This window comes from Variovorax sp. M-6, from assembly GCF_052114385.1.
Lineage (GTDB): Bacteria > Pseudomonadota > Gammaproteobacteria > Burkholderiales > Burkholderiaceae_C > Variovorax.
Genome location: NZ_JBFREQ010000004.1, coordinates 111,519 through 167,421, shown reverse-complemented (window position 1 = coordinate 167,421; position 55,903 = coordinate 111,519). Strand labels below are relative to the sequence as shown.

At 68.6% G+C, this 55,903-nt stretch carries 48 protein-coding genes and 4 tRNA genes (2 of these 52 only partly in view); 29 read left to right on the top strand and 23 right to left on the bottom strand.

Translation table 11 applies throughout. The annotated features are described in order from the left end of the window. The 4 genes in view from AB4Z46_RS06640 to AB4Z46_RS06625 are tightly spaced (at most 13 nt apart) and all read right to left on the bottom strand, a layout consistent with a single transcriptional unit that may run on beyond the window. On the bottom strand, nucleotides 1-762 hold the 5' portion of the coding sequence (locus AB4Z46_RS06640; RefSeq protein ID WP_442282685.1) for a PPK2 family polyphosphate kinase. It extends 45 nt beyond the left edge of the window; 762 of the gene's 807 nt are visible here — the first part of the coding sequence; the start codon lies at nucleotides 760-762; its stop codon lies off the left edge, out of view. A gap of 13 nt (nucleotides 763-775) precedes the next feature. Continuing rightward, nucleotides 776-1,204: an RNA-binding S4 domain-containing protein gene (locus AB4Z46_RS06635; RefSeq protein ID WP_442282684.1), complete on the bottom strand. Its 429-nt coding sequence runs from the start codon at nucleotides 1,202-1,204 to the stop codon at nucleotides 776-778. A 3-nt stretch (nucleotides 1,205-1,207) separates the two neighbouring features. Next, nucleotides 1,208-2,623 carry a sensor histidine kinase gene (locus AB4Z46_RS06630; RefSeq protein WP_442282683.1) on the bottom strand — a complete coding sequence of 472 codons (1,416 nt, stop codon included), beginning with the start codon at nucleotides 2,621-2,623 and terminating at the stop codon, nucleotides 1,208-1,210. Next, nucleotides 2,620-3,300, bottom strand: a complete 681-nt coding sequence (locus tag AB4Z46_RS06625; RefSeq protein WP_442282682.1) for a response regulator transcription factor — start codon at nucleotides 3,298-3,300, stop codon at nucleotides 2,620-2,622. The genes AB4Z46_RS06630 and AB4Z46_RS06625 overlap by 4 nt, the downstream gene beginning before the upstream one ends. 115 nt (nucleotides 3,301-3,415) lie before the next feature. Here AB4Z46_RS06625 and AB4Z46_RS06620 point away from each other — a divergent pair, with 115 nt between their 5' ends. From AB4Z46_RS06620 to AB4Z46_RS06610, 3 genes are all read left to right on the top strand, one after another. Next, the gene (locus tag AB4Z46_RS06620) at nucleotides 3,416-4,375 is read left to right on the top strand and encodes a Bug family tripartite tricarboxylate transporter substrate binding protein (RefSeq protein ID WP_442282681.1); all 960 of its coding nucleotides are present in this window, start codon (nucleotides 3,416-3,418) and stop codon (nucleotides 4,373-4,375) included. A gap of 81 nt (nucleotides 4,376-4,456) precedes the next feature. Continuing rightward, a complete protein-coding gene (locus AB4Z46_RS06615) occupies nucleotides 4,457-5,017 on the top strand; it encodes a tripartite tricarboxylate transporter TctB family protein (protein WP_442282680.1) in 561 nt (186 codons plus the stop codon). 182 nt (nucleotides 5,018-5,199) lie between these two features. Then, nucleotides 5,200-6,711 (top strand): tripartite tricarboxylate transporter permease, encoded by a 1,512-nt coding sequence (locus tag AB4Z46_RS06610; RefSeq protein WP_442282679.1) that lies wholly within the window; start codon nucleotides 5,200-5,202, stop codon nucleotides 6,709-6,711. 48 nt (nucleotides 6,712-6,759) lie between these two features. Here the strand turns inward: AB4Z46_RS06610 and AB4Z46_RS06605 are convergent, their stop codons facing one another. Next, nucleotides 6,760-7,215, bottom strand: coding sequence for a hypothetical protein (locus AB4Z46_RS06605; RefSeq protein ID WP_442282678.1), 456 nt, complete (start codon nucleotides 7,213-7,215; stop codon nucleotides 6,760-6,762). A 144-nt stretch (nucleotides 7,216-7,359) separates the two neighbouring features. Here AB4Z46_RS06605 and AB4Z46_RS06600 point away from each other — a divergent pair, with 144 nt between their 5' ends. After that, the gene (locus tag AB4Z46_RS06600; protein WP_442282677.1) at nucleotides 7,360-8,064 is read left to right on the top strand and encodes a Crp/Fnr family transcriptional regulator; all 705 of its coding nucleotides are present in this window, start codon (nucleotides 7,360-7,362) and stop codon (nucleotides 8,062-8,064) included. A gap of 5 nt (nucleotides 8,065-8,069) precedes the next feature. Here the strand turns inward: AB4Z46_RS06600 and AB4Z46_RS06595 are convergent, their stop codons facing one another. The 7 genes from AB4Z46_RS06595 to AB4Z46_RS06565 form a co-directional block, all read right to left on the bottom strand. Then, nucleotides 8,070-8,954, bottom strand: coding sequence for a copper chaperone PCu(A)C (locus tag AB4Z46_RS06595; protein WP_442282676.1), 885 nt, complete (start codon nucleotides 8,952-8,954; stop codon nucleotides 8,070-8,072). A gap of 22 nt (nucleotides 8,955-8,976) precedes the next feature. Beyond that, the gene (locus tag AB4Z46_RS06590; protein WP_442282675.1) at nucleotides 8,977-11,310 is read right to left on the bottom strand and encodes a TonB-dependent receptor; all 2,334 of its coding nucleotides are present in this window, start codon (nucleotides 11,308-11,310) and stop codon (nucleotides 8,977-8,979) included. A gap of 100 nt (nucleotides 11,311-11,410) precedes the next feature. Then, on the bottom strand, nucleotides 11,411-11,767 hold the full coding sequence (locus tag AB4Z46_RS06585; protein ID WP_442282674.1) for a hypothetical protein: 357 nt from the start codon (nucleotides 11,765-11,767) through the stop codon (nucleotides 11,411-11,413). A gap of 20 nt (nucleotides 11,768-11,787) precedes the next feature. Continuing rightward, complete coding sequence (locus AB4Z46_RS06580) at nucleotides 11,788-12,141, bottom strand: hypothetical protein (RefSeq protein WP_442282673.1); 354 nt, start codon at nucleotides 12,139-12,141, stop codon at nucleotides 11,788-11,790. Nucleotides 12,142-12,172: 31 nt separating this feature from the next. Continuing rightward, nucleotides 12,173-15,280: an efflux RND transporter permease subunit gene (locus AB4Z46_RS06575; RefSeq protein ID WP_442282672.1), complete on the bottom strand. Its 3,108-nt coding sequence runs from the start codon at nucleotides 15,278-15,280 to the stop codon at nucleotides 12,173-12,175. Nucleotides 15,281-15,292: 12 nt separating this feature from the next. Continuing rightward, on the bottom strand, nucleotides 15,293-16,447 hold the full coding sequence (locus AB4Z46_RS06570) for an efflux RND transporter periplasmic adaptor subunit (protein WP_442282671.1): 1,155 nt from the start codon (nucleotides 16,445-16,447) through the stop codon (nucleotides 15,293-15,295). Then, nucleotides 16,444-17,934: an efflux transporter outer membrane subunit gene (locus AB4Z46_RS06565; RefSeq protein WP_442282670.1), complete on the bottom strand. Its 1,491-nt coding sequence runs from the start codon at nucleotides 17,932-17,934 to the stop codon at nucleotides 16,444-16,446. The genes AB4Z46_RS06570 and AB4Z46_RS06565 overlap by 4 nt, the downstream gene beginning before the upstream one ends. Nucleotides 17,935-18,156: 222 nt before the next feature. Between AB4Z46_RS06565 and AB4Z46_RS06560 the strand changes: the two genes are divergently transcribed. From AB4Z46_RS06560 to AB4Z46_RS06525, 8 genes are all read left to right on the top strand, one after another. Next, a complete protein-coding gene (locus AB4Z46_RS06560) occupies nucleotides 18,157-19,692 on the top strand; it encodes a sigma-54 interaction domain-containing protein (RefSeq protein ID WP_442282669.1) in 1,536 nt (511 codons plus the stop codon). A 150-nt stretch (nucleotides 19,693-19,842) separates the two neighbouring features. Continuing rightward, nucleotides 19,843-21,033, top strand: a complete 1,191-nt coding sequence (locus AB4Z46_RS06555; RefSeq protein WP_442282668.1) for a substrate-binding domain-containing protein — start codon at nucleotides 19,843-19,845, stop codon at nucleotides 21,031-21,033. A gap of 132 nt (nucleotides 21,034-21,165) precedes the next feature. Beyond that, complete coding sequence (locus AB4Z46_RS06550) at nucleotides 21,166-21,930, top strand: ABC transporter ATP-binding protein (RefSeq protein ID WP_442282667.1); 765 nt, start codon at nucleotides 21,166-21,168, stop codon at nucleotides 21,928-21,930. Further along, complete coding sequence (locus AB4Z46_RS06545; RefSeq protein WP_442282666.1) at nucleotides 21,927-22,652, top strand: ABC transporter ATP-binding protein; 726 nt, start codon at nucleotides 21,927-21,929, stop codon at nucleotides 22,650-22,652. Before AB4Z46_RS06550 ends, AB4Z46_RS06545 begins: the two co-directional genes overlap by 4 nt. Then, the gene (locus AB4Z46_RS06540; protein WP_442282665.1) at nucleotides 22,649-23,632 is read left to right on the top strand and encodes a branched-chain amino acid ABC transporter permease; all 984 of its coding nucleotides are present in this window, start codon (nucleotides 22,649-22,651) and stop codon (nucleotides 23,630-23,632) included. Before AB4Z46_RS06545 ends, AB4Z46_RS06540 begins: the two co-directional genes overlap by 4 nt. Before the next feature lie 10 nt (nucleotides 23,633-23,642). Continuing rightward, nucleotides 23,643-24,707: a branched-chain amino acid ABC transporter permease gene (locus AB4Z46_RS06535; protein WP_442282664.1), complete on the top strand. Its 1,065-nt coding sequence runs from the start codon at nucleotides 23,643-23,645 to the stop codon at nucleotides 24,705-24,707. 129 nt (nucleotides 24,708-24,836) lie between these two features. After that, nucleotides 24,837-25,712: an alpha/beta fold hydrolase gene (locus tag AB4Z46_RS06530; RefSeq protein ID WP_442282663.1), complete on the top strand. Its 876-nt coding sequence runs from the start codon at nucleotides 24,837-24,839 to the stop codon at nucleotides 25,710-25,712. 51 nt (nucleotides 25,713-25,763) lie between these two features. Continuing rightward, on the top strand, nucleotides 25,764-26,270 hold the full coding sequence (locus AB4Z46_RS06525; RefSeq protein ID WP_442282662.1) for a DUF1993 domain-containing protein: 507 nt from the start codon (nucleotides 25,764-25,766) through the stop codon (nucleotides 26,268-26,270). A 24-nt stretch (nucleotides 26,271-26,294) separates the two neighbouring features. On the opposite strand, the gene AB4Z46_RS06520 is transcribed toward AB4Z46_RS06525, so the two are convergent. Both AB4Z46_RS06520 and hemH read right to left on the bottom strand, forming a co-directional pair. Continuing rightward, complete coding sequence (locus AB4Z46_RS06520; protein WP_442282661.1) at nucleotides 26,295-27,149, bottom strand: class I SAM-dependent methyltransferase; 855 nt, start codon at nucleotides 27,147-27,149, stop codon at nucleotides 26,295-26,297. Next, nucleotides 27,146-28,183 (bottom strand): ferrochelatase, encoded by a 1,038-nt coding sequence (gene hemH, locus AB4Z46_RS06515; RefSeq protein ID WP_442282660.1) that lies wholly within the window; start codon nucleotides 28,181-28,183, stop codon nucleotides 27,146-27,148. The genes AB4Z46_RS06520 and hemH overlap by 4 nt, the downstream gene beginning before the upstream one ends. Nucleotides 28,184-28,198: 15 nt before the next feature. Here hemH and AB4Z46_RS06510 point away from each other — a divergent pair, with 15 nt between their 5' ends. Next, entirely contained in the window at nucleotides 28,199-28,930 is a 732-nt protein-coding gene (locus tag AB4Z46_RS06510; protein WP_442282659.1) for an HAD family hydrolase, read from the top strand. A gap of 55 nt (nucleotides 28,931-28,985) precedes the next feature. Here the strand turns inward: AB4Z46_RS06510 and AB4Z46_RS06505 are convergent, their stop codons facing one another. The 4 genes from AB4Z46_RS06505 to AB4Z46_RS06490 all read right to left on the bottom strand — a co-directional run bounded on the left by AB4Z46_RS06505 (nucleotide 28,986) and on the right by AB4Z46_RS06490 (nucleotide 32,034). Further along, nucleotides 28,986-29,519 carry a hypothetical protein gene (locus AB4Z46_RS06505; RefSeq protein ID WP_442282658.1) on the bottom strand — a complete coding sequence of 178 codons (534 nt, stop codon included), beginning with the start codon at nucleotides 29,517-29,519 and terminating at the stop codon, nucleotides 28,986-28,988. Next, nucleotides 29,519-30,199 (bottom strand): C39 family peptidase, encoded by a 681-nt coding sequence (locus AB4Z46_RS06500; RefSeq protein WP_442282657.1) that lies wholly within the window; start codon nucleotides 30,197-30,199, stop codon nucleotides 29,519-29,521. The genes AB4Z46_RS06505 and AB4Z46_RS06500 overlap by 1 nt, the downstream gene beginning before the upstream one ends. 10 nt (nucleotides 30,200-30,209) lie before the next feature. Beyond that, nucleotides 30,210-30,581 carry a hypothetical protein gene (locus AB4Z46_RS06495; protein ID WP_442282656.1) on the bottom strand — a complete coding sequence of 124 codons (372 nt, stop codon included), beginning with the start codon at nucleotides 30,579-30,581 and terminating at the stop codon, nucleotides 30,210-30,212. A gap of 94 nt (nucleotides 30,582-30,675) precedes the next feature. Next, nucleotides 30,676-32,034: a hypothetical protein gene (locus tag AB4Z46_RS06490; RefSeq protein WP_442282655.1), complete on the bottom strand. Its 1,359-nt coding sequence runs from the start codon at nucleotides 32,032-32,034 to the stop codon at nucleotides 30,676-30,678. A 568-nt stretch (nucleotides 32,035-32,602) separates the two neighbouring features. Here AB4Z46_RS06490 and AB4Z46_RS06485 point away from each other — a divergent pair. Together AB4Z46_RS06485 and AB4Z46_RS06480 are read left to right on the top strand one after the other, a co-directional pair. Next, entirely contained in the window at nucleotides 32,603-33,922 is a 1,320-nt protein-coding gene (locus tag AB4Z46_RS06485) for an acetate kinase (RefSeq protein ID WP_442282654.1), read from the top strand. A gap of 17 nt (nucleotides 33,923-33,939) precedes the next feature. Next, a complete protein-coding gene (locus tag AB4Z46_RS06480) occupies nucleotides 33,940-35,448 on the top strand; it encodes a sigma-54 interaction domain-containing protein (protein ID WP_442282653.1) in 1,509 nt (502 codons plus the stop codon). Nucleotides 35,449-35,455: 7 nt separating this feature from the next. Here AB4Z46_RS06480 and hpnE read toward each other — a convergent pair whose 3' ends face one another. The 3 genes from hpnE to hpnC form a co-directional block, all read right to left on the bottom strand. After that, a complete protein-coding gene (hpnE, locus tag AB4Z46_RS06475) occupies nucleotides 35,456-36,736 on the bottom strand; it encodes a hydroxysqualene dehydroxylase HpnE (RefSeq protein WP_442282652.1) in 1,281 nt (426 codons plus the stop codon). A 262-nt stretch (nucleotides 36,737-36,998) separates the two neighbouring features. Then, nucleotides 36,999-37,838: a presqualene diphosphate synthase HpnD gene (gene hpnD, locus AB4Z46_RS06470; RefSeq protein WP_442282651.1), complete on the bottom strand. Its 840-nt coding sequence runs from the start codon at nucleotides 37,836-37,838 to the stop codon at nucleotides 36,999-37,001. Between the two features lie 13 nt (nucleotides 37,839-37,851). Beyond that, nucleotides 37,852-38,748, bottom strand: coding sequence for a squalene synthase HpnC (hpnC, locus tag AB4Z46_RS06465; protein ID WP_442282650.1), 897 nt, complete (start codon nucleotides 38,746-38,748; stop codon nucleotides 37,852-37,854). A 119-nt stretch (nucleotides 38,749-38,867) separates the two neighbouring features. Here hpnC and AB4Z46_RS06460 point away from each other — a divergent pair, with 119 nt between their 5' ends. From AB4Z46_RS06460 to AB4Z46_RS06395, 14 genes are all read left to right on the top strand, one after another. After that, entirely contained in the window at nucleotides 38,868-40,706 is a 1,839-nt protein-coding gene (locus AB4Z46_RS06460; RefSeq protein ID WP_442282822.1) for a potassium transporter Kup, read from the top strand. A gap of 140 nt (nucleotides 40,707-40,846) precedes the next feature. Beyond that, nucleotides 40,847-41,998 carry an efflux RND transporter periplasmic adaptor subunit gene (locus tag AB4Z46_RS06455; protein WP_442282649.1) on the top strand — a complete coding sequence of 384 codons (1,152 nt, stop codon included), beginning with the start codon at nucleotides 40,847-40,849 and terminating at the stop codon, nucleotides 41,996-41,998. Between the two features lie 10 nt (nucleotides 41,999-42,008). Further along, entirely contained in the window at nucleotides 42,009-45,176 is a 3,168-nt protein-coding gene (locus AB4Z46_RS06450; RefSeq protein WP_442282648.1) for an efflux RND transporter permease subunit, read from the top strand. A 154-nt stretch (nucleotides 45,177-45,330) separates the two neighbouring features. Beyond that, nucleotides 45,331-45,417: transfer RNA gene (locus AB4Z46_RS06445), tRNA-Leu, on the top strand. Nucleotides 45,418-45,448: 31 nt separating this feature from the next. Further along, nucleotides 45,449-46,762: a trigger factor gene (tig, locus tag AB4Z46_RS06440; protein ID WP_442282647.1), complete on the top strand. Its 1,314-nt coding sequence runs from the start codon at nucleotides 45,449-45,451 to the stop codon at nucleotides 46,760-46,762. A 91-nt stretch (nucleotides 46,763-46,853) separates the two neighbouring features. Then, entirely contained in the window at nucleotides 46,854-47,462 is a 609-nt protein-coding gene (clpP, locus tag AB4Z46_RS06435) for an ATP-dependent Clp endopeptidase proteolytic subunit ClpP (RefSeq protein ID WP_442282646.1), read from the top strand. 137 nt (nucleotides 47,463-47,599) lie between these two features. Beyond that, complete coding sequence (clpX, locus tag AB4Z46_RS06430; protein WP_442282645.1) at nucleotides 47,600-48,865, top strand: ATP-dependent Clp protease ATP-binding subunit ClpX; 1,266 nt, start codon at nucleotides 47,600-47,602, stop codon at nucleotides 48,863-48,865. A gap of 122 nt (nucleotides 48,866-48,987) precedes the next feature. Further along, nucleotides 48,988-51,429 (top strand): endopeptidase La, encoded by a 2,442-nt coding sequence (gene lon, locus AB4Z46_RS06425; protein ID WP_442282644.1) that lies wholly within the window; start codon nucleotides 48,988-48,990, stop codon nucleotides 51,427-51,429. A gap of 56 nt (nucleotides 51,430-51,485) precedes the next feature. Then, nucleotides 51,486-51,561 (top strand) — tRNA-Gly (locus AB4Z46_RS06420). A gap of 159 nt (nucleotides 51,562-51,720) precedes the next feature. Continuing rightward, entirely contained in the window at nucleotides 51,721-52,638 is a 918-nt protein-coding gene (locus AB4Z46_RS06415) for a cation diffusion facilitator family transporter (RefSeq protein WP_442282643.1), read from the top strand. 121 nt (nucleotides 52,639-52,759) lie between these two features. Beyond that, a tRNA-Cys gene (locus AB4Z46_RS06410) sits at nucleotides 52,760-52,833 on the top strand. Nucleotides 52,834-52,919: 86 nt separating this feature from the next. Further along, nucleotides 52,920-53,012, top strand: a tRNA-Leu gene (locus AB4Z46_RS06405). 22 nt (nucleotides 53,013-53,034) lie between these two features. Next, the gene (locus AB4Z46_RS06400) at nucleotides 53,035-53,667 is read left to right on the top strand and encodes a DUF6806 family protein (RefSeq protein WP_442282642.1); all 633 of its coding nucleotides are present in this window, start codon (nucleotides 53,035-53,037) and stop codon (nucleotides 53,665-53,667) included. 78 nt (nucleotides 53,668-53,745) lie between these two features. Next, a complete protein-coding gene (locus tag AB4Z46_RS06395) occupies nucleotides 53,746-55,044 on the top strand; it encodes an MFS transporter (RefSeq protein WP_442282641.1) in 1,299 nt (432 codons plus the stop codon). Nucleotides 55,045-55,062: 18 nt separating this feature from the next. Here the strand turns inward: AB4Z46_RS06395 and AB4Z46_RS06390 are convergent, their stop codons facing one another. Then, nucleotides 55,063-55,833 carry a hypothetical protein gene (locus AB4Z46_RS06390; protein ID WP_442282640.1) on the bottom strand — a complete coding sequence of 257 codons (771 nt, stop codon included), beginning with the start codon at nucleotides 55,831-55,833 and terminating at the stop codon, nucleotides 55,063-55,065. After that, nucleotides 55,833-55,903, bottom strand: partial view of a glutamate racemase gene (gene murI / locus AB4Z46_RS06385; RefSeq protein ID WP_442282639.1) — the 3' portion only. Its footprint extends 742 nt past the window's final position; 71 of the gene's 813 nt are visible here — the last part of the coding sequence; the start codon falls outside the window, past its right edge; it ends in the stop codon at nucleotides 55,833-55,835. Before murI ends, AB4Z46_RS06390 begins: the two co-directional genes overlap by 1 nt.

Below are 55,903 nucleotides of genomic sequence, written 5' to 3'. Positions count from 1 at the left end.
ACTGAACTTCATGCCCTTGAGTGTCTTGACCAGCAGTTGCGCGATCATCAGGTTGCGGTGCCGCTTGCTGTCGGCCGGGATCACGTGCCAGGGCGCCTCGTCGGTCGAGGTGGCGGCCAGCGCCTTCTCGTAGGCCTGCTGGTAGGCATCCCACTTCTTGCGGACCTCGAGGTCGCCCAGCGCGAACTTCCACTGCTTGCCGGGTTCATCGATGCGGGCCTGCAGGCGGACGCGCTGCTCGTCCTTGCTGATGTGCAGCATGCACTTCACGATGACGGTGCCGGTCTGGGTCAGCAGCCGTTCGAAGTCGTTGATCTGCGCAAAGCGCTGGCGCGTCTCGTCCTTGTCGATCGTGCCCTCGACCACCGGCACCAGCACATCCTCGTAGTGGCTGCGGTTCCACACGGTGATCTCGCCGGTGCGCGGCGCCGCGGCATGGCAGCGCCACAGGAAGTCGTGCGCTCGTTCGTCTTCGGTGGGGGCCTTGAACGCGGTGACCTTGACGCCCAGCGGCGAGGTGCGCGAGAACACCCAGCGGATGGTGCCGTCCTTGCCGCTGGTGTCGAGGCCCTGCAGCACCAGCAGCAGCTTGCGCCGCCCTTCGGCGTGAAGCAGGTTCTGCAGCGTGTCGAGCTCGATGGCCAGGGCATCGAGCGCCTCGCGCTGCGCGTCTTCGTTGCCTTCGAGAAAGGGCGTCTCGCCGGGGTCGATGCCCGCGAGGCTGAACTTGCCGTCGACGCGGTATTTCTTGAAGCTGGCCATGGGCGGGGTTCCTTCACTCGTTGTCGTCAGGCTCGAGCGAGGCGCTCCAGCGGTTGTCCCAGTCGGCGCGGCGAGCGCCGTCGAGCTCGCGCCGGTCGCGCTTGGTGGGCCGGCCCTGCTCGATGGCGAGCGCCGGTTCGCTGCCCAGCCGGCGCTGTTCGCGCGCGGCGGCCTGCGCCGCCAGGCTCTCGGGCGTCTCTTCGTAGAGCTGCTGCGCGACCGGGGCCGGCCCGCGCTGGCCGCTGATGCCGCGCACCCGCACCACGCGCGACAGGCTGCCGAGCCGCATCGTCACCGTGTCGCCCACCTTGACTTCGCGCGAGGCCTTGGCGACGTCGCCGTTGACCTGCACGCGGTTCTTGCCGATTTCCTCGGCGGCGAGCGAGCGCGTCTTGAAGAAGCGCGCGGCCCAGAGCCATTTGTCGATGCGAAGACGGTCCATGTGTCAGCGATTGTCGCGCGCCAGCGGAAATCGCACGAGGGCGTCGAGCCCGACGGTCCGTCCGTCGGACGTCCGGTTCTCCAGGGCGATGCTGCCGCCCAGCGCCAGCACGATCTCGCGGCAGATCGCGAGCCCGAGGCCGGAGCCGCTGGCCACGTCGCCGGCCGCGAAGGGCGCGAACAGCCGTTGCCGCAATTCCTCGGAGATGCCCGGGCCCTGGTCGCTCACCTGCAGCAGCGCCGCGTCGCCGTCGGTATGCACCTTCACCGTGAGCGCGCCGCCGTGCGGGCTGTGCTTGATCGCGTTGTGCAGGAGGTTGCGTGCGAGTTCCTGCAGCATCCAGCGGTGGGCGCGCACCGGCACCGGCGCCGGGTCGGTGGAGAGCTCGAAGTCGAGTGCCTTGTCCGCGACCAGCGGCGACAGGTCGAGTGCGACCGCGCGCACCGCCTCGCCGAGGTCCAGGGTGGCCGACTCCGGCTGCTGGCGCAACTGCTCGACCTTGGCCAGCGAGAGCATCTGGTTGGCGAGCGCGGTGGCGCGCTCCACGGTCTCGCTGATCTCCCCCAGCGCCTGGTCGGGCGGCACGTCGCCGCGGCGTGCCGATTGCACCTGCGCCTTGAGCACCGCGAGCGGCGTGCGCAACTGGTGCGCGCTGTCGCGCACGAAGCGCTTCTGGTGGTCCAGCAGGCGCTGCAGGCGCCCCATGACCTGGGTGGTGGCCTCGATCAGCGGGCGCAGTTCGCGCGGCGCGTCGGGCGCGTCGATCGGCGAGAGGTCGTCGGCGGCGCGGGCCTGGATCGTCTCGCCGAGCGCCCGTACCGGGCGGGTGGCGCGCTGCACCACGACCACGGTGACCGCGGCGATCACGCCCAGCAGCACCAGCTGGCGCCACAGGGTGTCGAGCAGCAGCTTGCGCGCCAGGGTCTCGCGCAACTCCAGCGTCTCGGCCACCTGCACCACGGCCATGCCGCGCCCGCGGGCGCTGGCGACCGGCTGCAGCAGCACCGCCACGCGCACCGGCATGCTGCGGAACTCGGCGTCGTAGAAATCGACCAGCGCCGCGTAGGGCGGTCGGTCGGGCAGCTTGCCGCGCCAGAAGGGCAGTTCGGCGAAGCCCGAGACCATCTCGCCGTCGAGGCCTGAGACGCGGTAGTACATGCGGCTCTGGTTGTCGGCCTCGAAGGCCTCGAGCGCGGAATAGGGCACGATCGCCCGCAGCGAGGCGGCCTGGTCGTAGCCTTCGACGTCGAGCTGCTCGCCGATGGTCTTGGCGGAGGCCAGCAGGGTGCGGTCGTAGGCGGTGGTGGCGGCCGCCAGGCTCTGGCGATAGAGGCTCACGCTGTTGATCACGATGAACAGCGCGATCGGCGCCAGGATGCCCAGCAGCAGCCTGGCGCGCAGCGAGGCCGCCCGCATCATGTCTCTTCGCGCAGCAGGTAGCCCAGGCCGCGCAGCGTCATCAGGGTGGCGCCGGTGGCGGCCAGCTTCTTGCGCAGGCGGTACACCACGACCTCGACCGCCTCGTACTGCACGTCCGCCTCGCCCGGAAACACCAGCTCGAACAGGCGTTCCTTGCTGACCGCGTGGCCGGGCTTGACCATCAGCGCCTTGAGCAGCGCCAGCTCGCGCGGCGTGAGTTCGAGCACCTCGGCGCGGTGGTAGATGGCGCCGCTGTCGGGTTCGTAGCGCAGGCCGCCGACTTCCGGCAGGCGCGCCGGCGAGTCGGGGCCGGTGCTCTGGTGGCGGCGGTTCAGGGCCCGGATGCGGGCTTCGAGCTCGTCGAGGTCGAAGGGCTTGGGCAGGTAGTCGTCGGCCCCGGCGTTCAGGCCGACGATGCGGTCGCCCACGGTGCCGCGGGCGGTCAGCAGCAGCACCGGCGTGCGCAGCCCGGCGGCGCGGGCCTGGGCCAGCACCTGCAGGCCGTCGAGGCCGGGCAGGCTGAGGTCGAGCGCAACCACGTCGGGCTCGAGTTCCTGCCACTGCGCCAGCGCGCGGGCGCCGTCGCCGCAGATGCGCACGTCGATCTGGCGGCGCCCGAGGGTGCGCTGCAGGGTGGTTTGCATCGACGGATCGTCTTCGATTAGCAGCAGCTTCATTGCGCGATTTTCGGTGTTTACCCCAGTGCCGTGGACAGCCAACTGACAGCGGGGCGGCGCATCATAGCGGCGTCAGCTTCCCCTCAGCTTGCCCCATATATCCAAGGAGACATGCATGCGTCGCGATACCTTCCTGAAGTCACTGGCCGCCCTGGCCGCCACCGGAGCCCTGCCGCTGTCGGCCTGGGCCGCTCCCAACGTCAAGATGATGATCCCCGCCAATCCGGGCGGCGGCTGGGACACCACCGGGCGGGCGCTGGGCAAGGCGCTGACCGACGGCAAGCTGGCGGACACGGTGACCTACGACAACAAGGGCGGCGCGGCCGGCGCGCTGGGCCTGGCCCAGTTCGTCAACGGTTCCAAGGGCGATCCGAACGCGATGATGATCATGGGCGCCGTGATGCTCGGCGGCATCATCACCGGCAAGCCGCCGGTGAGCCTGTCGCAGGCCACGCCGATCGCCCGCATCACGAGCGAGTACAACGTCTTCGTGCTGCCGGCGAATTCGCCGCTCAAGACCATGAAGGACGTGATCGAGCAGCTCAAGAAGGACCCGGGCAGCGTCAAGTGGGGCGGCGGCTCGCGCGGTTCCACCGAGCACATCGCGGCCGCGATGATCGCCTCGAAGGTCGGCGTCGATCCGTCCAAGATCAACTATGTCGCGTTCCGGGGCGGCGGCGAGGCCACGGCGGCGATCCTGGGCGGCAACGTCACGGTCGGCGGCAGCGGCTTCAGCGAGTTCGCCGAATACATCAACGCCGGCAAGATGCGCGCGATTGCGGTCACCTCGGCGCAGCGCCTGCCGGGCATCAACGTGCCGACGCTCAAGGAGCAGGGCATCGACGTCGAGATCGGCAACTGGCGCGGCGTCTATGGCGCGCCCGGCATCACGCCCGAGCAGCGCAAGGCGCTGATCGACATGGTGCTGGCGGCGCTCAAGACGCCGGCCTGGGGCGAAGCCCTCAAGAAGAACGACTGGACGCCCGCCGTGCTGGCCGGCGACGCCTTCGCCAAGTTCGTCGACGACGAGTTCGCGAGCCTGCGCGCGACGATGGTCAAGTCCGGCATGGTCTGAGCGACCCTCATTCAGCAGAGACCCGGGAGCACGCCGCCTTTGGACGTGCTCCTTTTTCATTGACTCGCGAGGTCCAGAACAATGTCCAACATTGACCCCCTTTTGAGCGCGCACGTGCTGCACGCGTCTCCGTCCGAACCGCCGGCGACCTGGCCGCAGACGCTGGTCGGTGTTGGCGTGCTCGTCACCGGCTTGGCCCTCGCCTTCGGCGCCATCGGCATTTCCTCCGAGGCCGGATACGGCGGCGTCGGGCCCAATTTCCTGCCCTGGCTGGTCTCGATCGCGCTGACGGTGTGCGGCGGCTGGATCATCTGGGAGGCGCGCACCGGCGGCTTTCGCGAGATGGACGCGCCTTCGGGCGCGGTCAGCTCCTACTGGGCCGGCTTCGCGTGGGTGTCGGCGGGGCTTTTGCTGAACGCCGCGCTGATCACTTCGATCGGCTTCATCCTGAGCTGCACGCTGTGCTACGTGCTCGCGGTGCAGGGCCTGCGCCGCGCCAGCGGGCAGGGCGGCGTCAACTCGCCGCGCACCTGGCTCATCGACCTCGTGACCGGCGCACTGATCGCGGCGCCGGTGTTCTGGACCTTCACCCAGTTCCTCGCAATCAACCTGCCGGGCCTGACTTCGACGGGGTGGCTCTGACATGAGAAGCCCCCACGCTCATCACTTCGTGTATTCGCTGCCCCCCGAGGGGGCGCAGGCCTCCCTTGGGGCGGCCCGGCGAGAGGCTGAAATGAAAAGCCCCCACGCTCATCACTTCGTGTATTCGCTGCCCCCCGAGGGGGCGCAGGCCTCCCTTGGGGCGGCCCGGCGGGAGGCCTGATATGGAAATCTTCAACGCATTGATGCACGGTTTCGCGCTGGCGATCACGCCCGCGAACCTTCTCTGGTGCCTGGTCGGCTGCGCCCTGGGCACGGCGGTCGGCGTGCTGCCCGGCATCGGGCCAGCGGTCGCGGTGGCGATGCTGCTGCCGATCACCGGCAAGGTCGACGTCACGGCCTCGATGATCTTCTTCTCGGGCATCTACTACGGCGCCATGTACGGCGGCTCGACCACCTCCATCCTGCTCAACACGCCCGGCGAGACCGCCAGCATGGTGACCGCGATGGAAGGCAACAAGATGGCCAAGAGCGGGCGCGCGGGCGCGGCGCTCGCGACCGCCGCGATCGGCTCCTTCGTGGCCGGCACCATCGCCACCGTGATCGTCACGCTGTTCGCGCCTTTCGTCGCCGACTTCGCGGTCAAGCTCGGTCCGCCCGAGTATTTCCTGCTCATGCTGCTGGCCTTCACGACGGTCAGCGCGGTGCTCGGCAAGAGCACCCTGCGCGGCATGACGGCGCTGTTCATCGGCCTGGCGGCCGGCTGCATCGGCCTCGACCAGATCTCGGGCCAGGGGCGCTACACCGGCGGCATCCCCGAACTGCTCGACGGCATCGAGATCGTGCTGGTCGCGGTGGGCCTCTTCGCGGTGGCCGAGGTGCTGTATGCGGTGCTCTACGAGGGCAAGGTGGTCGAGGCACAGAACAAGCTGAGCCGCGTCCACATGACGGCGCGCGACTGGAAACGCTCGATCCCGGCCTGGCTGCGCGGCACCGCCATCGGCACGCCGTTCGGCTGCATCCCGGCCGGCGGCACGGAGATTCCGACCTTCCTGAGCTACGCGACCGAGAAGAAGCTGGCCAAGGACGCGGACGCCAAGGCCGAGTTCGGCACCAAGGGGGCGATCGAGGGCGTGGCCGGCCCCGAGGCCGCCAACAACGCCACCGTGACCGCCGCGCTGATTCCGCTGCTGACGCTGGGCATCCCGACCTCGAACACCACGGCGATCCTGCTGGGCGCCTTCCAGAACTACGGCATCCAGCCCGGACCGCAGCTGTTCACGACCTCGGCCGCGCTGGTCTGGGCGCTGATCGCGTCGCTCTACATCGGCAACGTGATGCTGCTCGTGCTGAACCTGCCGATGGTGGGCCTGTGGGTCAAGCTGCTCAAGATCCCGAAGCCCCAGCTCTATGCGGGCATCCTGATCTTCGCGACGGTGGGGGCCTACGGCATGCGCCAGAGCGCCTTCGACCTGGTGCTTCTCTACGCCATCGGCGTGCTGGGGGTCGTCATGCGGCGCTTCGATTTCCCGACCGCCCCGGTGGTGGTCGGCATGATCCTCGGCCCGCTGGCGGAAGCGCAGCTGCGCAACGCGATGTCGATCGGCGAGGGCAGTGCGGCGGTGTTCTTCCAGCGTCCGATGTCGATCGTGCTGGTGATCATCGTGCTGGCCGTGATGATCCTGCCGCGCGTTGCCAAGCGCATCGCCGAACGGCGCGCCGCCGCCGCTGCTTGACGGCGGCGACGCGACTCGGCATCGGCTCGGCGCCGGAGCGCGCGGGGCTCAGTAGGTCGGCGTCCCCGAGTTGTACTTCGCCGTGGTGGCCGTCGGGGCGCTGGCGCCCTTGCGGCGCTGCACCTCGGCCACGAATTCCGGGCCGTTGCGCATGCGCTGGTACGCTGCCATTTGCGTGCGGTAAGCCCCGCTCGACGGGTCATAGCTGTCCTGGTTGGCGACCTGGCTCATTCCGGACTTGATCCAGAGGCTCAGGTCGGCGCTGACTTCGGCCCGGCTCATCGCGCCCGGCGCCGCGTCGGCGGGACCGACACGCAGCTCCGACGGCGCGCTCGCCATCGACCGGCTGGCCGCGTAGTCGGAGGTCACGGCCGAGCGGCTGAGGGTGCTGCTCGCGCTGGTGATCGGCGCGCCGACCCACTGCTCGGCAGGGACGGTCTGGGCAAAGGCCGTGGCGCTGGCCAGCGCCAATGCCGAGACACCGAGAAGTTGCTTGGCATTCATGATGAAATCTCCTGAAGGCTTGGATGCGTGGCCACGGATATCGCGGTCATCACAGGACGCAACTGTGGCGCTCCGGCGCCTGTGAGGCTGTGCGTTTACGCACGGCTTTTCGCAATCCATCCGACATCTTTGGGGAGGTCTGCCATGGCGCTCCAACGTTCCAGTCTCGGCTTGCAACAGATTGCGCTGCTGAAAGGACTGTCGGCCGAGCGGCTGGACCAGCTCGCGCAGCACTGCCAGTGGAAGAGCCTGCCGGCCGGGACGCCGGTGCTGCTGCGCTCGGAGCGCAAGAGCGATGTCTACTTCCTCGTCTCCGGCGCACTGCGGGTGACCTCGTACTCGGCCAACGGCCGGCAGGTCACTTTTCGTGACCCGCAGGAGGGCGAGCATTTCGGCGACATCGCCGCGATCGATGGCCAGCCGCGATCGGCCGACGTCGTCACGCTCACGCCCACCGTGGTCGCCAGCCTGGACCGGGCTGCGTTCCTGGGTCTGCTGCGCGACGAGCCGGTGGTCGCCGAGCGCGTGATGCGCGGCCTGGCGGCGCTGGTGCGGCAGCTGTCAGACCGGGTCATCGACCTGAGCACGCTCGGGGTGCAGAACCGCGTGCATGCGGAACTGCTGCGGCTGGCGCGGCTTGCCGGCGTCATCGGCAACCGGGCGCGGCTGGAGCAGGCGCCGACCCATGCCGACCTGGCCAGCCGGATCGGCACCAACCGCGAACAGGTGACGCGGGAGCTCAACGCGCTGCGCCGCGAGGGGCTGCTCGCCAAGGACGGCAAGGCGCTGGTGGTGCCGGATGTGGCGCGGCTGGCCGCGCTGGTCGCGGAGGTGCGGGGCTTCGACTGAACGGGTCAGTTGTGGGTGTGGCCTTGCGATGCGGCTGCGCTGCCGGCCGGTGCGCCGACCGGGACGTCCACCTTGAGCGAGCTCTTGGCGCCCTTGGCGTCCTCGAATCGCAAGGTGAGCGGGATGGTGCTGCCCTTGGCGATCGGCTGCTTCAGGTCCATCAGCATCACGTGCAGGCCGCTCGGCTTGAGTTCGACCGTTTCCCGTGCCGGCAGCGCGATGCCGCCCGCGACCTCGCGCATTCTCATGGTGTCGCCCTCCATCTTCATCTCGTGCACCTCGGCCACGCCCGCCACCGGCGTGGAGACGCCGACCAGCCGGGCGCCCGAGGGCGCGGTGAGCTTCATGAAGGCGCCGGTGCCGCTCTGGCCGGGCACGGTCTGGCGCACCCAGGCATCGCGCACGTCGACCGCCGCGACCCCCGCCGGCAGCACGTCCAGGCGGGCCGCGGGCAGGGCCAGCTTGGCGCTCGATCCGGCTGTCGGCAACTGGGCCCAGTCGGCGCTGCCGACGTCGCAGCTCTGCAGCACCTTGAAGTAGAGCGGGCCCGGCTTGTCGGTCAGCTTGCCGCGCACGATGAACTCGGCGCGCTCGGCGCCGGGCAGGGCGGTTTGCGCGGAGTCGGCCTTCCAGGCCACCTCGCGCGCCGTGGCGGTGAGCGTCCAGCCGGTGCGCGGCTGCGCCTGCACCAGCGTGAAGCCTTCGGGCAGCTGGACCCGCAGGCCGGTGGTCGTCTTGGCATCGGTGCAGGCATGGCCGACGCGAAAGGCCGCGTCGTACTCGCTGCCGGCGGCGGCGCCGCCGGCGGGCAGGCTGACATGGGCCAGGGCGGCGGCGCTGAAGAGGGCCGCGCTGGCGGCGAGCGAACGGGTGGCGAAGGGAATGGTCATCGAAGTCTCCTCAAGTCGGGGGTCAAAGGTCGAAGCGCAGCTCGGCGCTGTAGGTGCGCTGCGGGTAGGGGTGGAAGTTCCAGTACTGATAGTTGTTGGCATTGTCGATTCCGAAGGCCGCCGACCACTGCCGGTCGATCTGATAGCGCACGCGCAGGTCGACCGTGAAGTACTTGCTGGCGCCGAAGTAGGCGAAGCCGTTGACGTCGCTGTTGTCGAGTGTCGAGTACTGCCGGCCGCTGTAGCGCGCGGCCGCAGTGATGGCCCAGTGGGCGTCGGGCTTGTACGTGGCGTAGACCGTCGAGCGCCATTGCGGGACCCGGGGCTGCCATTTGCCCACGCTGGCCGGGAACAGCGGGTTCTCCACGATCTTCGAGTTGGCATAGGTGAGGCTCGCTCCCATGTCGAGTCCGCGCATCCACACGTCCTGCCCGGTGTAGGAAAGCTCGAAGCCGGTGGTGCGCACCTTCTCGATGTTCTGCACGCGCGAGATGCTGGTGTTGGGGATGAGCTGGTTGTAGAGCGCGTCCTGCGTGGTCTCGTGGAACAGCGTGGCGCGGGCCAGGCCGTTGCCGAGGTCTTTCTCGGCCGTGAGTTCGCTGGTCCAGGACTTCTCCGGCTTGAGGAACGGGTCGTTGATGAAGGACAACGCGCCGCCGGTGGTCGCACCGTACAACTCGCCCACGGTCGGGTAGCGCACGGCACGGCCCAGCGAGCCCTTGAGCACCGTGTCCGGCGTCCACTGGTAGGCCAGCGCCGCCTTCGGGGACGCATCCGACTCGCTGCGCGGCGCGTAGGGCAAGGTGTTCGTCGCGGTGGCGGTGAAACCGTTGCTGGCTTGCCAGTCTTCCCAGCGCAGGCCCAGCACGGCCTTCCATTTCGGAGCGAAGGACCAGCTGTCCTGGGCCCATGCGGCGACGGTCTCGGTGTTGCCGCCCACGTTGCTGACCAGCGTGCCCGAGGGCCCGGTGAGCCAGTTGCCGATCGCGTTGGTCTTCAGGATGCCGAGCTTGTAGGTATCGCGCTCGACGCCGAAGTCGACGATGTGGGCGCCGGCGATCCCCTGCGGCCGCCAGGTCCCCTTGGCCGCGAGCGTGTTCCAGCCCGTGGCGCCCCCCTGATCCTGCAGGGTCCCGGCCCCGCCGAAGGCCGCCAGCGGCAGCGCCACCGTGGGCGCGCGCTGCTGGTCCTTCGAGTAGTCGTAGAGGCTGGCGGCGACCTCCCAGTCCCATTCGCCCTTGGTGTTGCTCTTGACCGAGAGGCCGTGCATGTAGTGCGTCTGCGCGTCGTTGGTGAGTGGAAAGGCCGTCGGGGCGAGCGTGAAGCTGCGCCCGAGGATGTTGATCGGTCCGCTGTAGACCGGCTGGCCGGCGGCGTTGCTCAGGTAGGTTTCGGGCCGGCCCTCCGAACTGTTCTGCCACCAGCCCAGCGTGTAGGTGGCGGTCACCGTGGGCGAGAAGTCGTAGGCCAGCTTGAGCTTCGCGTGGTCCTGCACGGCGTGGTACTGGGTGCCGGTGCCCAGGATGTACCAGGGCGTGTTGGTGGTGTTCAGGCCCGGCACGAAGCCGACCACGGGCGTGCCGGCGCGCCCGGGCGTGCCCGAAGCCACCGTCGCGGTCGTGAAGGTCAGCGGCTGGCTCTGGCTGTCGCCCCGGCTCACGTCGATGAACCATGCCCAGTCGCCGCTGCGGCTGCCGAGCGAGGCGCTGGTCTGCCAGCTGTTGAAGGTCTTGTGGGTGTTGTAGAGGTCGTTGGGCTGCGACTGGTAGCCCATCTTGACGTGCGCCTCGAGCTGCGAGGGCATGCGCGTCACGTAGTCGACCACCGCGCCGGCCGAGTTGCCCGGGTAGGCGGCGGAGAAGGGGCCGTACATCACGTCGACGCGCTCGATCTCCTCGGGGGTCACCAGGCCCCAGCGCGGCGCGTAGTTGGTGCCGTTGGCGATGCCGTTGCCGAGGTAGTTCGACAACAGGATGCCGTCGGCGTAGACCGCCGAGCGCGCGCTGTTGCCGGTGCCGGAGGCGCGGGTGGAGAGGATGGCGTGGTTGTAGTCGCCGATGTAGCGCTTGCGCACCAGCAGGCTGGGCAGGTACTTGAGCGCGTCTTCGCTGTCGGTGGCGTTGATGCGCGTCTCGATCTCCTCGCGGGTCACGCCCTCGATGGTGGTCGGAATCTGGGTCGGCAACGAGGTCGGCTGGCCACCGGTCACGGTGACGACGCCGAGCGAGCGCGTGCGCTCGGGGGCCTCGTCGGCCGGGCGAGAGGCCTGGGCATCCGGCGCATCCTGCGCCAGAGCGGGCAGGGCCCACCAGGGGAATGCAGCGCTCAACGCGAGCGACCGCATGGTCTTGTTCATTGGAAGAATCTCCTCGGCACCCCTCCGGCGCCGATGCATTGCTGAAGAAACGCAGCGAAGCACCCGCCAGGGCGCCTCGTGCATCAGGTCGGAAGCAAGCTCAGGAGAGAGGTGGCCCGCGCGCCGGCAGCGGCGCCGCGGTGGCCGCGGCGATGCGCGCGGCCGGGATCGACTGGACCGCGTGGCCCAGGGGCTGGAGCGTCGGCAGCTCGGCCAGCGGCAGGGCCGGCGGCGGGGCGCCGGCCGGCAGGCACAGCGGGCAGTCCAGGTGGCTGGCGGCGGGCGCCTGCGCGCCGTCGTCGGTCAGGGCCACCAGCATGGTGGCGCCGGCGGCCGAGCAGACGATCTGCATCGCCTTGGGCTGCACCAGCGGCGACGCCACCGCGACGCCGAGCGACAGCGCGAACCAGGCCAGCACGAAGCAGGCGAGGAGGCGGGCGCGGCGCAGGGCGGACATGGGGGCGATTATGCGGGTTCTCAGCGCGACGGCGGGTCGACCGGCACCACGGTGGTGGAGCGGCGCGAGCGCACCGTCTCGGTGGCGCCCGGCACCGGCTCGCCGGCCGGCGCGACCACCGTGGCACGGCGGTCGGGCGTGCGCGTCGTGACGTTGGCCGGCGGCCCGCCGCGGGCGCGGTCCAGCGCGGCGCCGGCGTCGCGCACGCAGGCCTCGCGCTCGGGTGCCGGCAGCTTGCCGCTGTTGCACACGGCCAGCTGGCGCTCATGGCGCTCCTGGGCCTGCTGCAAGTCGGTCGGCGTCTGGGCGGTGGCGCCGAGCGCGCTGGCCAGCAACGCGCCGCACATCGCGGCACGGAAATCGGGTCGGGTCATGGTGTGGCTCCGGCGGTGGACGGTGCCGAGTCTATCCCGCGCCGTGAACCGTGTCCGGCTTCGCCTCGGGCTTTGCCGGCTGGCCGCGCAGGCGCCGCACGGTGCGCCGGATCCAGCCCTCGACGTCGTCCACATAGGTGAACACCGCCGGCACCACCAGCAGGCTCAGCACGGTGGAGGTGATCAGCCCGCCGATCACCGCCATCGCCATCGGCGAGCGGAAGCTGGAGTCGGCGGCACCGAACCCGACCGCGATCGGCAGCATGCCGGCGCCCATCGCCAGGGTGGTCATGATGATCGGCCGGGCCCGCTTGTGGCAGGCGTCGCGCAGCGCGTCCCAGCGGGACATGCCGTGCTCGCGGCGCGCCACGATCGCGTATTCCACCAGCAGGATCGAGTTCTTGGTCGCGATGCCCATCAGCATGATGAGCCCGATCAGCGAGGGCATCGACAGCGCCTTCTGGCCGATCAGCAGGCCGACGAAGGCACCGCCGAGCGCCAGCGGCAGCGCGCACAGGATCGTGATCGGATGCAGGAAGTCCTTGAACAGCAGCACCAGCACGATGTAGATGCACAGCACGCCGGTCAGCATCGCCAGCCCGAAGCTTGCGAACAGCTCGGTCATGACCTCGGCGTCGCCGACCTCGGCCACCCGCACGCCGGGCGGCAGGCTGCGGATCGAGGGCAGCTTCATCGCCGCGTCCTTGGCGTCGCCCAGGCCGACGCCCGAGAGTTCGATCTCGAAGTTGACGTTGCGCGAGCGGTCGTAGCGGTCGATCACGGCCGGGCCGCCCTCGACCGTGAGCGCGGCCACCTGGCCCAGCATCACCGGCCCGCGCGCACCGGGCACCGCCAGGCGCTCGAGCAGCGCGAGGTTCCGGCGTGCCGAATCCTCCAGCTTGACCACGATCGGCACCTGCCGCTGCGCCAGGTTGAGCTTGGGCAGGTTCTGGTCGTAGTCGCCGAGGGTGGCGACGCGCAGCGTTTCGGCGATCGCCGAGCTTGTCACGCCGAGGTCGGCGGCGCGCGCGAAGTCGGGCCGCACCGCGATCTCGGGCCGGATCAGGCTGGCGGTCGAGGTGATGTTGCCCAGGCCCGGGATGGTGCGCAGGTCGCGCTCCACCGCGCGGGCGGCGGTGGTCAGCGCCGCCGGGTCGTCGCCGCTCAGCGCCAGGATGTATTTTTCGCCCGAACCGCCCAGCCCCACGGTGCTGCGCACGCCGGGCAGGGATTCGAGGGCGGCGCGGATCTGGTTCTCGATCACCTGCTTGCGCGGCCGGTCGCCGCGCGGATCGAGCTGGATCGTGAGCGTGGCCTTGCGCGTTTCGGGCGTGCCGAAATTGGCGAAGGGGTCGCCGCCCGCGCTGCCGCCGCCCACCGTGGTGTAGACGCTCCTCACATGGTCGATCGCCATCACGCGGCGCCGCGTCTCCTCGGCCGCGGCCGTGGTCTGGGCCAGCGTGGCGCCCGGCGCCAGCGACAGGTAGACCTGCGTCTGCGAGTTGTCGTCGGGCGGAATGAATCCGGTCTTGAGCAGCGGGATCATCGCCACCGAGCCGAAGAAGAAGAGGGTGGCCAGCACCATGGTCGTGAAGCGGTGCTTGAGGCACCACTCGGCCATGCGCATGTAGATCGAGAGCCAGCGTGGCTCCTTCTCGGTGCCGACGATCGGCTTCAGGATGTAGGCCGCCATCATCGGCGTCAGCACCCGCGCCACCACCAGCGAGGCGAAGACCGCGAGCGAGGCGGTCCAGCCGAACTGCTTGAAGAACTTGCCGGCCACGCCGCTCATGAAGGCGGTCGGCAGGAACACCGCGATCAGGGTGAAGGTGGTGGCGATCACCGCCAGCCCGATCTCGTCGGCCGCCTCCATCGCGGCCTGGTAGGGCGTCTTGCCCATGCGCAGGTGGCGCACGATGTTCTCGACCTCCACGATCGCGTCGTCGACCAGGATCCCGACCACCAGCGACAGCGCCAGCAGCGAGATCACGTTGACCGAGAAGCCCAGCAGGTACATGCCGGCGAAGGCCGGGATCACCGACATCGGCAGCGCCACCGCCGAGACGAAGGTGGCGCGCCAGTCGCGCAGGAACAGCCAGACCACGATCACGGCCAGGATCGCGCCCTCGTAGAGCAGATGCAGCGAGCCCTCGTACTCCTCCTCGACCGGGGCGACGAAGTTGAAGGCCTCGGTGAGCTGGATGTCCGGGTGTTGCGCGCGCAGCTCGGCCAGCGCTTTCTGGATCGCGGCGCCGACCTCGACCTCGCTGGCGCCGCGGCTGCGCGCCACCTCGAAGCCGACCACCGGCTTGCCGTCGAGCAGCGCGGCGGCGCGCGGCTCGGCGATGGTGTCGCTGATGCGGGCCACCTCGTCGAGGCGGATGCGGCGGCCGTCGCCGAGCGCGATCTGCATGGCGTCGAGCTGGTCGGCCGACTGCACCGTGGCCAGCGTGCGCACCGGCTGCTCGCTGCCGCCGACGTCGGCGCGACCGCCCGCGCTCTCGGTCTGCACCAGCCGCAGCTGGCGCGAGATGTCGGCCGCGGTGGCGCCGAGCGCCTGCAGCTTGGCCGGGTCGAGGTCCACGTGCACCTGGCGCGTGACGCCGCCGACGCGGTTCACGGCGCCGACGCCGGGCAGCGCCAGCAGCTTCTTGGTGACATCGTTGTCGACGAACCAGGAGAGCGCCTCGTCGTCCATCTTCGAGGACGCGATGGTGAAGGCCAGCACCGGCTGGGCCGCGAAGTCGAGCTTGGTGACCACGGGGTCGCGCACGTCGGCCGGCAGGTCGGCGCGCACCCGCTGCACCGCGGAGCGCACGTCGTCGACGGCCTCCTGCACCGGCTTCTCGAGCCGGAACTCGACGATCAGCGTGGCCGCGCCGTCCTGCACCTTGGTCGTGATGTGCTTGAGGCCCTGGATGGTGGCGATCGCGTTCTCGAGCTTGCGCGCGACGTCGTTCTCGAGCTGCGAGGGCGCGGCGCCCGGCAGCGCGGCCGAGACGGTGACCGTCGGCAGGTCGATGTCGGGGAAGTTCTGCACCTTCATCGCGTTGAAGGACAGCAGACCGGCGAAGGTCAGCAGCACGAACAGCATCACCGCCGGGATCGGGTTGCGGATGGACCAGGCCGAGACGTTCATGGACGCTGCTCCTTACTTGGCGGCTTCGACGCCGGGCTTGGCCGCCGCGGGCGCATCGACCACCCGCACCAGGTCGCCGTCGTTCAGGAAGCCGGCTCCCTGGACCACCACGCGGGCGTCGGCCGGCAGCGGGGTCGTGATCTCGACCCGGTCGCCGACGCGGCGCCCGGTCTCGACCTTGAGTTGGGACACCCGGTTGTCGGACTGCAGCAGCAGCAGGTAGTTGAAGCCGTCGCGCGGCACCACCGAGGCCTGCGGCACCGTCAGCGCGCTGGTGCGCCCGAGCTGGAAGTCGCCGCGGGCGAACATGCCGGCCTTGAGGCCCGTGTTCTGCAGCACGTTCGGGATGTCCACATAGACCAGCGCCGCGCGGGTCTGCGGATCGACCGTCGGCGCCACGCTGCGCACCTTGCCGCTGACCTGGGCGCCGCTGGCGCTGGTGATCACGGCCGGCGTGCCGACCGCGATGCGGCCGAGTTCGGAGGAGGTGACCTCGGCGCGCCATTCGAGCCGGCCCTGGCGGACCATGCGGAACAGCTCGGTGCCGGCACTGACCACGCTGCCGACGGTGGCGGTGCGCGCCGAGATCACGCCATCGTCGGGCGCCAGCACCTGCGTGTTGCGGCCGCGCACCTGCTGCGCAGCCAGCACCGCCTCGGCCGCCTCCACCCGCGCCTTGGCGGTCTGCTCGGCGGTCTGGTACTGGTTGATCTGCTGCTGGCTCATCGCGCCGGTGGCCTGCAGCGTGCGCGCGCGCGCCGCGGTGCCGGTGGCATCGGCGGCGGTGGCGCGGGCTTCGGCGAGGGACGCCTTCGCCTGCGCCACGTCGGCCTGCACCGATTCGGCCGAGAAGGTGGCGAGCACCTGGCCCTTCTTCACCACGTCGCCGACGTTGACTCGCACTTCGGCCAGCTTGAGGCTGTTGGACTCGGAGCCGATGCTGGCCTCCTGCCAGGCCGCCACATTGCCGTTGGCCGCCAGCGTGACGCTCAGCTCGCTGGTCTCGGGCCTGGCGACCGTGACGGTCAACGAGGGCCGGGCGGCGGCTTCGGGTTTCTTCTCGGGCGCGGCGGCCGGCTGGGCCCGCAGCAGCCAGAAGGCGCCGGCCCCCAGGACCAGCAGGGCGGCGAACAGGACGAGGAGGGTGGAACGCTTCATTCTTTTCATGGCGACGGCGCAGCGGAAGAGGTCGATGTGGCGACGGATTCGGGCCGCGTCCAGCCGCCGCCCATGGCGCGGTAGAGCGAGACCCAGGCTTCGGCGCGCTCGCGTTGCAGTGCGACGCGGGCGGTCTGCGAGACGAACAGCGTGCGCCTCGCATCCTCGAGATCGAACAGGCTCGCGAGGCCGGTGGTGTAGCGGGCCTGGGTGGCGTCGAAGGAGATCTGGTAGTTGCGCACCGCGGTGTCGGCATCGGCCGCGCGGTCGTTGGTGCTCTGGAGGTTGATCAGTGCCTGTTCCACCTCGCTCACCGCGCGGCGCACGTTGGCGCGGTAGAGCGCCACGGATTCGTCGTAGCGGCCCTTGGCGGCGTCGTAGTTGGCCGCCAGCGTGCCGCCGTCGAAGATCGGAACGTTGAGCGCCAGCGGACCGAGGGTCCAGGTGTCCAGGGTTTCGCTGAATCCGCCGCCGCGCACCTTCAGCACGGCGATCGATCCCTGGAGCGACAGGCGCGGAAAGCGCTGGGCCAGCGCCGCGCCGGCCTCGGCGCTCGCCACGGCGACATCGAGTTCGGCGGCGTAGACGTCCGGCCGCTGCGCCAGCGCCTCGGCCGGCACGCTGTAGACCGCCTGTACCGCGGGCAACGTGACATCGATCGGGGCAGCGGCCAGCTTGGGCGCCAGCACCGTTCCCTCGATGCCGGTCAGCGCCACCAGCGCCTGTTGCTGGACGCTGCACAGCGCCTGCTGCTGGGTCAGGCGCCCGGCGGCCTCGGCGGCACTGGCGCGCGCCAGCGCGGCATCGGCGGGCGCCGTGAATCCGGCCTGCGCGGACAACTCGGTCAGGCGCGCGGACTCGGCGCGCGATTGCGCGTCGGAGGTCGACACCACCAGCTGGCGCCGGCAGGCCCGCTCGGCCAGGTAGGCGTTGGCGGTCTCGGCCGCGACGGAGACCCGGGCGTCGTGCCAGCGGGCGTCGGCGCCCGCATAGCGCGACTGGCTGGCGTCGCGGCTGGCGCGCAGGCCGCCGAACAGGTCGATCTCCCAGCTCGACTGCAGGCCGGCCTGCATCGTGGTGAGCGGGGGAATGTCGCTGCCGGCGACGCCGGTCGTGCCGGTCGAAAAGCCCGAGGTCGGCGAGTTGCCGCGGCTGGCCGACAGCGAACCGTTGAGATTCGGCACCAGCGCCGCGCCGGCCGCGACGCGCGCGGCGCGGGCTTCGCCGATGCGCGCCTGGGCGCTGGCCACGGTCGGGCTCGCGGCCTCGGCGGCGACGATCAGTTCGACCAGCAGCGGATCGTCGAGCTGGCGCCACCACTCGGCCAGCGACGGCAGCGAGCCGCCATGCGGCAGGGCCGAGGTGGTGGCGGGCAGGGGCGTCTGCCACTGCGCGGGCGTCGGTGCCGTCACCTGCGCGGGCGGGCGCGGGACCGCGCAGGCGGCGAGCAGCAGGGGAGCGACGAGGCAGAGCGCCGGGAGCCGGGAGTTCCTCATGAGATTCCGCAAAAAAGGAGTGGCGTGCCTTGGCGAACGGATCGCTTCGCCTTCGCGCCGGCAGGCGGCTGGTGGGCCGTGCAAGGCGCGCAGCATAGCAAGGCCGCAACGGTTCGAGCTGTAGTCGCGCGGCGCGTTTCCAAAAGTCTTCGATAGTACTGAATCGGCGCCGACGGATTGATGCGCTTCGGCCCCTTCTTTGATGCGCGCTACGATCCCGCCATGTCGCCCGCCACCGCCGCACCCCCCGCCTTGCCGCTCGACGCCGAAGGCATCCTCGCGCTCGCCGCGCGCTCGATGTTCCATCTGTTCTCCAGCATCAGCCAGGGGATGTTCCTGGTCGACCGGGGCGGGCGCATCGTCTGGGTCAACGAGGGCTACCGCCGCTTCCTGCCGGCACTCGGCTTCTCGTCGATCGACCAGTTCCTGGGCCATCCCGTCGAGGACGTGATCCCCAACACCCAGATGCGCCGCGTGCTCGACACCGGCGAGCCGATCCTGATCGATCTGCTGACCAACAAGGCCGGCACCTTCGTGGTCAGCCGCATCCCGCTGCGCGAGGAGCGCGAAGGCGATGCGGGCACGACGCCCGGCGAGGTCATCGGCGCGATCGGCATCGTGCTGTTCGACCATCCCGAGACCACGCTGCAGCCGCTGATCAGCAAGTTCGCGCTGCTGCAGCGCGATCTCGACGACGCCCGCCGCGAACTCGCGAGCCAGCGCAACAACCCGCTCTACCAGCAGTCGGCCGACGGCCAGCGCCGATCGAAATACACCTTCACGAGCTTCATCGGCAGCAGCCCGGCGGCGGTCGAGGTCAAGCGCCATGCGCGGCGCGCGGCGCAGTCCTCCAGCCCGGTGCTGCTGCTCGGCGAGACCGGCACCGGCAAGGAACTGCTGGCGCATGCGATCCATGCCGCCTCGGCGCGTGCCGGCGGCATGTTCGTCAGCGTCAACATCGCGGCCGTGCCCGACACCCTGCTCGAGGCCGAGTTCTTCGGCGTCGCGCCCGGCGCCTTCACCGGCGCCGACCGCAAGGCGCGCGAGGGCAAGTTCAAGCTGGCCGACGGCGGCACCCTGTTCCTCGACGAGATCGGCGACATGCCGCTCGGGCTGCAGGCCAAGCTGCTGCGGGCGCTGCAGGAGGGCGAGATCGAGCCGCTGGGCTCCAACAAGCTGGTGCCCTTCGATGCCCGCGTGATCGCCGCCACCTCGCGCGATCTGGCGGCGCTGGTGCGGGAAGGGCGCTTCCGCGAGGACCTCTACTACCGCCTCAACGTGCTGCCGGTGCGGGTGCCGCCGCTGCGCGAGCGGCGCGCCGACATTCCCGCGCTGGTCGAGACGCTGGGCGAGGACATGGCGCTGCGCAGCGGCGAAGCGCCGCCCGAGCTGACGTCCGAGGCCTTGGCGCTGCTCGCGGCCCAGCATTGGCGCGGGAACATCCGCGAACTGCGCAACGTGCTCGAACAGGTGACCATGCGCAGCGATTCGCAGCGCATCGACGCCGCGCAGCTCGAACGCATCCTGCGCGAGGCGGGTCAGGAGCAGATCGCGGCGGCCGAGCCGCTGCCGCGCGCGGCCACTGATTCGGCCGAAGGCGCGGCGCTGTTGCGGCCGCTGGCCCAACAGGTGGCGGAACTCGAACGCCGTGCGATCGCCGCCGCGATGACCGCGACCGGCGGCAACAAGCTGGCGACCTCGCGGCTCCTGGGCATTTCGCGCGCGACCCTCTATGAACGTCTGGAAAACCCTGAATAAAAAACATGCAGTTGTCTGAAAAATGGACGGTTGAACTGTCCTGATTTCAGGCTTTGCGCGGATTGACCAAGGGAAAGTCCTTTGTTTTCAAGGCGATGGCGGCTGGCACGAACTGTGCAATATTCAGCCATCACCTTCAGGAGACAAAGAATGCAACGTCGCTACCTCGTCGCGCTGGCCACCCTGGCTGCCGCTGGCGCCTTGACCGTCCCGGCCTGGGCCCAGTCCAACGAGATCAAGATCGCCCACGTCTACAGCAAGACCGGCCCGCTCGAGGCCTACGGCAAGCAGACCCAGACCGGCTTCATGATGGGCCTGGACTACGCGACCGGCGGCACCATGACGGTCAACGGCAAGAAGATCGTCGTGATCGAGAAGGACGACCAGGGCAAGCCCGATCTCGGCAAGTCGCTGCTGGCCGCGGCCTATGCCGACGACAAGGCCGCGCTCGCGGTCGGCCCGACCTCCTCGGGCGTGGCGCTGGCGATGCTGCCGGTGGCCGAGGAATACAAGAAGATTCTCTTGGTCGAGCCCGCCGTGGCCGATTCGATCACCGGCGACAAGTGGAACAAGTACATCTTCCGCACCGGCCGCAACAGCTCGCAGGACGCGATCTCGAACGCGGTGGCGATCGACAAGCCCGGCGTCACGGTCGCGACGCTGGCGCAAGACAACGCCTTCGGCCGCGACGGCGTGAAGGCTTTCGGCGCTGCGCTGAAGAAGGCCAAGCTGGTCCATGAGGAATACCTCCCGCCCGCAACCACCGACTTCACGGCCGGCGCCCAGCGCCTGATCGACAAGCTCAAGGACCAGCCGGGCCGCAAGATCATCTGGATCGTCTGGGCCGGCGCGGGCAACCCGTTCAAGATCGTCGACCTCGACTTGAAGCGCTACGGCATCGAGATCGCGACCGGCGGCAACATCCTGCCGGCCATGGCGGCCTACAAGGCGCTGCCGGGCATGGAAGGCGCGGCCTACTACTACTTCGGCATCCCGAAGAATCCGGTCAACGAGGCGATGGTTTCGATGCACTACAAGGAATTCAAGACGCCGCCGGACTTCTTCACGGCCGGCGGCTTCTCGGCCGCGATGGCGGTGGTGACGGCGCTCAAGAAGACCGGCGGCGACACCGGCACCAACAAGCTGATCACGGCCATGGAAGGCATGAGCTTCGACACGCCGAAGGGCAAGATGACCTTCCGCAAGGAAGACCACCAGGCGATGCAGAGCATGTACCACTTCAAGATCAAGGTCGATCCGGCGTTCGCCTGGGGCGTGCCGGAGCTGGTGCACGAGATCAAGCCGGAAGAGATGGACATCCCCATCCGTAATAAACGCTGACCCCCAGGTTGCCCGGCACTTCGTGTCCGGGCGCCCACCCCCTTTCAGGGGGCAACACCAGAGGCCCGGCAAAGCCGGTTCCTCGGTGTTTCACGAACGGGCCTGGCTGCGCCGGCCGCGGACTCACATTCCATGCTTGAAACCACTGATCTCACCATCCGCTTCGGCGGGCACGTGGCGGTGAATGCTGTCTCGTGCGCGTTCGCGCCGGGCACGCTCACCGCGATCGTCGGCCCCAACGGGGCCGGCAAGACCACGTACTTCAACCTGATCTCGGGGCAGCTCAAGGCTTCCGCGGGCACGGTGTCGCTCGACGGTCAATTGCTGTCGGGGCTGCCGGCCTCGGCGCGCACGCGGGCGGGGCTCGGCCGGGCCTTCCAGCTGACCAACCTGTTCCCGAACCTCACGGTGCTCGAGAACGTGCGGCTCGCGGTGCAGGCGACGCGCGAGGGCGCGCATCGGCGCGGCCTCAACCTGTGGAGCATCTGGAGCGACCACCGCGCGCTGACCGAGCGGGCCGACCAGATCCTGGCCGAGGTGGCGCTCAAGTCCAAGGAGCACGCTACGGTGGCCAGCCTGCCGCACGGCGACCAGCGCAAGCTCGAGGTGGCGCTGCTGATGGCGCTCGAACCCAAGGTCTTCATGTTCGACGAACCCACGGCCGGCATGAACGCGGCCGAGGCGCCCGTGATCCTGGACCTGATCCGCAAGCTCAAGCAGGACAAGAGCAAGACCATCCTCCTGGTCGAGCACAAGATGGACGTGGTGCGCGAACTCGCCGACCGCATCATCGTGCTGCACAACGGACAGCTGGTGGCCGATGGAGAGCCGGCGGACGTCATCGCCTCGCCGATCGTGCAGGAAGCCTACCTCGGCGTCGCGAAGGAGGCTGCATGACCACCAATCTGCTCGAGATGAAGGGCGTGCACACGCACATCGGTGCGTACCACATCCTGCACGGCGTCGACCTGGCCGTGCCCCGCGGCCAGCTCACGATGCTGCTGGGCCGCAACGGCGCCGGCAAGACCACCACGCTGCGCACGCTGATGGGCCTGTGGCATGCCTCGCAGGGCAGCGTGCGCTTCGGCGACAAGGACATCACGGCGATGCGCACGCCGCAGATCGCCGAGCTCGGCATCGCCTACGTGCCGGAGAACATGGGCATCTTCTCGGACCTCACGGTCAAGGAGAACATGCTGCTGGCCGCGCGCAACGCCAAGAACGCCGAGCAGATGGACGACGCGCGATTGAAGTGGATCTTCAAGCTCTTCCCTGCGGTCGAAAAATTCTGGAACCACCCGGCAGGCAAGCTCTCGGGCGGCCAGAAGCAGATGCTCGCGGTGTCGCGCGCGATCGTCGAGCCGCGAGAACTGCTGGTGATCGACGAGCCCAGCAAGGGCCTCGCGCCCGCCATCATCAACAACATGATCGACGCCTTCGGCGAGCTCAAGCGCAGCGGCGTGACGATCCTGCTGGTCGAGCAGAACATCAGCTTCGCGCAGCGCCTGGGCGACAGCGTGGCCGTGATGGACAACGGCCGCGTGGTCCACAGCGGCCCCATGGCCGCGTTCTCGGCCGACGAACAACTGCAGCAATCCCTGCTGGGACTCGCTCTATGAAAAATACCGACTTCGACTGGAAGCCGCTGCTGCTGGTGCCGGTGCTGGCACTGGTCGCGCTGCCGCTCACGGGCTCCGTCTCGACCTGGCTCACGCTCACGGTCGCCGGGCTCGCGATGGGCATGATCATCTTCATCATCGCCTCGGGCCTGACCTTGATCTTCGGCCTGATGGACGTGCTCAACTTCGGCCATGGCGTGTTCATCGCGCTCGGCGCCTTCGTCGCGAGCAGCGTGCTCGGCCTGATGGGCGACTGGACCGGCTCGGGCGAGCTGTGGCGCAATCTCGTGGCCGTGTTCCCGGCGATGCTGGTGGCGATGGCGGTGGCCGGCGCGGTCGGCCTGGCGTTCGAGCGCTTCATCGTGCGGCCGGTCTACGGCCAGCACCTGAAGCAGATCCTGATCACGATGGGCGGCATGATCATCGGCGAGGAGCTGATCAAGGTGATCTGGGGGCCGGGACAGGTCCCGCTGCCCTTGCCCGACGCGCTGCGCGGCTCGCTGCTGATCGGCGATGCGGCCATCAGCAAGTACCGCATCCTCGCGGTCGTGATCGGCGTCTTCGTCTTCGGCCTGCTGGCCTGGACGCTGGGCCGCACCAAGATCGGCCTGCTGATCCGCGCCGGCGTGCAGGACCGCGAGATGGTCGAGTCGCTGGGCTATCGCATCGGCCGGCTGTTCGTCGGCGTCTTCGTGGTCGGCAGTGCCCTGGCGGGCCTGGGCGGCGTGATGTGGGGCCTGTTCCAGCAGAACCTGATCCCGCAGATGGGTGCGCAGGTCAACGTGCTGATCTTCATCGTGATCATCATCGGCGGGCTGGGCTCGACCGCCGGCGCACTGATCGGCGCCTTGCTGGTCGGCCTGATGACCAACTACATCGGTTTCATCGTCCCGACGCTGACCCAGTTCGCGAGCATCTTCCTGATGGTGGCGGTGCTGCTGTGGCGTCCGCAGGGCGTGTATCCCGTGGCCAATCGCTGAAGAGAACTCCATGCTGTCCCGACTTCTTTCCAACGACCTGCCGCGCAGCCGCCTGCTGGCGCTGCTGCTCGCGGCCCTGGTGCTGGCGCTGGCCTTCGCACCCTTCCTGTTCCCGGGCGTCAAGGCGCTCAGCGTCGCAGCCAAGATCCTGGTCTTCATCGTGCTGGTCGCGAGCTTCGACCTGCTGCTCGGCTACACCGGCATCGTGAGCTTCGCGCACACGATGTTCTTCGGCATCGGCGCCTACGGCATCGCGATCTCGGCCAGCCGCCTCGGGGCGAGCTGGAGCGCGGTGGCGGTCGGGCTCGGCGCGGCGCTCGCGATCTCGCTGGTGCTGTCGCTCGCGATCGGCCTGTTCTCGCTGCGCGTGCGGGCGATCTTCTTCGCCATGATCACGCTGGCCGTGGCCTCGGCCTTCCAGACCCTGGCCTCGCAGTTGTCGGACTTCACAGGCGGAGAGGACGGCCTGACCTTCAAGCTGCCCGAGCTGATCTCGCCGAGCTTCGAGTTCGCCGAAGAGCCCTTCCTCGGCGTCTCGCTCGACGGCCGGCTGTTGTGCTACTACCTGCTGTTCGTCGCCACGGTGGTGCTGGTGCTGGCCTTGCTGCGGATCGTGAATTCGCCTTTCGGCCGCGTGCTGCAGGCGATCCGCGAGAACGAGTTCCGCGCCGAGGCGATCGGCTACCGCGTGGTGGTCTATCGGACCACGGCCTCGGTGTTGTCGGCGCTGTTCGCGACGCTGGCCGGCGCCATGCTCGCGATCTGGCTGCGCTACAACGGCCCCGACACCTCGCTGAGCTTCGAGATCATGGTCGACGTGCTGCTGATCGTGGTGATCGGCGGCATGGGGACGATCTACGGTGCGGTGGTGGGCGCGGTGCTGTTCGTGATCGCGCAGAGCTATCTGCAGGACCTGCTGCGCATTGCCAGCGAAGCCGCGAGCGGCATCGGCTGGCTCGCGGCCCTGCTGTCGCCCGACCGCTGGCTGCTGTGGCTGGGCGTGCTGTTCGTGCTGTCCGTGTACTACTTCCCGACCGGCATCGTCGGCCGGCTGCGCGCGAGGGCAAAAGGATGACACACCCCCGAAGCGCCTGCGGCGCCTCCCCCTCGAAGGGGGCGATACCAGCGGCCCGGCAAAGCCGGTTCCGCGATATCCCTGGCATCTGGCTGTACCGGTCACGCGATCGCGTGGTGGAGCGATGAAATGATTCTGCCGAACTCGAACTACCTTCAGATCGCCGGCCGCGAGGTCCATTGGCTCGACTGGGGCCCGCGCGACGGCCCGGTGGTGGTGGCCTGGCACGGCCTGGCGCGCACCTGCCGCGACATGGACGAGCTGGCCGTGCATTTCGCCGAACGCGGCTTCCGCGTGATCTGCCCCGACACCATCGGCCGCGGGCTGAGCCAGTGGAGCCCGGCGCCGGACGACGAATACCAGCTGTCCTTCTACGGCCGGCTTGCGCTCGGCCTGTTCGACGAACTGAAGCTCACGCGCGTGCACTGGGTCGGCACCTCGATGGGGGGGGCCATCGGCATGGTGTCGGCCTCGGGCCTGCTCGAGCCGACGATGAAGCCGCGCATCGCGAGCCTGGTGCTCAACGACAACGCGCCGCAGATCGCGGCCGCCGCGGTCGCGCGCATCCGCTCGTACGCGGGTCAGCCGCCGGCCTTCGACACCGTGGTCGAACTCGAGCAGTTCTTCCGCACGGTCTACAAGCCCTATGGCTGGCTCAGCGACGCGCAATGGCGGCGGCTGACCGAGACCTCGACCCGCCGCCTGCCGGACGGCCGGGTGACGCCGCACTACGATCCGGCGATGGTGCGGCAGTTCGAAGCCCATCCCGACGACTACCTGGTGTGGCCGCACTACGACGCGATCGAGGTGCCGTTGCTGTGCCTGCGCGGCGTCGAATCCGACCTTGTGCTGCCCGCGACGCTGGACGAGATGCGCAGGCGCGGCCCTGGCGCGGCGGGCCGCCTGCAGGTGATCGAGGTTCCGGGTTGCGGCCACGCGCCGGCGCTCAACGTGCCGGCACATCTGGGCCCGATCGAGGCTTTTATCCGCGCCGCCGGCACGTGATCCGCGGTGGTTCGACAATCGGGCCGACCATTCAACACGGAGTCTTCTTTCATGGCGCTTTCGTTCTACGACATTTCAGTCCCGGTGTTCACCCGCGGACTCGGCCAGCTCTCGCACGTGCTGGACAAGGGCCTCGCGCATGCGCAGGCCTCGGGCATCGATCCGGTCGAGCTCGTCAATGCGCGGCTGGCGCCGGACATGTTCACGCTGGCGGGACAGGTGCAGAGCGCGAGCGACGCCTCGAAGCTGGGCACGGCGCGGCTGGCCGGCATCACGGCGCCGAGCTTTCCCGATACCGAGACCACCTACGCCGAACTGCAGGCGCGGGTCGCGAAGACGATCGAGTTCCTCAACGGCGTTGATCGTGCGCTGGTCGATGGCGCCGAGGCGCGCGAGATCACGATGAAGGTGCGCGGCAACGAACTCAAGTTCACGGCCGAGCGCTACCTGTTGCAGTTCGCCTTGCCGAACTTCTTCTTTCACGTGACGACCGCCTATGGCGTGCTGCGTCACAGCGGCGTGGCACTCGGCAAGCTCGACTACCTCGGCCGCTTCTGATCGGCCCGCAGGGGGCCGGGCGCATCAAGCCTGCGGTTTGTACGCCGCGAGCGAATACATCAGCGGAATGCGCGGAAGGTCTGCCGGCGGCGCCATGCGCCGCCCGCCGATGTCGCGCATGCGCTCGAAGGCCTTCCAGCCGTTCGCGTACGGGTATTCGTCGAAGCGATCGATGGCCAGGCCGGCCTGCACCAGCCCGGTGATCACCTGGCCCACACCCCAGGCGAATTCGAAGCTGGGGTGCGGATTGCGAAAGCCCTGCACCCCGGGCGCCTGGCCATCGGGCACCAGGCCTTCGCGGGAGTCGGCCACATAGTCACTGACGCCCGCTTCGGGCACGGGCGTTTCATTGAAGTAGTCGTAGTGGAACTGCCAGGCCGGGTCGAACACCATCGCGAACGGGTGGAACTCGACGAAGACAAAACGGCCGCCCGGCTTGAGCAACTGCGCCACGCCCCGGGCCCAGGACTGGAGGTCGGAAAGCCAGCAGAGCGTGCCGTAGGAGCAGAAGACGATGTCGTAGCGCTCGCCCCGTGCCTGGGCATCGCGAAAGTAGTCGTAGACGTCGGAGCGCTCGAAGCGAGCCGCGATGCCGGACTGCGCCGAGAGTTGCGTTGCGAAGGCGATGGCTTCGTCCGAGATGTCCACGCCCGTCACCTCGGCACCGAGCCGCGCGATGCTCAGGCTGTCCTGGCCCGCGTTGCACTGCAGGTGCAGCACGGCGGCGCCCCTGACGTCACCGAGCAGTTCGAGTTCCTCGGCAAACAGGGTCGAGCCTCCCGAGCGGAAGAACGCGGCCTGGTCGCCCTTGTGGCTGTTGTGCGCGACGGTTGCTGCATTCCACGAAAGCCGGTTGGCTTCGTGCAGTTCTTTTTTCATGTGGTCGGTGTTCGGGTGGGCCAGCCCGCCAGATGGCGTTCGGCGATGTCCGCCAGCGCCGTGATCCACGCCGGGTGGTCGTTGAGGCAGGGGACATAGCGGAACTCCTTGCCGCCCGCGTGCAGGAAGGCGTCGCGGCCCTCCATCGCGATTTCCTCGAGCGTCTCCAGGCAGTCGGCCGGGAAGCCCGGGCACATCACGTCGACGCGCGAGACGCCCGCCGCGCCGAGCTCGCGCAGGGTCGGCTCGGTGTAGGGTTCGAGCCATTTGGCGCGGCCGAAGCGCGACTGGAAGGTCACGCGGTAGTGCGCCGGGGCGAGCGCGAGCCGCTCGGCCAGCAGGCGGGCGGTCGCCAGGCACTGCGCCTGGTAGGGGTCGCCGAGACGGATGTTGCGCTCCGGGATGCCGTGGAAGCTCATCACCAGCTGGTCGGCCCGGCCCTGCTGCTGCCAGTGGCGCTGCACGCTCTGCGCCAGTGCATCGATGTAGAGCGGATCGTCGTGGTAGTCGTTGACGAAGCGGAATTCCGGCAGCCGGCGCACGCGTGCGCTCCAGGCATTGACCGCGTCGATCACGCTGGCGGTGGTGGTGGCCGAGTATTGGGGATAGGCCTGCAGCAGCAGCACGCGCGTCACGCCTGCGGCCTTGAGCTCGTCGAGCCGGGCGGCAATCGAGGGATTGCCGTAACGCATGGCATCGCGCACCTGCAAGCGATGGCCGCGCTCGCCGAGCCAGCCGGCCAGCAACACGGCCTGCTTGCGGGTCCAGACCTTGAGCGGGGAGCCTTCGGGCGTCCAGATGCTGGCGTACTTGGCGGCCGACTTGGCCGGGCGCGTGCGCAGGATGATGCCGTGCAGGATCAGCGCCCACAGTGCGCGCGGAATCTCGACCACGCGCGGATCGCCGAGAAAGTCGGCGAGATAGGGGCGCACGGCCCTGGCCGTCGGTTCGTCGGGCGAGCCGAGGTTGCACCAGAGGACCGCGGTGCGTTCCTCGGCGGTGTCTGGGGCGGGCGGTTCGTCTCTGAAGGGCATGCGATATTCTCTGTCATGGCCAACGCGACCCCCGATTCCCTGACCCTCGACGTGAAGCGCGTCGCCGCGATTTCGCTCGATCTCGACGACACGCTGTGGCCGATCTGGCCGACCATCGAACGCGCCGAACGCGTGCTGCACGAATGGCTGCTGCGCGAGGCGCCGAAGACGGCCGACCTGCTGCTGACCCCCGGGATGCTGCGCGAGCTGCGGGAGGCCACGGCCAAGGAGCGTTCGGATCTCGCGCACGACCTGAGCGCGCTGCGCCGCGAGTCGATCCGCGGGGCGCTGCGGCGCGCCGGCGAAGACCCGGCGCTGGCCGAGCCGGCCTTCGACGTCTTCTTCGCCGAGCGACAACGCGTGACGCTCTTTGACGACGCGCTGCCGGCGCTCAAATGGCTCAGCGAGCGCTATCCGCTGGTGGCGGTCTCCAATGGCAACGCCGACATCCATCGCACCGGCGTCGGCCGCTGGTTCCGCGCCGCCTTCAATGCGCGCGATTTCGGCAGCGGCAAGCCGCATGCGCCGATCTTCCGCGCCGCCGCCGCGTCGGTCGGGCTGCTGCCCAGGGACATGCTGCATGTCGGCGACGATGCCGCGCTCGACGTGGTGGGCGCGCTCGATGCGGGCATGCAGGCGGCCTGGCTGGTCCGCGAGGAGCGGCCCTGGGAGCACGGCGCCCGGCCGCAGCTGATCGTGCCGAACCTGCACGCCCTGTGCGTGGCGCTGCACACCGCGCAAAGCTGATCCGGTCGTTTTCGTCGATTCGCAGGGGTGCCGCACGCTGCGTTGGGGGGCGTCACTACCGTGGGCCGCCGATCGCGCGCGCCACGCCTTCGCTCACCGCGGACTGGGTGTTGAAGTTCTTGACCATTCCGAGCCCGTTGCTGCTGGCGTCGATCACGGTCCGGTTCACGATGTGCTGGTTGTCCAGGGTGTTCTGGATGACGGTGCCCGAGGTGCCGGCCTGCTGCGGCTCGAAAATGTTGCCGGGGCCGTTCTGGACCAGGTTCAGGGCGGCCATCTGCCTGCTGAGCTGTGCCGCCTGCGCTGCGTTCAGGGTGTTCAGCTGCCCGAAGTTCAAGGTGGTCTGCGTCACCAGGTTGCCGTTGATGTAGACCGCGCGCGCGATGCCGAAGGTCACCAGCAGGCCGTTGCCCGGATCGAAGCCGCCGCGCAGGTGGTCCAGCGTGCTGTCGCCGACGGCCATCCAGATCTCGGCCCGCCGCTCGACGGGATCGACCGGTCCGCCGGCCCAGGCGGATGCGCCAAAGACGCCCGCGAGCGCCGACAGGATCAGGGCCGACCGAAGCGCCGGGGCGCGGCGGGGGCGCATCAGAAGTCTCCCGGCCCGAACTTGGGCATCGTGATGTCGGTCATGCCGTCGCGTGCGATGCCGGTGTTCACCGGTGCCCTCGGCGCCGCGCGCCAGTCCGCTGCCAGGTTGAAGCGGGCCGATTCCATGCGGTTGTGGATCACGAACAGCAGGCCGTTCTGCCAGACCTTCTCGAAGGCCTGGCGCGGCATGGCGCGCGTCCCCAGGGCTGGATCGCCCACCAGCACCCGGTCCTCCTGCACGCCCTTGACGACGACGAAGTGGTGGTAGCCGTCGGAGTTGATCAGCACGATGGCCGGAATGCGGGCTTCGTTGAGCTTGTCCAGCGGCTGCTCGAAGCCATCGGCCTCGAAGCCTTGCGCCGCCAGGAAGCGCTTCATGTCGAGCAGCGAGAAGCCTTCGGTATGAATCTTGTTCTGGTCGCCATGCTCGTACATCTGCCGGAACACCGTCTCCTCGGTCACCGGAAAGCCGTAGTGGTGGGTGAGCAGCGTCGCCAGGGCCGCCGAACCGCAGCTGAAGTCGTACTTCTGGATCAGCGTGCGTCCCGTGCGCGCCTGCTTCAGGGTGGTCAATGGAATCACGACGTCGCCCATGGCGATCGACGGCATGTAGGCGCCGTCGGCGGCGGCCAGCTCGGCCGTCGCCAACAACGCGATGCAGAGCAACAGGCGGCGCATGTGGCGTGCCTCAGTTCATCTGCAGATTGAGGATCGTTGCGTTCTGTATCAGCACATTCGCGCCGGTGTTCTGGATCACGGTCGGCAGCCCGGTCATGTTGGCGAACGAACCGGCACTGATGCTGTTGTCGCCCGTCGTGACGTTGCGCGCCGAGTTGTTGGCGGTGACGCCGCGCAGGGTCATGTCGTTGTTCACGACTTCGGCGCCGCCTCGGGTATTGGCCAGCGTGTTCGCGTCGACCGGCTGGGCGACGAAGGCCACGCTCCGGGCAACGGAGCCAGGTGCGTCGCGCGTCGGCTGCGAGGTCTGCGCCGCCACCGTTGCCGGCAGCAGGATCCCGAGGGCCACGCAAATGGACCCCAAGCGGGTGATGGATGTCATGGCGTCTCCCTTCGGCCTGCGGTGAGAGCGAGCCGATCCTCGCCATGCGCCCGGTGGCCCGGGTCGCACGGCGACGATCGGTCTCACGCTTCGATCAGCGTCCCACGGACAGGTTGGCCTGCACGTTCACGCTTTGCTGAACCATCGATGCGATGCCGCTGTTCTGGTTCGCGACCATGATGCCCGCGGCGGTCTGGCCGACGCTCGTCATGGTGTTGGACATGTTGAACGTGCCCGCATTCACGGTTGCCGTGCCGCCTGCGCCGCCTGTGCCACCGTTGCCGGTGCCGCCGGTTCCGCCGTTGCCGGTATTGGTTCCGCCGTTGCCTGCGCCGCCTGCGCCGCCTGTGCCGCTACCGCCCGCGCCGCCGGAGCCCGCGGTGTTGTTGCCGTTGCTGGCGCTGCCGTTGGTGGCGCTGCCCACCGTGCTCGAACCGCCGGCGCCGCCGGTGCCCGTGCCGCCAGTCTGGGTGCCGGTCGCGGTGCTGGTGGCTGCACCACCGCCGCCGCCCGAACCGCCCGCTCCACCGGCACCCGTGGCGCCGCTCGCGCCGCCTGCGCCTGCCGTGCTGGTCGCAGTGGCTGTGCCGCCCGCGCCGCTCGCGCCGCCTGCGCCTGCCGTGCCGCTCGCACCGGCTGAGCCRCCCGCGCCGCCTGCACCGCCCGGGGCACCGGCCAAGCCACCGTCGCCACCTGAGCCGCCAGAGCCTGCCGAGGTGCCGCCGGAACTGCCGCCGCCGCCGCCGCCGCCGGTCCTGCCGCCCAGAGACGCGGACAGACTGCCGCTGCTTCCGCCGCGTCCGCTGTCACCGGTCGAACCGCCGCGTCCGCCGTCGCCGCCACTGGATGAGGCGCGTCCGCTGTCGGTCAGGCCTGCGGCGATGCCGCCGAGGCCGTTGCCGCCTTCGCCTGCCCTGGAATCGCCGGTCGTGGCGCTGCCATGCGAGATGGCACCGTTGGAGGCGTAGCCGCCCGTCGCACCGACCGCACCGGTGCCCGTAGCGCCGTTGCCGCCCGTGCCCGTGCCATAGGCGGTGCCGCCCTTGCCCGTGCCGCCTCGTCCGCCATAGCCGTTGCCGCCGGCGACAGAGCCATTGTTGGTGGCGTAGTTGCCGATGTTGGACACGCTGTTGCCGGACACATAGCCCTCCAGCTTGCTCACGGCCGTCGCCTTCGCTGTGTTGAAGGCGTTGGTGAAGTTCCCGGTGGACCCATTGTTGATCGCAGCGGAACGCTCGGCACTGGCCTCGGCAGCACCCGATTCCCTGTTGGTACTCGTGCTGGTACGTGAACTCGTGCGTGAGCTGGTGCTGGTGCTGGTACTGGTACTGGTGGCGGTGTTGCTGCCCGTCGTCGTACGTTGATGGGTGTCCTGATCCGTGTCATTGGCGAACACCGAACCGCTGAACCCGAAGGCAAGCGCAATGGCCGAAGCCAGAAGTGTCTTTTTCATGAACCCTCCAGAAAGTTGAACAAGCTTGGTATTGACGTGCGTCGCCGCAAATCGAAGGGCCATGTGCAACTTCGGTGCCAGCAAATTACGGCTTGTTTCGCAAAGCCTTGCGCTCAGAGGCGAGGGCGGTCTTGCAGGGCATCCCACGCGATGCGTTCGGGCCGCCGCGAGCGGGCTCCATCAGGCCGACCGGCACTTGCTCTGTCACACTCCCTTGACGGCCGTTCGATGTAGCGCCGCGGCTGCGCGCGGAGGGTCCGACAGCCCTTGCAACGACCCCGACCGCTCGCGAGACGCACATTCCGTCTCAGGCCTGTGACAGTCGATGCCGTGAAAGCCAGGCCTTGCTCGGGGCCTGATTCCGACGCCGTGAGGCCAGGCTTGACGCCACGCCCCGTGGGCAGAGCACGGAGCCGCCGGACGGAAGTGCCACAGTCTTGAGACGCCCTTCAGAATTGCTACAGGTTGTTTACCTTTGATTGCAACTTGTAGCTTGGTGCGCAAGTTCTTTACGCTTAGTCTGCTGCGTGAAACGCTCCCACGAAGAAGTCAAGAGAGAGGGGACACCATGGAGACCTTCGGTCCGTACAGGGCGCTGGCATTGCTGGCCTGTTCGTCACTGGCGTGGTCGGGTGCGTCGGCTCAGACACAGAGCGCTTCTTCGAGCCGAAGTGCCAACAAGCGCATGGAGGCATTGCAGCAGCAGGTGCAGGAGCAGGGTCGGCAGATCGACGCGCTGAAGCAGCAGTCCGAACAGCAGGAGGCTCGCTACCGCGAACTGCAGGAGCGGCTCGAGACCCAGGAGGCGCGCGGCGCACCACGCCCGGAAGCCACGCAGACTGCCGACAGAAAGCCAGCGGCGCAAGGCGAAGGCGCCGACACCGGATCGAGGCCGGTGCAGGTGGGCGTCGCGCCAAGCGACGAGAGTCCGCAGCCGCCCCAATATGCACAGCTGTTCGACGAACCCGGCGTCCTCACGCCCAAGGGCAAGTTCGTCTTCGAGCCCTCGCTGTTCTACGGCTATTCGTCGAGCAACCGCGTCGCGTTGGTGGGCTACACGGTGATCCCGGCGCTGCTGATCGGACTGGTCGATGTGCGCGAGTTCAAGCGCAACACCTTCATCGGCACGCTGACCGGACGATGGGGCGCCACCAACCGCCTCGAGTTCGAAGCCAAGCTGCCCTATGTGTCGCGCTCCGACTCCACCATCAGTCGCGAGATCTTCACCGGTTCGGCCTTCGACAACGTCTTCAACACCAAGGGCAACGGCGTCGGCGATGCCGAGTTCGCGGCCCGCTACCAGATCACCGACGGCAAGGACGGCAACCCCTATGTGATCGGGGGGCTGCGCTTCAAGTCCAAGACCGGCAAGGATCCGTTCGAGGTCATTACCGATTGCGTGACGCGCTGCGTCGGCAACGCCACGGGCACCGGCCTGCCGCTGGACCTGGCGACCGGCTCGGGCTTCTATTCGCTGCAGCCGGGCGTCACCTGGCTGCTGCCTTCAGACCCTGCGGTGTTCTTCGGCGGCCTGAACTTCACCTACAACTTCCCACGCAGCGGGATCAGCCGATTGGTGCTGAACGGCGAAAGAGAGTTCATCGGCGACGTCAAGCCAGGCAATGTGTGGGGCCTGAATTTCGGCATGGGCCTGTCGATCAACGACCGTTCGTCGTTCAGCCTCGGCATGGAGCTGTATTCGATCGGCCCGACCGAGCAGAACGGCCAGCGCGTGATCGGCTCGGTGCGCACCCAGCTGGGCTCGCTGCTGCTTGGCTACTCGTACCGGTACAGCCCGAAGACCACCCTGAACGTGACCGTGGGCGCGGGATTGACGCGCGACACGCCCGACCTGCAGCTGACCGTCCGGGTGCCCATGTCGTTCTAGCCACCGGGGATCTCGCCATGCAGCAGCCAGGGAGCCTTCTTTGCGTGACGCTCGGCAGTCCATCCGGCCGGGTGGCAGAGCAATTGCTCGCGAGGGGCTGGAATCTCAGCCCCGCCACGGACCTGGTGGCTGCGGGGCGGCTGCAGGCGCATATGCAATTCACGCTCGGGCTGCTGGTGGTCGGTGCGGAAGCGAGCGTGACCGAGGCGGCGATGGAGGCTTGCGTCGCAGCCTCCCCAGGGGCTGAATGGGTGGCTGTTTGCGGCGCCCAGTCGCTCGAATCGCCGGCCTTTCGCGAGCTGGTCCTGGGGCACTTCTTCGACCACATGCTGTTGCCCGTCGACCTGCGCGAACTCGAGATGGTCCTGGGTCACGCGTCGCAGCGGGCCATGCTTCGGCATCGCAACGAGGCCGCGCGCCGGTCCGCCGTGGATGCGCTCGGCATGGTCGGGCAGGGGCCCGCGATCACGCGGCTGCGCGAGCAGATCCGCAAGGTCGCGGCGACCGAAGCGCCAGTGCTGATCGGCGGCGAAAGCGGCAGCGGCAAGGAGCTTGCCGCGCGCGCCATCCACCAGTGCTCACAGCGCTCGGGCGGCCCCTTCGTCGCCGTCAATTGCGGCGCCATATCGCCGACCTTGATCCAGTCCGAACTGTTCGGTCATGAGCGCGGCGCTTTCACCGGCGCCTCGTCGGAGCGGCGCGGACTCATCGAGGCGGCCAGCGGCGGCACCATCTTTCTCGACGAGATCGGCGACCTGCCGCTCGAGCTGCAGACCAATCTGCTGCGCTTCCTGCAGGAGAAGACGATCAGCCGCGTGGGCGGCGTGCGCAACCTGCATGTCGACGTTCGGGTGGTGGCCGCGTCCCACGTGGACCTGGCCGAAGCCGTGGCGGTGGGGCAGTTCCGGGAAGACCTGTTCTACCGGCTCAACGTGCTGTCGATCGACGTCGCGCCGCTGCGCAGGCGCATGGAGGACGTGCCGATCCTGGCCGAGTACTTCTTCCAGCGCTGCGTCGCCAAGGGCCGCACGCGTGTACGCGGATTCAGTCGCCAGGCGCTGGCAGCGATGCTCGCGCACGGCTGGCCCGGCAATGTCCGGGAGCTGTTCAACCGGGTGCAGCGCGCGGTCGTCATGACCGACCGGCGCCTGATCGGGCCGACGGACCTGGGCCTCGAAGCGGTCGAGAACGCCGTCGGCACGGGGCTGGATGCCGCGCGAACGATGGCCGAACGCGACGTCATCTGCCTCACGCTGACCCGGGTTGGCCGCAACGTCACGCATGCCGCGCGCGAACTCGGCGTGTCGCGCATGACCTTGTACCGGTTGATGGACAAGCATGGCATCGCGCTCGAGTCGGAGTCGCGTCCTCATGCAGCGCCTTCGTGGCCGGCCGCGACGCCACCGATCCGCATGACGCCAACGATCCCGAACGCCGACCCGGTCGGCGAAATGCTCAAGAAGTCCGCGGCTGCCGGCTACCGCCCCGACTGGTCCGGCGCCGGCAAGCCGGCGGGCCGGGCCTAGGACGGCCTTATATCGCCCGGGCGGCAGCGATCGCGCTGCGCACGGCGCCTTCGAGCGTGGCGGGATAGGCTCCCTCGACATAGTCGCCGCAGGCGATCAGGCCTTGCGCCACCTGCTGCGGCGGGCGAATCAGCCCCGGTGTGCAGGCGAAGGTGGCGCGCCGCTCGACCACCGTCAGCACCGGTTGCAGCGGGGCCAGGCCGAGCTGCTCGCGGGCCTGCGCCAGCACCTGCCGCTGCAGCGTCTCGCGGTCGGCGATGCTGGCGCTGATCACGAAGGCCAGCAGACCGCGCGGGCCGCCGAGCTGGCCGCGGTCGAAGACGAATTGCGCCGGCGCTTCCGGCCGGCTGCGCAGCGCCAGCACCGGCGCCGGCAGCATCGCATCGCCGTGCAGGTAGACCGTGGCGATGGCTTCGTGCTGCAGGGCATCGGCGGAGTCGGCCCAGCGCGGGGCCTCATCGGCGGCCAGCCGTGCGGCCTCCCAGGGCGCGCAGGCCAGCACCACGCGATCGAACAGCTGGCCGTCGACCCGCCAGCCGGCGCCCTCGCGTGCCAGGGTGCGCACCCGCCAGCCCGCTTCGGTCCGGGCGCCGCGCTGCCGGAGCCATCGGTCCGCGGCATCCGGGAACAGCGCGCCGAGGTCGACCCTCGGCAGCAACAGCGCCGAGCCGCCCGGCGTCTTGAACAGCGCGTCGTCGAGCACCCGCAGGAACACCTGGGCGCTGGCTTCGGCCGGCGGCGTGTTGAGGGCCGACAGGCACAGCGGCTCGGTGAGTTCGGCCTGCACGCGCGGCGTCAGGGCGGCGCACAGGCCGGCGACCGTCTCGGCCTCGGCGCAGGCGAAGCCTTGCCGCTGCCAGCGCGTGGCGGTTTGCAGCAGCGACAGCTTGTCCCGCCACGACCAGCCGCGGGCGCCCAGCACGCCGGCCAGGACGTCGAGGGGCGCCAGGCGCCGCGTCGCCTGGTCGAGCCAGCGCGGCAGTTGCGGCAGCGACAGGCCCCCGCCATCGGGAAAGCGCAGCGCCAGCGGGATGCGTTGCAGCGCCGGGCCCTCCTCGATGCCGACCCGTGCCATCGCCGCCAGCGTCTCGGTGTAGGCGCCGATCAGGATGTGCTGGCCGTTGTCGAGCATCACCTGCTCTCCGCCCGGCAGCGTGGCGGGCACGGCGCGCGCGCGCCCACCCCAATTGCGGGCGGCCTCGAAGACACTGACCGCATGCCCGGCCTGTGTCGCCTCGACCGCGCAGGCCATCCCGGCCCACCCGCCGCCGACGACTGCGAGGTTCATGGCTCGCCCCCAGGTTGCCCGCACTTCGTGTCGGGCGCCCACCCCCTGCCGGGGGCAACACCAGCGGCCCGGCAAAGCCGGTTCCGCGGTGTTTCACCAACGGGCCCGGCTGCGCCGGCCGGGGAGCACGCGCTGTGCCCGTCTGCGGCTGCGCGCAGCGCGCCTGTTCGTGGGCAGTCGCGGAACCGGCTTTGCCGGGCCGCTGACTGCGCCCCCGGTAGGGGGTGGGCGGCTACACGAAGTGAGCCAACCTGGGGGCGAGTCACAGCTTGCCCAGTGCCTGCACGCGCCAGGCCAGCCACAGCTTGCGCACCGGCGTCAGGCTCACGCGCTGGTCGAGCACCTGGAAGTCGTCGCGTGCGATCTCGTCGAGCAGCGTGCGGTAGATGCTGGCCATCATCAGGCCGGGCTTCTGGGTCCGCCGGTCGGCCGCCGGCAGCAGGGCCAGCGCCTCGTCGTAGGCGGCGCGTGCGCGATCGGCCTGGAACTTCATCAATGCCACGAAGCGTTCGGAATGCACCCGGTTCAGGATTTCGTGGGCCTTGACGTCGAACTGCTGCAGTTCGTTCACTGGCAGGTAGATGCGACCGCGCCGCGCATCCTCGCCGACGTCGCGGATGATGTTGGTCAGTTGCAGCGCCAGCCCGAGCTTGTGCGCGTAGTCGGTGGTCTGCGCGTCGGTCTGGCCGAAGATCCGCGCCGCACCTTCGCCCACCACGCCGGCCACCAGATGGCAATAGCGGCGCAGCGCCGGGAAGTCGAGGTAGCGGGTCTGGTCGAGGTCCATCTGGCAGCCCTCGATCACCTGCTGCAGCTGCCGTTCCTCGATGCCGTAGGCGGCCGCATGCGGCATCAGCGCCTGCATCACCGGGTGGTGCGGCTGGCCGGCGAAGGCCTGGGCCACCTCGGTGCGCCACCAGGCGAGCTTGGTCGCCGCCACGCCCGGGTCGCTGACCTCGTCGACCACGTCGTCGATCTCGCGGCAGAAGGCGTAGAAGGCGGTGATGGCCGCACGGCGCGGCTTCGGGAGAAACAGGAAGGCGTAATAAAAACTGCTGCCCGATGCAGCGGCCTTGTCCTGGACGTACTGCTCGGGGGTCATCGTGCGGGCCTCTTCATGCGGCTGATTGTCTCCGCATCCGCAGGGCCCGCCAGGCGAGCAGCGGCGCATCGGCGCGGCCGATGGTCGGGCGTGTCGAAAAGCTGTCGCAGCCCAGGGCCTCGATCTTGTCGAGGATGCGGCTGCCGCCCTGGACCACGAGGCGCAATTCCCAGCCGGCGCGGCCGGGCAGGCGATGCACGAGCGGCGCGCCTTCGCGCATCAGCGCGCGCGCCCAGGCGACCTGGCTCGCGACCAGTGCGATCGCCTGGCCCGGCGGCGCCGACCGCCCGAGCGGTGCGAAGGTGTCGAAATCGCCCGTTGAGAGCCCGTGGGCGCGGCAGTCGTCCTGCGGCAGGTAGCGCCGGCCGCGCGGCAGATCGACGCTCAGGTCCTGCCAGAAATTGATCAGTTGCAGGGCGCTGCAGATGGCGTCGCTCCGGGCCAGCGAGCGGGCATCGGCGACGCCGTACAGGTGCAGCAGCAAGCGCCCCACCGGGTTGGCCGAGCGGCGGCAGTAGTCCAGCAGTTCGGCGCGATCGGCATAGCCGGCGCGATCGCGGGTCTTCGCGATGTCCTGCATGAAGGCGGACAGCAGGTCCGCGAGCAGGTTTTCCGGCAGCGCGAACTCGCGCATCGAATGGGCGAGCGGCCCGAACACCTCGGGCCAGCGGGCCGAGGGCGCGCCGCCGCGCGCGGCCGCCGCGAGATCGGCGCGGAAGGCCTGCAGGGCATCGAGCCGGGCGGCCGGCTCGGCGTCGCCCTCGTCGGCGATGTCGTCCGCGGTGCGCGCGAACGCATAGATGGCCGCAATGGGCGGGCGCAGCCGCGGGGGGCAGAGCCAGGAGGCGACGGGGAAGTTCTCGTAATGCGCCGGCGCGGCGGCGAGCAGGGGGGGAGATGTGGATGGCACGCGGCGGATTGTCCCGCAGGCTACGATCGCAGCGCCAACGGGCCCGCACCATGAACACACCGAAGCAGAAGCCGAATCCCGCCGAGCCCGCGGCGCATCGACCGGGCGGGCCGCTGCTGATGGTCGCCGCGCTCGGGGTGGTCTTCGGCGACATCGGCACATCCCCGCTCTATGCGTTCAAGGAAACCCTGAACCCGGAGCACGGCGTGCCGTTCACGCCCGACGCGGTGCTGGGGCTGCTGTCGCTGATCTTCTGGGGCCTGATGTTCGTGGTGACGCTGAAGTACGTGGTGTTCGTGCTGCGGGCCGACCACGACGGCGAAGGCGGGATCCTCGCGCTGCAGGCGCTGGCCGGCAACGCGGCGTCCGACCCGCCGGCCCGGCGCTGGGTCGGGCAGGCGATCGGCCTGCTGGGCCTGGTGGGCGCCGCCACGTTCTATGGCGACAGCCTGATCACGCCGGCCATCTCGGTCCTGTCGGCCGTCGAGGGCCTCGAAGTCCAGGCGCCGGGATTGCAGCCGTTCGTGATTCCGATCACGGTGGCGATCCTGCTCGCGTTCTTCGCGGTGCAGCGCAAAGGCACCGGTGCGGTCGGCAAGATCTTCGGGCCGGTGATGCTGCTGTGGTTCGTCCTGATCGCGCTGGCCGGCCTGTGGCAGGTGATGCAGCAACCGCAGGTGCTGGCGGCGCTCGACCCGCGCCGCGCCATCGGCTTCCTGGTGACTCATCGCATCCAGTCGCTGGCGGTGCTGGGCGCGGTGTTCCTGGCTTTCACGGGGGGCGAAGCGCTCTATGCCGACATGGGGCATTTCGGCGCCGGGCCGATCCGGCTGGCCTGGCTCTTCATCGCCTTGCCCGGGCTGGTGCTGAACTATTTCGGCCAGGGCGCGCTGGTACTGGCGAATCCGGCCGCCATCGACAACCCTTTTTTCAGGCTCTTCCCGTCCTGGGCCGTGCTGCCGATGGTGGTGCTGGCCGCGATGGCCACCGTGATCGCCTCGCAGGCGGTGATCTCGGGCGCCTTCTCGATCACGGCGCAGGCCATGCGCATGGGCTATCTGCCGCGCATGCGGATCGTCCAGACCTCCGGCGTCGCCATCGGCCAGATCTACGTGCCGACCATCAACTGGCTGCTGATGGTCGGCGTGCTGCTGCTGGTGCTGGGTTTTCGAAGTTCGAGCGCCCTGTCGGCGGCCTACGGGATCGCGGTCTCGATCACGATGGTGACCACCACGCTGCTGACCGGTGTGGTCGCCTGGCGGCTCTGGCGCTGGAACCGGGTGGCCGTGGCGGTCGGCGTGCTGGTCTTCGCGGCGGTCGACATCACTTTCGTGGCTGCCAACAGCCTGAAGGTCATGCAGGGCGGCTGGCTCACGCTGGCGGTGGCGGTGGGGGTGATGCTGCTGTTCACGACCTGGGGCAAGGGCCGGCGGCTCGGACTGGCGGCGGCGGAGGCCGAGCGCCTGCCGCTGGTGCCTTTCGTCCAGTCGCTCGAGGCCCACATGCCGCACCGGGTCCGGGGCACGGCCGTCTTCCTCAACGCCGATGCCGACTCGGTGCCGCACGCGCTGCTGCACAACCTCAAGCACAACCAGGTGCTGCACGAACAGGTGATCGTGCTCAGGGTGCTGGCCTGCAACACCCCGCGGGTCGATGCGCGCGAACGGATCGAGGCCGAGTCGCTCGGCAGCGGCGTGTGGGTCGTCACCGCGCGCCACGGCTACATGGAGCGGGCCGACGTGCCCGAGTTCATCCGCATCCTGGCCTACCAGAAGGGCCTGGCCTGCGACTCGATGACGACCTCGTACTTCGTCTCGCGGGCCGCGATCGTGGACCTGCCGGGCATGAACCCGCTGCGCCGGGCCCTGTTCAGCTGGCTGCAGCGCAACGCGGGCCGAGCCTCCGACTATTTCGAGTTGCCGGGCAATCGGCTCGTGGAGATGGGGCAGCGCGGGTAGCCCCAGGGGCGGCCCGGCGGCGGTCTGGGCCCCACGTTCCTCGGCGCACGGCGCCGTTTTTGTTTGACATCGATTCGCGTTTACCCTAGATTACTAACCGGCCGGTCATTAATGACCCCGTCTTCCTTCAAGGGTGCTCCATGACCGTGTCGTCCTTCATTTCCCCCCGTGGCGGTGCCTGGCTGTTGCTGGGCGCTCTCGCACTGGCCGGCTGCTCGCGGCCGCCCGCGGCCGAAGAACCGCTGCGTTCGGTCAAGGTCGTCCAGGTCGGCGTCAGCGCCTACGACACCGAGCCCGAGTTCTCGGCCGAGGTGAAGGCGCGCGTCGACTCCCGGCTCGGCTTCCGCGTCGCCGGCAAGATCGCCCGCCGCCAGGCCGAACTCGGCCAGCACGTGCAGGCCGGCCAGGTGCTGGCGCAGCTCGATCCGCAGGATTTCCGCCTGGCCGCCGAAGGCGCCAGGGCGCAGCATGCCGCGGCCCTGACCAACCGCGACCTGGCGCTGGCGGACCTCAAGCGCTACCGCGAACTGCGCGAGCAGAACTTCATCAGCGGCGCCGACCTGGAGCGTCGCGAGAGCACCTACAAGGCCGCCCAGGCCCAACTCGAGCAGGCCCAGGCGCAACTGTCCGCCCAAGGCAACCAGACCAGCTACACCTCGCTGGTGGCCGACGTGCCGGGCATCGTCACCGCGATCGAGGCCGAGCCGGGGCAGGTGGTCGCGGCCGGCGCGCCGGTGGTGCGCATCGCCCAGGACGGCGCGCGCGATGTCGTCTTCGCGGTGCCCGAAGACCGCGCGGGCCTGATCAAGCCGGGGTCGGCGGTCACGGTGCGCGGATGGTCCGGCGGCGGCGAATTCGAGGGCAAGGTGCGCGAGGTCGCGGCCAGCGCCGATGCGGTCACGCGCACCTATTCGGTCAAGGTGGCGATCGATGCCGCGACCGCGCCGGCGCTCGGCGCCACGGTCTACGCGCGGCCGAAGGCGCTGTCGCACAGCGGCGCGCCGGTGCTCAAGCTGCCGACCAGCGCCCTGCGCCAGGAGGGCAGCGGCACCGCGGTCTGGGTGCTCGACCCTGCCAGCCTGACGGTGCGCTCGCAGCCGGTGCAGGTCGCGACCGCCGACGGCAACGAGGCCGTGATCGCTTCCGGCCTGGCGCCGGGGATGCTGGTGGTGGCGGCCGGCGTGCATGTGCTGTCGCCGGGGCAGAAGGTGTCGATCTACCGCGACAAGTCGGCGGCTCCGCAGCCGTCGTCGGCGCAGCCGGCCGTGACGGCGCCGGTGGCCGCGCGCTGAGGACGCCGCCATGTCGTCGCAGCAGAACGCCGAATCCGGCAAGGCCGGCTTCAACCTCTCGAAATGGGCCCTGGAACACGCGGCGCTCACGCGCTACCTGATGCTGGTGCTGATGCTGCTGGGCTTCGCGTCCTACTTCCAGCTCGGCCAGGACGAGGACCCGCCCTTCACCTTCCGCGCGATGGTGGTGCGCACCTACTGGCCGGGCGCCACCGCCCAGCAGGTGGCCGAGCAGGTGACGGACAAGCTGGAGCGCACGCTGCAGGAGGCGCCCTACGCCGACAAGATCCGCAGCTACTCCAAACCGGGCGAGTCGCAGATCATTTTCGAGATCAAGGACTCGTCCAAGCCCGGCGAGGTGGCGAACGTCTGGTACACGGTGCGCAAGAAGATCGCCGACATGCGCTCGACCCTGCCGGCCGGTGTCCAGGGGCCTTTCTTCAACGATGATTTCGGCGACGTCTACGGCGTGATCTACGCCCTCGAAAGCGACGGCTTCAGCTACGCCGAGCTCAAGACCTTCGCCGACGACGTGCGCCAGCGGCTCTTGCGCGTCAAGGACGTGGCCAAGGTCGAGCAGTTCGGCGTCCAGGACGAGAAGATCTTCATCGAGGTGTCGCAGAAGCGCATCGCGCAGCTGGGCCTGGACTTCAACGCCGTGCTGGCGCAGATCGGCTCGCAGAACGCGGTCGAGAGCGCCGGCACCATCCAGGCGCCGCAGGACGTGGTGCAGGTGCGCGTGGCCGGCCAGTTCACCAGCGTCGAGCAATTGCGCGCGATGCCGATCCGCGGCAGCTCCGGCAGCCAGCTGCGCCTGGGTGACATCGCCGAGATTCGCCGCGGCTACGTCGACCCGCCGGCGATCAAGGTGCGCCACCAGGGCCGCGAGGTGATCGCGCTGGGCGTGTCGATGGCCAAGGGCGGCGACATCATCGCGCTCGGCAAGGCGCTGCGCGCCACCACCGCCGAGATCGACAAGCGGCTGCCGCTCGGCGTCAAGCTGGTGCAGGTGCAGGACCAGCCGGTGTCGGTTTCCAGGTCGGTCAACGAGTTCGTCAGCGTGCTGATCGAGGCGGTGGCGATCGTGCTGGCGGTCAGCTTCGTCGCTCTCGGGCTGCACAAGGGCGGGCGCTTCGGCTGGTACGTGGACATCCGGCCCGGGCTGGTGGTGGCGATCACGATCCCGCTGGTGCTGGCCGTGACCTTCCTGGCGATGAACTACTTCGGCATCGGGCTGCACAAGATATCGCTGGGCTCGCTGATCATCGCACTCGGCCTGCTGGTGGACGACGCGATCATCGCGGTCGAGATGATGGTGCGCAAGATGGAGGAGGGCTACGACAAGGTGCGCGCCGCCACCTTCGCCTACGACGTCACGGCCAAGCCGATGCTGACCGGCACCTTGATCACGGCGGCCGGCTTCCTGCCGATCGGCCTGGCCAAGTCGGTCACCGGCGAATACACCTACGCGATCTTCGCGGTCACCGTGATCGCGCTGGTGCTGAGCTGGTTCGTCTCGGTCTACTTCGTGCCCTACCTGGGCACGCTGCTGCTCAAGGTCAAGCCGCACGACCCGGATGCGCCGCCGCACGAGCTCTTCGACACCCCCTTCTACAACGCCTTCCGGAAGTCGGTGAACTGGTGCGTGCAACACCGCTGGCTGACCATCGGCGCCACGGTGCTGATGTTCGCGCTCGGCATCGCCGGCATGGGCAAGGTTCAGCAGCAGTTCTTTCCCGACTCCAGCCGGCCCGAGATCCTGGTCGAGATGTGGTTCCCGGAGGGCACGTCCTTCGCGGCCAACGAGGAGGTCGTCAAGCGCGTCGAGCAGCGTCTGAAGGACGAGGAGGGCATTGCCACGGTCACGAGCTGGATCGGCTCTGGCGTGYCGCGCTTCTACCTGCCGCTGGACCAGGTGTTCCAGCAGACCAACGTGGCGCAGCTGCTGGTGCTTTCCAAGGACCTCAAGTGGCGCGAGAAGCTGCGGCTCAAGCTGCCGGCCGTGCTGGCGCAGGAGTTCCCCGAGGCGCGGGGCCGCGTCAAGCTGCTGCCCAACGGCCCGCCGGTGCCGTACCCGGTCCAGTTCCGCGTCGTCGGCGCCGACCCCGCGCAGCTCCGGGCGCATGCCGACGAGGTCAAGGCGCTGATGCGCGAGAACGCCAACATGCGCGGCGTCAACGACAACTGGAACGAATCGGTCAAGGTGATCCGGCTCGAGGTCGACCAGGACAAGGCACGGGCCCTGGGCGTCACCAGCCAGGCCATCGCCCAGGCCTCGCGCACCATGTTCAGCGGCACCACGGTGGGCCAGTTCCGCGAGAACGACCTCCTGATCGACATCGTGCTGCGCCAGTCGCCGGACGAGCGCGAGGCGATCTCGGACATCGGCAACGCCTACCTGCCCACCAGCTCGGGCCGCTCGATCCCGCTGACCCAGATCGCCAAGCCGGTGTTCACCTGGGAGCCGGGCGTGATGTGGCGCTGGAACCGCGACTACGCGATCACGGTGCAGGGCGACATCGTCGAAGGCCTGCAGGGTGCGACCGTGACCAACGAACTGCTGCCGAAACTGCGCGAGCTCGAGGCCAGGTGGCATGCGGCCGGGCAGGGCGGCTACCGCATCGAGGTCGCGGGCGCTGTGGAAGAGAGCAGCAAGGGATCGGCCTCGATCGTGGCCGGCGTGCCGATCATGCTGTTCCTGGTGTTCACGCTGCTGATGCTGCAGCTGCACAGCTTCAGCCGCTCGCTGCTGGTCTTCATCACGGGGCCGCTCGGCATCGTCGGCGTGGCCGGCGCGCTGCTGGTCTCGGGCCGGCCCTTCGGCTTCGTCGCGCTGCTGGGCGTGATCGCGCTGATGGGCATGATCCAGCGCAACGCGGTGATCCTGATCGACCAGATCGAGAGCGACCGCGCCGCCGGCGTGCCGGCCTGGGACGCGATCGTCGAATCGGCGGTGCGGCGGCTGAGGCCGATCGTGCTGACCGCGGCGGCCGCGGTGCTGGCGATGATCCCGCTGTCGCGCAGCGTGTTCTGGGGTCCGATGGCAGTGGCGATCATGGGCGGACTGATCGTCGCCACGGCGCTGACCCTGCTGGCGCTGCCGGCGATGTACGCGGCCTGCTTCCGCGTCAAGCGCGAGACCGGCGAGGCGCCGGGAAGCGTTCCGGTTAGCGTTTAAAATACGCGGTTGACCGATTTCAGGCGGATGGAGCGAAGGCCCCATCCGCCGCAATTTGCCGAAGGCAATGGCGCGAAAGCACGACGCGAAAGCACGACGCGAAGTGCGCCAAGCCACCCTCGGCAATCACCTGAAGAAACTGAAAACTGGAACTGCGCGGGTGGCGAAATTGGTAGACGCACCAGGTTTAGGTCCTGACGTTCGCAAGAACGTGCCGGTTCGAGTCCGGCCCCGCGCACCAGCAAAAAAGACCCCTCAAAAGGAAGACTGAAATGACCGTGAACGTTGAAACCCTCGAGAAGCTCGAACGCAAGATCACGCTGACCTTGCCGGTCGGCACCATCCAGTCCGAGGTCGATTCGCGCCTCAAGAAGCTGGCCCGCACCGTCAAGATGGACGGTTTCCGTCCCGGCAAGGTGCCGATGAACGTGGTCGCCCAGCGCTACGGCTACTCGGTCCACTACGAGGTCATGAACGACAAGGTCGGCGAGGCCTTCTCGCAGGCCGCCAACGAGGCCAAGCTGCGGGTTGCCGGCCAGCCGCGCATCACCGAGAAGGAAGAATCGCCCGAAGGCCAACTGGCTTTCGACGCGGTCTTCGAGGTGTTCCCGGACGTCAAGATCAACGACCTGTCGGGCGCCGAAGTCGAGAAGATCGACGCCGAAGTGGGTGACGAAGCCATCGACAAGACGCTCGACATCCTGCGCAAGCAGCGCCGCACCTTCGCCCAGCGCGCGCAAGACGCCGCGGTGGCCGACGGCGACCGCGTCACGGTCGACTTCGAGGGCAAGATCGACGGCGAGACCTTCCAGGGCGGCAAGGCCGAGGACTTCCAGTTCATCGTCGGCGAAGGCCAGATGCTGAAGGAGTTCGAGGACGCCGTGCGCGGCCTGAAGTCCGGCGACAGCCGCACCTTCCCGCTGTCGTTCCCGGCCGACTACCACGGCAAGGACGTGGCCGGCAAGCAGGCCGACTTCATGGTCACCGTGAAGAAGATCGAGTCCTCGCACCTGCCCGAAGTCAACGAACAGCTCGCCAAGTCGCTCGGCATCGCCGACGCCACGGTCGAGGGCCTGCGCGCCGACATCAAGCGCAACCTCGAGCGCGAGGTCAAGTTCCGCCTGCTGGCGCGCAACAAGAACGCCGTGATGGACGCCCTGATCGCCAACGCCGAACTCGACCTGCCGAAGTCCAGCGTGCAGGCCGAAGTCGACCGCATGATCGAAGGCGCCCGCGCCGAGCTCAAGCAGCGCGGCATCAAGGACGCCGACAAGGCACCGATCCCCGACGACGTGTTCCGTCCCCAGGCCGAGCGCCGCGTGCGCCTGGGCCTGGTGGTGGCCGAACTGGTGCGTGCCAACAACCTGCAGGCCAAGCCCGAACAGATCAAGGCCCACATCGACGAACTCGCCGCCAGCTACGAAAAGCCGGCCGACGTCGTGCGCTGGTATTTCAGCGACAACCGCCGCCTGGCGGAGGTCGAGGCGGTGGTGATCGAGAACAACGTCACGGATTTCGTGCTCGGCAAGGCCAAGGTCAATGCCAAGTCGGTGTCCTTCGACGAACTGATGGCCCAGCAGGGCTGATCCCGCCGGGCGTCGCCGCCATGGGGCTTGTGCTTTGTGGCACGAGCCCCATTTCGTCTGGGTACGTACCCAACCTCTCTGGAGAGCAAACATGAGCGCACAGGACATTCAAGGCCTCGGCATGGTTCCGATGGTCATCGAGCAATCGGGCCGCGGCGAGCGTTCCTACGACATCTATTCGCGCCTGCTCAAGGAGCGCGTGATCTTCCTGGTCGGCGAAGTCAACGACCAGACGGCCAACCTGGTGGTGGCGCAGCTGCTGTTCCTCGAGAGCGAGAACCCTGACAAGGACATCTCGTTCTACATCAACTCCCCGGGTGGCAGCGTGAGCGCCGGCATGGCGATCTACGACACCATGCAGTTCATCAAGCCCGACGTGTCGACCCTGTGCATCGGCTTCGCGGCCAGCATGGGCGCCTTCCTGCTGGCGGCCGGCGAGAAGGGCAAGCGCTTCTCGCTGCCCAACTCGAAGATCATGATCCACCAGGTGCTCGGCGGCGCCCGCGGCCAGGCCACGGACATCGAAATCCACGCCCGCGACATCCTCAAGACGCGCGAGCAGATGAACCGCATCCTGGCCGAGCGCACCGGCCAGTCGTTCGAGAAGATCGCCCGCGACACCGAGCGCGACTACTTCCTGACGGCCGACGAGTCCAAGGAGTACGGCCTGATCGACCAGGTCATCTCCAAGCGCAGCTGAAAGGCCCGCCGCTGAGGCGCGCGCGCAACAACGGCGTTTTCCTTTGGGAAAGCGCCGTTTTTCTTCAGGCCAGCGATGGGCTTGTGGGCTTTCATCTTCGCTATCATTGTTAAACCCCTGTTACGAGGCATCTGCCCATGGCCGAGAAAAAAGGCTCCTCCAGCGAAAAAACGCTTTATTGCTCGTTCTGCGGGAAGAGCCAGCACGAGGTCAAGAAGCTGATTGCCGGACCGTCGGTCTTCATCTGCGACGAGTGCATCGACCTCTGCAACGAGATCATTCGCGACGAACTGCCGGCCGGCGATGACGCGCGCGAGGCGCGCAACGACCTGCCGACGCCGCTGGAGATCAAATCCAACCTCGACAACTACGTGATCGGCCAGGAGCCGGCCAAGCGGATGCTGTCGGTGGCGGTCTACAACCACTACAAGCGGCTGCGCCACAAGGAAAAGTCCAAGGGCGACGACGTCGAGCTCAGCAAGAGCAACATTCTCCTGATCGGCCCGACCGGATCGGGCAAGACCCTGCTGGCGCAGACGCTGGCGCGGATGCTCGACGTGCCTTTCGTGATGGCCGACGCCACCACCCTGACCGAGGCCGGCTACGTCGGCGAGGACGTCGAGAACATCATCCAGAAGCTGCTGCAGAGCTGCAACTACGAGGTCGAGCGGGCCCAGCGCGGCATCGTCTACATCGACGAGATCGACAAGATCTCGCGCAAGTCGGACAACCCCTCGATCACCCGCGACGTCTCGGGCGAGGGCGTGCAGCAGGCGCTGCTGAAGCTGATCGAAGGCACCATGGCCAGCGTGCCGCCCCAGGGCGGGCGCAAGCACCCGAACCAGGACTTCCTGCAGATCGACACCACCAACATCCTGTTCATCTGCGGCGGCGCCTTCGCCGGGCTCGAAAAGGTGATCGAGAACCGCACCGAGGCCTCGGGCATCGGATTCGGCGCTTCGGTCAAGAGCAAGAAGCAGCGCAGCGTCACGGAGGTGTTCCGCGAGGTCGAACCCGAGGACCTGATCAAGTTCGGGCTGATCCCCGAACTGGTCGGTCGGATGCCGGTGGTGGCTTCGCTGGCCGAACTGAGCGAAGACGCCCTGGTGCAGATCCTGACCGAACCCAAGAACGCGGTGGTCAAGCAGTTCACCAAGCTGCTGCAGATGGAAGGCGTCGACCTCGAGATCCGACCCGCGGCGCTCAAGGCCATTGCCCGCAAGGCCCTGGCGCGCAAGACCGGCGCGCGCGGCCTGCGCTCGATCCTCGAGCAGTCGCTGATCGACACCATGTTCGAGCTGCCGAACGCGACCAATGTCGACAAGGTCGTGGTCGAAGAATCCACGATCGACGAGAACAAGCCGCCGCTGCTGGTCTATCGCGAGGCCGCGAAGAAGGCCTGAATGCAGCTGCACCGGACCGCCCCTTTCCGCCAGGCGTCCGGCGTCTTCGACGAAGACCTTGCCCGCGCACTTGAAAAGTGCGCGCGGCCGACCATCTTTCCATGATCAAGTAAAGGATTTCCATGTCCGGTCATACCCCCCTGCCTGCCACCGAGCTCGACCTCCCGCTGCTGCCGCTGCGCGACGTGGTCGTGTTCCCCCACATGGTCATCCCGCTGTTCGTCGGCCGGCCCAAGAGCATCAAGGCGCTCGAGCTGGCGATGGAGGCCGAGCGCCGCATCATGCTGGTGGCGCAGAAGGCCGCCGCCAAGGACGAGCCCTCGGTCGAGGACATGTTCGAGGTCGGCTGCATCTCGACCATCCTGCAGATGCTGAAGCTGCCCGACGGCACCGTGAAAGTGCTGGTCGAGGGCCAGCAGCGCGCCCGCGTGAACCGCATCGATGACGGCGAGACCCATTTCTCGGCCAACGTGACACCGGTCGAGGCGGTCGAGGCCGCGGCCCAGAAGGGCACCGAGGTCGAGGCGCTGCGCCGTGCCGTGATGCAGCAGTTCGACCAGTACGTGAAGCTCAACAAGAAGATCCCGCCCGAGATCCTGACCTCGATCTCGAGCATCGACGATCCGGGCCGGCTGGCCGACACCATCGCCGCGCACCTGCCGCTCAAGCTCGACAACAAGCAGGCTGTGCTCGACCTGGACGACATCAAGGCCCGGCTCGAGAACCTGTTCGGCCAGCTCGAGCGCGAGGTCGACATCCTCAACGTCGACAAGAAGATCCGCGGCCGCGTGAAGCGCCAGATGGAGAAGAACCAGCGCGACTTCTACCTCAACGAGCAGGTCAAGGCGATCCAGAAGGAGCTCGGCGAAGGCGAGGAGGGCGCGGACATCGAGGAGATCGAGAAGAAGATCAAGCTCGCCAAGATGCCCAAGGACGCGCTCAAGAAGGCCGAGAGCGAGCTCAAGAAGCTCAAGCTGATGTCCCCGATGTCGGCCGAGGCGACCGTCGTGCGCAACTACATCGACGTGCTGATCGGCCTGCCCTGGAGCAAGAAGACCAAGATCAAGCACGACCTGGCCAACGCGGAAGCCGTGCTCAACGAGGACCACTACGGGCTCGAGAAGGTCAAGGACCGCATCCTGGAATATCTCGCGGTGCAGCAGCGCGTGGACAAGGTCAAGGCGCCGATCCTGTGCCTGGTCGGCCCTCCGGGCGTCGGCAAGACCTCGCTGGGGCAGTCGATCGCCAAGGCGACCGGCCGCAAGTACACGCGCATGGCGCTGGGCGGCATGCGTGACGAAGCCGAGATCCGCGGGCATCGCCGCACCTACATCGGCGCGCTGCCGGGCAAGGTGCTGCAGAGCCTGAACAAGGTCGGCACGCGCAACCCGCTGTTCCTGCTCGACGAGATCGACAAGCTGGGCACCGACTTCCGCGGCGACCCGTCGAGCGCGCTGCTCGAGGTGCTGGATCCCGAGCAGAACCACACCTTCGGCGACCACTACGTCGAGGTCGACTTCGACCTCTCCGACGTGATGTTCGTCGCCACCTCGAACTCGATGAACATCCCGCCGGCCCTGCTGGACCGGATGGAAGTCATCCGTCTCGCGGGCTACACCGAGGACGAGAAGACCCACATCGCGCTGAAGTACCTGCTGCCCAAGCAGATGAAGAACAACGGCGTGAAGGACGAGGAGCTGCTGATCAACGAGGAAGCGGTGCGCGACATCGTGCGCTACTACACCCGTGAGGCCGGCGTGCGCTCGCTGGAGCGCGAGCTCTCGAAGATCTGCCGCAAGGTGGTCAAGGGCCTGCTGCTGAAGAAGATGGAGCCCAAGGTGCTGGTCACCGGGGCCAACCTCAACGACTTCCTCGGCGTGCGCAAGTACAGCTTCGGCCTGGCCGAGAAGCAGAACCAGGTCGGCCAGGTGGTCGGCCTCGCGTGGACCGAGGTCGGCGGCGACCTGCTGACGATCGAGGCGGTGACCATGCCCGGCAAGGGCGTGATCAGCCGCACCGGCTCGCTCGGCGACGTCATGAAGGAATCGGTCGAGGCCGCGCGCACCGTGGTGCGCAGTCGCGCCCGGCGCCTCGGCATCAAGGATGAAGTGTTCGAGAAGCGCGACATCCACATCCACGTGCCCGACGGCGCGACGCCCAAGGACGGCCCGAGCGCGGGCGCGGCGATGACCACCGCCTTCGTGTCGGCGCTGACCGGTATCCCGGTGCGCGGCGACGTCGCCATGACCGGCGAGATCACGCTGCGCGGCGAGGTCACGGCGATCGGCGGCCTGAAGGAAAAACTGCTGGCGGCATTGCGCGGCGGCATCAAGACGGTGTTGATTCCGGAAGAGAACGCCAAGGACCTGCAGGACATCCCGGAGAACGTGAAGAACGGCCTCGAGATCGTGCCCGTGAAGTGGATCGACAAGGTGCTCGAGATCGCACTGGAGAAGATGCCGACGCCGTTGTCCGACGAAGAGGTCGCGGCCTCTGCGGCTGCGGTCGCCGAACTGGCCAAGCAGCGGGCGGCGACGCCGGTGGAAGGTTCGGTGAAGCATTGAGCTTCGAGAGAGTTGCGGGGCCTCGAAAAATTGCTATATAATTCGAGGCTCGATACGCGGGAATAGCTCAGTTGGTAGAGCGCAACCTTGCCAAGGTTGAGGTCGAGAGTTCGAGACTCTTTTCCCGCTCCATATTCGATAAAAGGAGGCTTCGGCCTCCTTTTTCTTTTTCTGCCGGCATGGCCCGTCGAGGCCGCCGCGCTCAACGCCCCGTTCCGCCTTCCTGCCGTGCCTGGCTGCCGCGATCGTCGCTAGACTCGGCCGCTGGGATGCGCGTCTTCGAGGAGGAGCATGGCGGATTCGGAAAAGAAACTTCAGAGCGAGCAGTTCGTGCTCGGCCTCTCGATCTGGGTGACGTTCGCGATCGCGATCCTTGGCGTCATGCTCGGGCTGTTGGCGGAGTCCCAGTCGATCATCTTCGACGGCCTGTTCTCGGTCATCGACGCGGCCATGTCGATGTTGGCACTGTATGTGTCGAGGCTGCTGCTGCGCGAGGGCAGCCGCAGCTTCCAGTACGGCTTCTGGCACCTCGAGCCGCTGGTGGCTGCGTTCAACGGCATCATCCTGCTCACCGTGTGCGTCTATGCCTTCATCAACGCACTGAAGGGGTTCCTGGACGGCGGTCGGGTGGTGAACTTCGGCAGCGCGGCGGCCTATTCGGTGATCGTCTGCGGGGTCTGCTTCGGCATGTACCTGTACGAGCGGCGAGCCAACAGGCGGCTCGACTCCGAGTTCATCCGCATCGACATGAAGAGCTTCCTGATGTCGGGCTGCATCACGCTGGCGCTGTTCGCGGGCTTCGGCATCTCCCGCCTGCTCGCCGGGATGGGCTACGCGCACCTGGAGCCCTATGCCGACCCGGTGATCCTGATGGTGCTGGTGCTCGGGCTGCTGCCGATCCCGATCGGCATCGTGGCCAAGGCCCTGAAGGAGGTGTTCCTGATCGCTCCCCCCGAGCTGCACTACCACGTGCGCGAGGTCATGGCGGTGATGAAGGAGCGGCACGGCTTCGTCGGCTACCGCAGCTATGTCGCGAAGAGCGGTCGCGTCTACATGGTCGACATCAATGTGGTGGTGCCGACGGATTTCGAGGCCGACATCCACCGTTTCGATACGCTGCGCCAGGACATCGCCAAGCGCCTGTCCGAGTACGGCAGCCTCGACCGCTGGCTGTCGATCACTTTCACGGCCAATCCGGACTGGCTGTGAGGCGTGCGCGCCTCGGCGGTGTTGTAGAATCGCGGGCTTGCCGGGAATGCCCAGCTGGCACACCCTGCAAGCTGGACTCCCGTGGTTTCGACCCGTTCGGAACTGCAAGACTGAAAAGCGTGGCGCGATAGCAAAGCGGTTATGCAACGGATTGCAAATCCGTCTAGCCCGGTTCGACTCCGGGTCGCGCCTCCACCGACATCGGTATCGGAAACGCAGCCCCGCCAACCTACGTTGCCGGGGCTGCTTTCGTTTGCGGTATCGTCGTTGTCCGACCGGAAGCCCGGATGGTGAAATTGGTAGACACATCGGACTTAAAATCCGCCGCTTCCTGAATAAGGGGCATACCGGTTCGACCCCGGTTCCGGGCACCACTACATTACAAGGGAGCAAGACATGCCTCGCTACAACGCTCCGTTCGAAATCCATGTGCACGGCGATGTGCCGCTGCGTTCCGACGTGAGCTTCGAGCAGATCCAGGAAGCGCTCGCCCCGCTCTGGAAATACGCCGGCGCCAAGTCGCTGGCCGATGGCGCCACCAGCGTCTACGAAGAAGAGCCGGGCATCCGCTTCGAGCAGAAGGAACACATGCTCCAGATCTGCTGGACCGTGGCCGGCGACGAGGACTTCCGCCAGGCGCTCGACGAGATGTGCATGGCGCTCAACGAGTTGTCCGAGCAGGGCGCGGCGCTCGAGGTCACCTTCTACGACACCGACTTCGACGAGGAAGAGGGCGACCCCGACGAGGAATCGCGCGACGATTTCCTGATGCTCTTCGTCGGCCCGAATCCGGCCGCGATCATGCAGGTGCAGCGCGACCTGCTGGTGGAAGACGTGGTGAACCTGATGGAACGCCACTTCGACGGCGCCGAGCTCGGCGGCGTGGTGGCCGAGATCGACAAGCTCTTCGGTGACCGCTTCGACGCCCTGGTGAACTCGCTCGAGATCGGCAAGCGCCCGCGCGGCGGCACCGGCGGTGCCGGCAGCGGCGGCCATGGCGGCGGCCGCCGTCCGCGCCACCGGCACTAGCGCTCCCTCGCGTTCCTGACGCGGGGCGGCCACGCCGCTCCGCTATGCTCGGCGACCTTCCTTTCACGGAGTCCTCGCTTGGCCCTGTTTCCCCAGTCCGCCCTCCAGCCCGGCGTGCGCAAGCGCGAGGTGTTCGGCTGGGCGATGTACGACTTCGCCAATTCGGGCTACACGACGGTGGTCATCACCGCCGTGTTCGCCGCCTATTTCGTCGGCGGCATCGCCAAGGGCGCGCCCTGGGGAGCCTTCGCCTGGACCGCGGCGCTCAGCATCTCGTACGCGATCGTGATGGTCACGATGCCCGCGATCGGCGCCTGGGCCGACCTGCACGCGGCCAAGAAGCGGGTGCTCGTCACCGTGACCCTGGCCTGCGTGGCGGGCACCGCGGCGCTGGCCCTGACGCCGCGCCTGGCGGGTCCCTATGCCGTGGCGCTCGCGATGGCGTTGGTGATCGTCTCCAATGCCTTCTATTCCTACGGCGAGTCGCTCACGGGCGCCTTCCTGCCGGAGCTCGCCACCGCCGAGGGCATGGGCAAGGTCAGCGGCTGGGGCTGGGCCTTCGGCTACCTCGGCGGCATGCTGGCGCTGGGCCTGTGCCTGGCTTATGTGCTCTCGGCCCAGGCGCGGGGATTGCCAGCCGCGCATTTCGTGCCGGTCACGATGCTGATCACGGCAGCGATCTACGGCGCGGCGGCCTGCGTCACCTTCGCGCTGCTGCCCGAGCGCGCGCTGCCGCAGCAGCGCGGTGCCGGCCGGAGCGCCTGGCAGCAGTTGCGCGACACCTTCAGGGAGGCCCGCGCCTACCGCGACTTCATGTGGCTGCTGGCCTGCACCGTCTGCTACCAGGGCGGCGTCGCGGTGGCGATCACGCTGGCGGCGATCTACGCCGAGCAGGTGATCGGCTTCGTGCCCAGCGAGACGATGGTGCTGATCTTCGTGCTCAACATCGCGGCCGCGCTCGGCGCCTTCGCCTTCGGCTACCTGCAGGACCGGATCGGCCATCGGCGCTCGCTCGCGGGCACTTTGGTCGCCTGGATCGCGGTCTGCCTGATCGCCGCCTCGGTCAGCACCAAGGGCGGCTTCTGGTGGGCCGCCGCGATCGCCGGCCTGGCCATGGGGTCCAGCCAGTCGGCCGGGCGCGCCATGACCGGCATCCTGGCGCCGCCGCGCCAGCTGGCCGAGTTCTTCGGCCTCTGGACCTTCGCCACCCGGCTGGCCAGCATCGTCGGGCCGCTGAGCTACGGCGCGATCACCTGGGCGACCGGCGGCAACCAGCGGATCGCGATCCTCGCGACCTCGGTGCTGTTCGCGGGTGGCTTGCTGCTGCTTCTGCCGATCGACATGCGGCGCGGGCGGGAAGCGGCGCTGCGGGCCTGAGGCCGGGCCGCCCCAGGCTCAGTCGGGCGCGGCGCCCTTGGCCAGGCGGTAGCGCGTGCCGTCGAAGCGCAGCAGGCGCGACTTGAAGGCCTGCGGCCGCTCCTGGGTCACGCATTCGTCGCCCAGCGGGCTCGATCGGCTGTCGGAGCGGGCCTGGCGCAGGATCAGGTCGGCATAGCCGCTGCTGGAGGCGCGGGCGACCGACAGGCTGCCGCGGACGGTTTCGAAGCTGCCGGTGCAGTTGGTGTCCCATTCGCCTTGTTCCAGCGTCAGCTCGAGGCGATCGAGCACCTTGGCGAGCTTCGGGCCCTGCGGCACATAGAGCGTGAGGGTCTCGTTCGAATAGGGATTGGCGCGCGACGAACCCTGGCGCAGGATGCGCAGCCCGAAGGCGCGCGCATCGGGCGCCAGCGTGTAGCGCGCGCCGTCGACCCGGATCTCGCCGATGCGCACGGCGTCCTCGGTCAGCGCCTCCTCTTCGAACAGCCGGCTCACGACCTTGGCCCGTTCGGTGTTGCCGTTGTCGGCCTGCTGAACCAACAGCACGTCGAGGTCGAACCCGGTGGTGCCGGGCTCCGACGCGGGGCGCGGCAGCGGCAGCACCACGATGAAGCGACCCGGCACGCCGCGCCATGGCTCGCACACGGCACGCTCGTGGTCGAGCGCCCGTTTCGGGTGCAGCTTGGCATGCATGCGCTCTGCCAGGCCGGTGTCGCAGGCCGCCTGGGAGGCGATGCCGAAGGTCGCCAGCAGCCAGCCGAGAAGCAGTGTGCGGCGAAGGCGGCGCATCAGGCGGTCGCCGCGAGCCAGCGGGCGGCCGCGGCGTTCAGGGATTCGGGGGCGCCGCTGCTCAGCAGGC

Coding starts and splice junctions, on each gene's coding strand:
- AB4Z46_RS06635 (WP_442282684.1), bottom strand. CDS start 1,204: ATGGACCGTCTTCGCATCGACAAATGGCTCTGGGCCGCGCGCTTCTTC.
- AB4Z46_RS06630 (WP_442282683.1), bottom strand. CDS start 2,623: ATGATGCGGGCGGCCTCGCTGCGCGCCAGGCTGCTGCTGGGCATCCTG.
- AB4Z46_RS06625 (WP_442282682.1), bottom strand. CDS start 3,300: ATGAAGCTGCTGCTAATCGAAGACGATCCGTCGATGCAAACCACCCTG.
- AB4Z46_RS06620 (WP_442282681.1), top strand. CDS start 3,416: ATGCGTCGCGATACCTTCCTGAAGTCACTGGCCGCCCTGGCCGCCACC.
- AB4Z46_RS06615 (WP_442282680.1), top strand. CDS start 4,457: ATGTCCAACATTGACCCCCTTTTGAGCGCGCACGTGCTGCACGCGTCT.
- AB4Z46_RS06610 (WP_442282679.1), top strand. CDS start 5,200: ATGGAAATCTTCAACGCATTGATGCACGGTTTCGCGCTGGCGATCACG.
- AB4Z46_RS06605 (WP_442282678.1), bottom strand. CDS start 7,215: ATGAATGCCAAGCAACTTCTCGGTGTCTCGGCATTGGCGCTGGCCAGC.
- AB4Z46_RS06600 (WP_442282677.1), top strand. CDS start 7,360: ATGGCGCTCCAACGTTCCAGTCTCGGCTTGCAACAGATTGCGCTGCTG.
- AB4Z46_RS06595 (WP_442282676.1), bottom strand. CDS start 8,954: ATGACCATTCCCTTCGCCACCCGTTCGCTCGCCGCCAGCGCGGCCCTC.
- AB4Z46_RS06590 (WP_442282675.1), bottom strand. CDS start 11,310: ATGAACAAGACCATGCGGTCGCTCGCGTTGAGCGCTGCATTCCCCTGG.
- AB4Z46_RS06585 (WP_442282674.1), bottom strand. CDS start 11,767: ATGTCCGCCCTGCGCCGCGCCCGCCTCCTCGCCTGCTTCGTGCTGGCC.
- AB4Z46_RS06580 (WP_442282673.1), bottom strand. CDS start 12,141: ATGACCCGACCCGATTTCCGTGCCGCGATGTGCGGCGCGTTGCTGGCC.
- AB4Z46_RS06575 (WP_442282672.1), bottom strand. CDS start 15,280: ATGAACGTCTCGGCCTGGTCCATCCGCAACCCGATCCCGGCGGTGATG.
- AB4Z46_RS06570 (WP_442282671.1), bottom strand. CDS start 16,447: ATGAAAAGAATGAAGCGTTCCACCCTCCTCGTCCTGTTCGCCGCCCTG.
- AB4Z46_RS06565 (WP_442282670.1), bottom strand. CDS start 17,934: ATGAGGAACTCCCGGCTCCCGGCGCTCTGCCTCGTCGCTCCCCTGCTG.
- AB4Z46_RS06560 (WP_442282669.1), top strand. CDS start 18,157: ATGTCGCCCGCCACCGCCGCACCCCCCGCCTTGCCGCTCGACGCCGAA.
- AB4Z46_RS06555 (WP_442282668.1), top strand. CDS start 19,843: ATGCAACGTCGCTACCTCGTCGCGCTGGCCACCCTGGCTGCCGCTGGC.
- AB4Z46_RS06550 (WP_442282667.1), top strand. CDS start 21,166: ATGCTTGAAACCACTGATCTCACCATCCGCTTCGGCGGGCACGTGGCG.
- AB4Z46_RS06545 (WP_442282666.1), top strand. CDS start 21,927: ATGACCACCAATCTGCTCGAGATGAAGGGCGTGCACACGCACATCGGT.
- AB4Z46_RS06540 (WP_442282665.1), top strand. CDS start 22,649: ATGAAAAATACCGACTTCGACTGGAAGCCGCTGCTGCTGGTGCCGGTG.
- AB4Z46_RS06535 (WP_442282664.1), top strand. CDS start 23,643: ATGCTGTCCCGACTTCTTTCCAACGACCTGCCGCGCAGCCGCCTGCTG.
- AB4Z46_RS06530 (WP_442282663.1), top strand. CDS start 24,837: ATGATTCTGCCGAACTCGAACTACCTTCAGATCGCCGGCCGCGAGGTC.
- AB4Z46_RS06525 (WP_442282662.1), top strand. CDS start 25,764: ATGGCGCTTTCGTTCTACGACATTTCAGTCCCGGTGTTCACCCGCGGA.
- AB4Z46_RS06520 (WP_442282661.1), bottom strand. CDS start 27,149: ATGAAAAAAGAACTGCACGAAGCCAACCGGCTTTCGTGGAATGCAGCA.
- hemH (WP_442282660.1), bottom strand. CDS start 28,183: ATGCCCTTCAGAGACGAACCGCCCGCCCCAGACACCGCCGAGGAACGC.
- AB4Z46_RS06510 (WP_442282659.1), top strand. CDS start 28,199: ATGGCCAACGCGACCCCCGATTCCCTGACCCTCGACGTGAAGCGCGTC.
- AB4Z46_RS06505 (WP_442282658.1), bottom strand. CDS start 29,519: ATGCGCCCCCGCCGCGCCCCGGCGCTTCGGTCGGCCCTGATCCTGTCG.
- AB4Z46_RS06500 (WP_442282657.1), bottom strand. CDS start 30,199: ATGCGCCGCCTGTTGCTCTGCATCGCGTTGTTGGCGACGGCCGAGCTG.
- AB4Z46_RS06495 (WP_442282656.1), bottom strand. CDS start 30,581: ATGACATCCATCACCCGCTTGGGGTCCATTTGCGTGGCCCTCGGGATC.
- AB4Z46_RS06485 (WP_442282654.1), top strand. CDS start 32,603: ATGGAGACCTTCGGTCCGTACAGGGCGCTGGCATTGCTGGCCTGTTCG.
- AB4Z46_RS06480 (WP_442282653.1), top strand. CDS start 33,940: ATGCAGCAGCCAGGGAGCCTTCTTTGCGTGACGCTCGGCAGTCCATCC.
- hpnE (WP_442282652.1), bottom strand. CDS start 36,736: ATGAACCTCGCAGTCGTCGGCGGCGGGTGGGCCGGGATGGCCTGCGCG.
- hpnD (WP_442282651.1), bottom strand. CDS start 37,838: ATGACCCCCGAGCAGTACGTCCAGGACAAGGCCGCTGCATCGGGCAGC.
- AB4Z46_RS06460 (WP_442282822.1), top strand. CDS start 38,868: ATGGTCGCCGCGCTCGGGGTGGTCTTCGGCGACATCGGCACATCCCCG.
- AB4Z46_RS06455 (WP_442282649.1), top strand. CDS start 40,847: ATGACCGTGTCGTCCTTCATTTCCCCCCGTGGCGGTGCCTGGCTGTTG.
- tig (WP_442282647.1), top strand. CDS start 45,449: ATGACCGTGAACGTTGAAACCCTCGAGAAGCTCGAACGCAAGATCACG.
- clpP (WP_442282646.1), top strand. CDS start 46,854: ATGAGCGCACAGGACATTCAAGGCCTCGGCATGGTTCCGATGGTCATC.
- clpX (WP_442282645.1), top strand. CDS start 47,600: ATGGCCGAGAAAAAAGGCTCCTCCAGCGAAAAAACGCTTTATTGCTCG.
- lon (WP_442282644.1), top strand. CDS start 48,988: ATGTCCGGTCATACCCCCCTGCCTGCCACCGAGCTCGACCTCCCGCTG.
- AB4Z46_RS06415 (WP_442282643.1), top strand. CDS start 51,721: ATGGCGGATTCGGAAAAGAAACTTCAGAGCGAGCAGTTCGTGCTCGGC.
- AB4Z46_RS06400 (WP_442282642.1), top strand. CDS start 53,035: ATGCCTCGCTACAACGCTCCGTTCGAAATCCATGTGCACGGCGATGTG.
- AB4Z46_RS06390 (WP_442282640.1), bottom strand. CDS start 55,833: ATGCGCCGCCTTCGCCGCACACTGCTTCTCGGCTGGCTGCTGGCGACC.